At 60.3% G+C, this 57,671-nt stretch carries 46 protein-coding genes and 3 tRNA genes (2 of these 49 running past the window's edge); 36 read left to right on the top strand and 13 right to left on the bottom strand.

Annotated features, from left to right (window positions below):
• Positions 1-112 carry the 5' end (the start) of a 3'-5' exonuclease gene (locus tag F0M17_RS10725; protein WP_038990580.1) on the bottom strand. Its footprint begins 572 nt before the window's first position, so only the first 112 of its 684 coding nucleotides appear in the window; its start codon is at positions 110-112; the stop codon falls past the left edge of the window.
• A gap of 88 nt (positions 113-200) precedes the next feature.
• Between F0M17_RS10725 and F0M17_RS10720 the strand changes: the two genes are divergently transcribed.
• Genes F0M17_RS10720 through F0M17_RS10710 form a run of 3 tightly spaced genes read left to right on the top strand, consistent with a single transcriptional unit; the run spans position 201 to position 7,113 of the window.
• Positions 201-590 carry an MGMT family protein gene (locus tag F0M17_RS10720; protein WP_038990579.1) on the top strand — a complete coding sequence of 130 codons (390 nt, stop codon included), beginning with the start codon at positions 201-203 and terminating at the stop codon, positions 588-590.
• Positions 587-3,799: an ATP-dependent DNA helicase gene (locus F0M17_RS10715; RefSeq protein ID WP_073705980.1), complete on the top strand. Its 3,213-nt coding sequence runs from the start codon at positions 587-589 to the stop codon at positions 3,797-3,799. The genes F0M17_RS10720 and F0M17_RS10715 overlap by 4 nt, the downstream gene beginning before the upstream one ends.
• Positions 3,796-7,113, top strand: coding sequence for an ATP-dependent DNA helicase (locus F0M17_RS10710; RefSeq protein WP_073705981.1), 3,318 nt, complete (start codon positions 3,796-3,798; stop codon positions 7,111-7,113). The genes F0M17_RS10715 and F0M17_RS10710 overlap by 4 nt, the downstream gene beginning before the upstream one ends.
• A gap of 24 nt (positions 7,114-7,137) precedes the next feature.
• Here the strand turns inward: F0M17_RS10710 and F0M17_RS10705 are convergent, their stop codons facing one another.
• Entirely contained in the window at positions 7,138-8,457 is a 1,320-nt protein-coding gene (locus F0M17_RS10705; protein ID WP_233125261.1) for a phosphotransferase, read from the bottom strand.
• Positions 8,458-8,614: 157 nt separating this feature from the next.
• On the opposite strand from F0M17_RS10705, the gene nudC reads away from it, so the two are divergent.
• The 3 genes from nudC (at position 8,615) to F0M17_RS10690 (ending at position 12,403) form a co-directional block, all read left to right on the top strand.
• Positions 8,615-9,544, top strand: coding sequence for an NAD(+) diphosphatase (nudC, locus tag F0M17_RS10700; RefSeq protein ID WP_073705982.1), 930 nt, complete (start codon positions 8,615-8,617; stop codon positions 9,542-9,544).
• Entirely contained in the window at positions 9,541-11,664 is a 2,124-nt protein-coding gene (locus tag F0M17_RS10695; protein WP_149597098.1) for an ATP-dependent DNA helicase UvrD2, read from the top strand. The genes nudC and F0M17_RS10695 overlap by 4 nt, the downstream gene beginning before the upstream one ends.
• Before the next feature lie 127 nt (positions 11,665-11,791).
• A complete protein-coding gene (locus F0M17_RS10690; protein ID WP_158024644.1) occupies positions 11,792-12,403 on the top strand; it encodes a M48 family metallopeptidase in 612 nt (203 codons plus the stop codon).
• Between the two features lie 61 nt (positions 12,404-12,464).
• Here the strand turns inward: F0M17_RS10690 and F0M17_RS10685 are convergent, their stop codons facing one another.
• On the bottom strand, positions 12,465-13,889 hold the full coding sequence (locus F0M17_RS10685) for a zinc-dependent metalloprotease (protein WP_073705984.1): 1,425 nt from the start codon (positions 13,887-13,889) through the stop codon (positions 12,465-12,467).
• Positions 13,890-14,070: 181 nt separating this feature from the next.
• Between F0M17_RS10685 and F0M17_RS10680 the strand changes: the two genes are divergently transcribed.
• From F0M17_RS10680 to F0M17_RS10660, 5 genes are all read left to right on the top strand, one after another.
• Positions 14,071-15,186, top strand: coding sequence for a PDZ domain-containing protein (locus tag F0M17_RS10680; protein ID WP_141356733.1), 1,116 nt, complete (start codon positions 14,071-14,073; stop codon positions 15,184-15,186).
• Positions 15,187-15,315: 129 nt separating this feature from the next.
• Positions 15,316-18,351, top strand: a complete 3,036-nt coding sequence (locus F0M17_RS10675) for a UPF0182 family protein (protein ID WP_149597097.1) — start codon at positions 15,316-15,318, stop codon at positions 18,349-18,351.
• Positions 18,352-18,411: 60 nt separating this feature from the next.
• Positions 18,412-18,485, top strand: a tRNA-Met gene (locus F0M17_RS10670).
• A 415-nt stretch (positions 18,486-18,900) separates the two neighbouring features.
• Positions 18,901-18,974: transfer RNA gene (locus F0M17_RS10665), tRNA-Met, on the top strand.
• Positions 18,975-19,313: 339 nt separating this feature from the next.
• Positions 19,314-19,387: transfer RNA gene (locus F0M17_RS10660), tRNA-Met, on the top strand.
• 116 nt (positions 19,388-19,503) lie between these two features.
• Here the strand turns inward: F0M17_RS10660 and F0M17_RS10655 are convergent.
• Together F0M17_RS10655 and F0M17_RS17455 are read right to left on the bottom strand one after the other, a co-directional pair.
• Positions 19,504-20,235 (bottom strand): PspA/IM30 family protein, encoded by a 732-nt coding sequence (locus F0M17_RS10655; RefSeq protein ID WP_038990570.1) that lies wholly within the window; start codon positions 20,233-20,235, stop codon positions 19,504-19,506.
• A gap of 71 nt (positions 20,236-20,306) precedes the next feature.
• Positions 20,307-22,337 (bottom strand): TPM domain-containing protein, encoded by a 2,031-nt coding sequence (locus F0M17_RS17455; protein WP_210416634.1) that lies wholly within the window; start codon positions 22,335-22,337, stop codon positions 20,307-20,309.
• Between the two features lie 283 nt (positions 22,338-22,620).
• Here F0M17_RS17455 and F0M17_RS10645 point away from each other — a divergent pair, with 283 nt between their 5' ends.
• The 4 genes from F0M17_RS10645 (at position 22,621) to F0M17_RS10630 (ending at position 26,868) form a co-directional block, all read left to right on the top strand.
• Positions 22,621-24,141 (top strand): S1C family serine protease, encoded by a 1,521-nt coding sequence (locus tag F0M17_RS10645; protein WP_038990567.1) that lies wholly within the window; start codon positions 22,621-22,623, stop codon positions 24,139-24,141.
• A 190-nt stretch (positions 24,142-24,331) separates the two neighbouring features.
• Complete coding sequence (locus tag F0M17_RS10640; RefSeq protein ID WP_174787696.1) at positions 24,332-25,153, top strand: electron transfer flavoprotein subunit beta/FixA family protein; 822 nt, start codon at positions 24,332-24,334, stop codon at positions 25,151-25,153.
• A gap of 12 nt (positions 25,154-25,165) precedes the next feature.
• Positions 25,166-26,110: an electron transfer flavoprotein subunit alpha/FixB family protein gene (locus F0M17_RS10635; RefSeq protein ID WP_073705988.1), complete on the top strand. Its 945-nt coding sequence runs from the start codon at positions 25,166-25,168 to the stop codon at positions 26,108-26,110.
• Positions 26,107-26,868, top strand: a complete 762-nt coding sequence (locus F0M17_RS10630) for a PIG-L deacetylase family protein (RefSeq protein ID WP_149597096.1) — start codon at positions 26,107-26,109, stop codon at positions 26,866-26,868. The genes F0M17_RS10635 and F0M17_RS10630 overlap by 4 nt, the downstream gene beginning before the upstream one ends.
• A gap of 92 nt (positions 26,869-26,960) precedes the next feature.
• Here the strand turns inward: F0M17_RS10630 and F0M17_RS10625 are convergent, their stop codons facing one another.
• The 3 genes from F0M17_RS10625 to F0M17_RS10615 all read right to left on the bottom strand — a co-directional run bounded on the left by F0M17_RS10625 (position 26,961) and on the right by F0M17_RS10615 (position 29,048).
• Positions 26,961-27,518: an anti-sigma factor domain-containing protein gene (locus F0M17_RS10625; RefSeq protein ID WP_073705990.1), complete on the bottom strand. Its 558-nt coding sequence runs from the start codon at positions 27,516-27,518 to the stop codon at positions 26,961-26,963.
• A gap of 124 nt (positions 27,519-27,642) precedes the next feature.
• A complete protein-coding gene (locus F0M17_RS10620; RefSeq protein ID WP_149597095.1) occupies positions 27,643-28,104 on the bottom strand; it encodes a tRNA (cytidine(34)-2'-O)-methyltransferase in 462 nt (153 codons plus the stop codon).
• A gap of 44 nt (positions 28,105-28,148) precedes the next feature.
• The gene (locus F0M17_RS10615) at positions 28,149-29,048 is read right to left on the bottom strand and encodes a DnaJ domain-containing protein (RefSeq protein ID WP_038990562.1); all 900 of its coding nucleotides are present in this window, start codon (positions 29,046-29,048) and stop codon (positions 28,149-28,151) included.
• 117 nt (positions 29,049-29,165) lie between these two features.
• On the opposite strand from F0M17_RS10615, the gene F0M17_RS10610 reads away from it, so the two are divergent.
• Positions 29,166-30,065 (top strand): diacylglycerol kinase family protein, encoded by a 900-nt coding sequence (locus F0M17_RS10610; RefSeq protein ID WP_210416633.1) that lies wholly within the window; start codon positions 29,166-29,168, stop codon positions 30,063-30,065.
• Here F0M17_RS10610 and F0M17_RS10605 read toward each other — a convergent pair.
• Complete coding sequence (locus F0M17_RS10605) at positions 30,034-30,792, bottom strand: dihydrofolate reductase family protein (RefSeq protein ID WP_149597093.1); 759 nt, start codon at positions 30,790-30,792, stop codon at positions 30,034-30,036. The genes F0M17_RS10610 and F0M17_RS10605 overlap by 32 nt on opposite strands.
• 12 nt (positions 30,793-30,804) lie before the next feature.
• On the bottom strand, positions 30,805-31,731 hold the full coding sequence (gene folP / locus F0M17_RS10600; RefSeq protein ID WP_073705992.1) for a dihydropteroate synthase: 927 nt from the start codon (positions 31,729-31,731) through the stop codon (positions 30,805-30,807).
• Positions 31,732-31,843: 112 nt separating this feature from the next.
• Between folP and F0M17_RS10595 the strand changes: the two genes are divergently transcribed.
• The 3 genes from F0M17_RS10595 to mnmA are packed head-to-tail and all read left to right on the top strand — an operon-like array spanning position 31,844 to position 35,051.
• Entirely contained in the window at positions 31,844-32,653 is an 810-nt protein-coding gene (locus F0M17_RS10595) for a hypothetical protein (protein ID WP_149597092.1), read from the top strand.
• Between the two features lie 29 nt (positions 32,654-32,682).
• Positions 32,683-33,918 carry a cysteine desulfurase family protein gene (locus tag F0M17_RS10590; protein WP_149597091.1) on the top strand — a complete coding sequence of 412 codons (1,236 nt, stop codon included), beginning with the start codon at positions 32,683-32,685 and terminating at the stop codon, positions 33,916-33,918.
• Positions 33,915-35,051: a tRNA 2-thiouridine(34) synthase MnmA gene (gene mnmA, locus F0M17_RS10585; RefSeq protein WP_038990555.1), complete on the top strand. Its 1,137-nt coding sequence runs from the start codon at positions 33,915-33,917 to the stop codon at positions 35,049-35,051. Before F0M17_RS10590 ends, mnmA begins: the two co-directional genes overlap by 4 nt.
• Before the next feature lie 170 nt (positions 35,052-35,221).
• Here the strand turns inward: mnmA and F0M17_RS10580 are convergent, their stop codons facing one another.
• Positions 35,222-35,581 (bottom strand): hypothetical protein, encoded by a 360-nt coding sequence (locus F0M17_RS10580; protein ID WP_038990554.1) that lies wholly within the window; start codon positions 35,579-35,581, stop codon positions 35,222-35,224.
• Positions 35,582-35,808: 227 nt separating this feature from the next.
• On the opposite strand from F0M17_RS10580, the gene F0M17_RS10575 reads away from it, so the two are divergent.
• The 13 genes from F0M17_RS10575 (at position 35,809) to secA (ending at position 52,938) form a co-directional block, all read left to right on the top strand.
• On the top strand, positions 35,809-37,440 hold the full coding sequence (locus F0M17_RS10575; protein ID WP_149597090.1) for an ABC transporter substrate-binding protein: 1,632 nt from the start codon (positions 35,809-35,811) through the stop codon (positions 37,438-37,440).
• A 145-nt stretch (positions 37,441-37,585) separates the two neighbouring features.
• A complete protein-coding gene (locus tag F0M17_RS10570) occupies positions 37,586-38,677 on the top strand; it encodes an ABC transporter permease (protein ID WP_066144207.1) in 1,092 nt (363 codons plus the stop codon).
• A gap of 2 nt (positions 38,678-38,679) precedes the next feature.
• Positions 38,680-39,666, top strand: a complete 987-nt coding sequence (locus F0M17_RS10565) for an ABC transporter permease (RefSeq protein WP_038990550.1) — start codon at positions 38,680-38,682, stop codon at positions 39,664-39,666.
• A complete protein-coding gene (locus F0M17_RS10560) occupies positions 39,663-41,357 on the top strand; it encodes an ABC transporter ATP-binding protein (RefSeq protein WP_073705997.1) in 1,695 nt (564 codons plus the stop codon). The genes F0M17_RS10565 and F0M17_RS10560 overlap by 4 nt, the downstream gene beginning before the upstream one ends.
• A gap of 108 nt (positions 41,358-41,465) precedes the next feature.
• On the top strand, positions 41,466-41,837 hold the full coding sequence (locus F0M17_RS10555) for a chorismate mutase (protein ID WP_149597089.1): 372 nt from the start codon (positions 41,466-41,468) through the stop codon (positions 41,835-41,837).
• Positions 41,830-42,894, top strand: a complete 1,065-nt coding sequence (locus F0M17_RS10550) for a hypothetical protein (protein ID WP_149597088.1) — start codon at positions 41,830-41,832, stop codon at positions 42,892-42,894. The genes F0M17_RS10555 and F0M17_RS10550 overlap by 8 nt, the downstream gene beginning before the upstream one ends.
• A gap of 136 nt (positions 42,895-43,030) precedes the next feature.
• Complete coding sequence (mtrA, locus tag F0M17_RS10545; RefSeq protein WP_038990547.1) at positions 43,031-43,711, top strand: MtrAB system response regulator MtrA; 681 nt, start codon at positions 43,031-43,033, stop codon at positions 43,709-43,711.
• Entirely contained in the window at positions 43,708-45,528 is a 1,821-nt protein-coding gene (gene mtrB, locus F0M17_RS10540; RefSeq protein ID WP_149597087.1) for an MtrAB system histidine kinase MtrB, read from the top strand. The genes mtrA and mtrB overlap by 4 nt, the downstream gene beginning before the upstream one ends.
• On the top strand, positions 45,528-47,231 hold the full coding sequence (locus F0M17_RS10535; RefSeq protein ID WP_121867038.1) for an LpqB family beta-propeller domain-containing protein: 1,704 nt from the start codon (positions 45,528-45,530) through the stop codon (positions 47,229-47,231). Before mtrB ends, F0M17_RS10535 begins: the two co-directional genes overlap by 1 nt.
• 69 nt (positions 47,232-47,300) lie before the next feature.
• Positions 47,301-48,089 (top strand): ComF family protein, encoded by a 789-nt coding sequence (locus F0M17_RS10530; RefSeq protein ID WP_083515712.1) that lies wholly within the window; start codon positions 47,301-47,303, stop codon positions 48,087-48,089.
• A gap of 169 nt (positions 48,090-48,258) precedes the next feature.
• The gene (gene hpf / locus F0M17_RS10525) at positions 48,259-48,957 is read left to right on the top strand and encodes a ribosome hibernation-promoting factor, HPF/YfiA family (protein ID WP_038990704.1); all 699 of its coding nucleotides are present in this window, start codon (positions 48,259-48,261) and stop codon (positions 48,955-48,957) included.
• A gap of 68 nt (positions 48,958-49,025) precedes the next feature.
• The gene (locus F0M17_RS10520) at positions 49,026-50,150 is read left to right on the top strand and encodes a winged helix-turn-helix domain-containing protein (protein WP_168202001.1); all 1,125 of its coding nucleotides are present in this window, start codon (positions 49,026-49,028) and stop codon (positions 50,148-50,150) included.
• A gap of 133 nt (positions 50,151-50,283) precedes the next feature.
• Positions 50,284-52,938, top strand: coding sequence for a preprotein translocase subunit SecA (gene secA, locus F0M17_RS10515; RefSeq protein WP_149597086.1), 2,655 nt, complete (start codon positions 50,284-50,286; stop codon positions 52,936-52,938).
• Here secA and F0M17_RS10510 read toward each other — a convergent pair.
• Both F0M17_RS10510 and F0M17_RS10505 read right to left on the bottom strand, forming a co-directional pair.
• The gene (locus F0M17_RS10510) at positions 52,935-53,459 is read right to left on the bottom strand and encodes an Rv3235 family protein (RefSeq protein ID WP_149597085.1); all 525 of its coding nucleotides are present in this window, start codon (positions 53,457-53,459) and stop codon (positions 52,935-52,937) included. The two genes, secA and F0M17_RS10510, sit on opposite strands and share 4 nt — an antisense overlap.
• Before the next feature lie 41 nt (positions 53,460-53,500).
• On the bottom strand, positions 53,501-54,226 hold the full coding sequence (locus F0M17_RS10505; protein ID WP_143180995.1) for a LysM peptidoglycan-binding domain-containing protein: 726 nt from the start codon (positions 54,224-54,226) through the stop codon (positions 53,501-53,503).
• 185 nt (positions 54,227-54,411) lie between these two features.
• Here F0M17_RS10505 and F0M17_RS10500 point away from each other — a divergent pair, with 185 nt between their 5' ends.
• The 4 genes from F0M17_RS10500 to F0M17_RS10485 form a co-directional block, all read left to right on the top strand.
• The gene (locus F0M17_RS10500; protein WP_210416632.1) at positions 54,412-54,909 is read left to right on the top strand and encodes a hypothetical protein; all 498 of its coding nucleotides are present in this window, start codon (positions 54,412-54,414) and stop codon (positions 54,907-54,909) included.
• Positions 54,910-54,999: 90 nt separating this feature from the next.
• Positions 55,000-55,665, top strand: a complete 666-nt coding sequence (locus F0M17_RS10495) for a hypothetical protein (protein WP_168202000.1) — start codon at positions 55,000-55,002, stop codon at positions 55,663-55,665.
• On the top strand, positions 55,662-56,909 hold the full coding sequence (locus tag F0M17_RS10490) for an AAA family ATPase (RefSeq protein WP_149597083.1): 1,248 nt from the start codon (positions 55,662-55,664) through the stop codon (positions 56,907-56,909). The genes F0M17_RS10495 and F0M17_RS10490 overlap by 4 nt, the downstream gene beginning before the upstream one ends.
• A gap of 125 nt (positions 56,910-57,034) precedes the next feature.
• On the top strand, positions 57,035-57,671 hold the beginning of the coding sequence (locus F0M17_RS10485; RefSeq protein ID WP_149597082.1) for an NAD-glutamate dehydrogenase. The gene runs 4,157 nt beyond the window's last position; 637 of the gene's 4,794 nt are visible here — the first part of the coding sequence; the start codon lies at positions 57,035-57,037; its stop codon lies beyond the right edge, outside the window.

The raw sequence follows: 57,671 nt of genomic DNA, 5'->3' as shown, positions 1-57,671 counted from the left end.
CCTCAGCGTCGAGCAGCACCACCGAAGCGGTCACGATGCGAGCCGTATTGGTATCAACGCCAGTAGTTTCCAGATCAAAGCCAATTGCCAGGCCCTTATGCCATTCAGTCATGGATACAACGCTACAGCCAACGCAGGATAGGACAGCCCCGCGCATTGCGTGTTGTGGAGGACTGCAAGCTAATTGGCAGAATAGGGCTATGACATCTGACGCAGCCGAAAAGCCTCTGGATTATTCCGAGGCGGTGCATCGACTCGCGGCGCTGGTCCCCGCCGGTGCGGTGATCAGCTACAAGGACGTAGCGGAACTACTCGGTAGCGGGGGAGCACGCCAGGCCGGAAAAGCGATGGCCAGTGCTCCGGCCGGGACGCCGTGGTGGCGGATCATCCGTTCAAACGGTTCCATGACCGAGGCACTTGCCGAAGCAGCAGAACAGCACTGGATTTCCGAGGGGCTGGCGGTGCCAGGTCGGCACGTGAACATGGCCAAAAACCGCTGGAACCCCAGCGAAACGGCCTGGGGAAAAATAGATGCACTGCGTGCCGCGTTGGGCAACCCCAAAATGTCCGAGATGGATGATCAACTATGAGTATGGAAGAAACCCGAACCCATTCCCGAGAGGACACCGCCAAGCTGCGTGGCCACCTGCATTCGGTGAAAAGCCCCGTGCTGGTCACCGGGGCGCCGGGTACGGGAAAAACCAGCCTGCTCATTGACACGGCGGTTGCGCATCTGGCCACCGGGCTTGACCCGCAGTCCCTGCTGATCGTTGGCCCAACTCGACTGACCGCAGCCTCGATCCGCGACGAGCTCAGCCGCCGAGCCGAGCGGACCTTCACCGAACCGGTGGTCCGCACCTGGTCGGCCTATGCCTTCGATTTGATCCGCCGTGCTCGCGTCGAAGGGCTCTTGCCCCAGCTTGAACGCGTTCCCCGACTGCTCTCCGGACCGGAACAGGACACCTTGATCGGGCACCTGCTGGAAGGCCATGCCGCGGGGCTTACCGAAGGGCCGCAGTGGCCAAGCGAGCTGGAACTGGCAGTGGAGACCCGCGGATTCCGCAAGGAAATCCGCGAGTTCTTCGACCGTGTCTCGGAGCTCGGTTTGGAACCTGCCGACATCGCAGACCTCGGCCAGAAAGCCAACCGCCCCGAATGGCACGCTGCGGCGCTGTTCTACCAGGAATACCGCGACCTGCTGGATTTGGGCAGTGCCGAGGCATTCGATCCGGCCGGACTGATTACCCGTGCAGCGGAAATCCTGGAAGACAACGAGGCCTTCCTGCACGCAGAACAGGATCGGCTGGCCCTGATCCTCGTGGACGACCTGCAAGAAGCCACCCTGTCGCAGCACCGCCTGCTGTCGCTGCTCGGCAAGGACCGCGCGCTGGTTGCTTTCGCAGCACCCGACAGCGTAGTCCAGGGATTCCGCGGTGCACGCACCGACGAATTGCACCGTTTCGCACAGAACTACGCGAGCACTGGCGAAGCAACGAGCCTTGAACTGACCCATGGTTATCGCATGTCTGGACCGATCACCGAGGCCTGGCAGCGCATCGTCAGCCGCGTACCGCTGGCAGCAGGCTTGAGCGGACGGGCCATCGAGCCGATGAACACCCCGGAGCATGCGCTCTGCCAGGGACTGGTCTTCGAGAATTCCACCTTGGAAGAACGGTTCATCGCCCAGCGGATCGTACAGCTTAACCTCTTCGAAAACCGCAGCCTCGCCGATATTGCGATCGTGGTGCGCAACGGCTCGCAGGTGCGATCCTTCAGCCGATTCCTTGAAGGCCAGGGCATCGCGGTGCAAGTGCCACCAGCTGAAATTCCGTTAAAGGACGAGGGGGCGGTTCGCCCGCTGCTCGACCTGCTGTCATTGGCGTTCAGTGATTCTGTTGCGGATGATCCGCTGCTGATGCAGAACCTGCTGCTCTCGCGCTACGGGATGAGCACCGCGTTGGAAATTCGGCGGATCCGCCAGCTATTGCGCCAGCAGGAAGCCACGGCAGGCGGACGCCGCTCCAGCCAGGAACTGCTTGAAACCTGCCTGCGTGAACCGGCCATGGCCGAGAATCTGGGAAAGCCGGGGTACGGGCTGCAGCGCCTGCTGAAAATGTACGCTGCCCTGCAAGCGGAACTGGCCAGCGGAACCGCTACACCGGAAACAGCGCTCTGGGCAATGTGGGAAGCTTCGGGCCGTGCCAAAGCCTGGCGCGACGAGGCTCTGGGGGCCGGAACCGCCGCCCGCCGGGCTGACCGTGACCTGGACGCTGTCCTGTCGCTATTCCAAGCCGCAGAGCGTTTCGTGGACCAGCTCCCCGGAGCCAGCGTCCAGCAGTTCATTGAGCACATCCTGCACCAGGAACTGCCCATGGACTCATTGGCCACCCGCGCCGCCGGAGGGCAAACCGTCACGGTGCTCACCACCGCGGCAGCCGCAGGAAAGCAATGGCCGGTGGTGTTCATTCCGGGACTGCAGGAGGGCTCCTGGCCCAACCTGCGGCTTCGCGGCGAGCTGCTCGGCTCCAACGCGCTCGCCGATGCCGCGGAACACGGCATTGATTTCCTGGCCACGCGAACGCCAACGCAACTGGTGCGCCAAATCCGCAACGACGAATTGCGCAGCTTCAGCAATGCCGTCTCCCGTGCCGCCGACCAGCTGATCTGCACTGCGGTGGACAACGAGGACAGCCAGCCATCCTCCTTCCTGGACCTGGTCGAGCCGCCGGGGCCAGACGGGCGGAAACCTACTGCGGTTCCGCGCATCCGCTCGCTACCGACCCTGGTGGCTGAGCTGCGTAGCACCGCCGAAAGTGCCAAGGCAGCAAGCCTCGGGGCTGTGCCGGCCCCGGATGACGCCGATGCCCAGGGCCTGTACCATGACGCCGTCCACGTGCTGGGGCGCCTGGCCCGCGCGCAAATTCCTGTGCGCGGAGCGCATCCCGACACCTGGTGGGGACTGCGCGAGCTGTCCACCCAAGGCCCGGTGATTCCGGAGGACCAGCCCCGGCGGGTATCGCCATCCAAGGTGGAAACCCTGGTCAAATCGCCGCTGAACTGGTTCGTGCAAAGCGCCGGTGGCACCGCCGCCCACGATTTCGCGGCATCCCTGGGCACCCTGATCCACTCCATTGCCGAAGAGCACCCGGAGGCCAGCGGACACGAATATGAGCAGATCCTCGAACAGCGCTGGCCGGAACTGGAAAAACCGGAAAACTGGGAGGGCCAACGGGACTTCGACCGCGCCAACGCCATGCTCAAGAAGTTCGCAGCCTACTGCATGACCATGCGCCAAGAAGGACGCGAATTGGTGGCCCGGGAAATGCCATTCCAGCTGGAAGTACCAGCCCCTGACGGCACGCAGATCCAGCTTCGCGGAATCATTGACCGCGTGGAAGCCGGCGCCGACGGGAACGTTCGGGTCGTGGACCTGAAAACAGGGTCCACCGCACCAACCAAGGACGCGACCTTGGAGCACCCGCAGCTGGGCGTCTACCAAACCGCAATCCAGCTGGGCGCATTGCAAGAGCACGAGGCAACTGCAGGGCTTTCCGATGAGCCGGCCGGCGCGTCCTTGGTCTACGTGGGTACCAGCACCAAGAGCGCCTCGGTGCGAGAGCAACCATCCATCGGCGAAGCGGACTGGGCCCGCACGCTCATCTTCGAAGCCGCCGCCCTGATGGGCAACAGCGAATTCATCACCCGGCACGTTTCGGGAGCCGCCGGGATCCTCGGCAACTGCACGCTGCCTGAAATCTGCCCGTTATGCGCCCAAGGACGACAGGTTACCGAACCATGAGCAATATCAGATTCACCCCGGAAGAGCTCTCAGCAGCGCTCGGCGAGCAATTCCCGCCCACCGCCCAGCAGTCCGAAATTGTCGCCGCGCCGCTGGAACCCATGCTGGTCATCGCCGGCGCCGGCTCGGGCAAGACCAAGACCATGGCGGACAAAGTCGTCTGGCTGGTCGCCAACCAGTTGGTCAGGCCGGAACAAATCCTCGGCGTGACCTTTACACGAAAGGCCGCCGGAGAGCTGTCGGTCCGCATCCGCGCCAAGATCGCCCAACTGGTGTCCACCGGGCTGCTCAGTGCCGAAGAAACCCGCGACTTCCTCGATCCTGCGGTATCCACCTACCACTCCTACGCCAACACGCTGGTCCAGGACCATGGGCTGCGGCTTGGCCTTGAGGAAGACAGCGCCTTGCTGGGCGCGGCCCAGTCGTGGCAGGTGGCGCACTCGGTGCTGGAACGGTACACCGGCAATTACGAGCATCTGAACAGCGCCACCAGCACGTTGATTGATGCCATCGTTTCCTTCAGTTCCGAAGCCTCCGAGCACCTGGTCACCGCACCACAGGCGCACCAGTGGATCGATCAGCTGGTGGCACGCCTGCGCAGCCTGCCGATGGACGCAGAAAAGCCGAAGAAGCCGACCCAGGCAGCCCTTAAGCTCATCGACAAGCTGGCCTCGCGTGCCACGATCGCCGAGCTTGCAGAGGAGTACGCGCAGGAAAAGAAGCGCCTCGGGGTGATGGACTATGGCGATTTGGTAGCCCACGCGGCGCGTATCGCCCAAGAGGTGCCGGCGGCTGCGCTCGCCGAACGGGAGAGCCACAAGGTGGTGCTGCTCGATGAATTCCAAGACACCTCGCACGCGCAGATGGTGCTCTTCTCGCAACTCTACGGCGAGGGCCATCCGGTTACCGCAGTAGGCGACCCCAACCAGTCAATCTACGGATTCCGCGGGGCCAGTGCCGGACAGCTGTTCCGATTCCCGGAAGTCTTCCCGATTGTCCGGGACACTGGCCGGGAAGTTGCCCATGTAAAGCACCTGACCATCGCATGGCGCAACACCGTCAACGTGCTTGCCGCAGCGAATAGCATCACCGCCGGCGGACCGCAGCATCAAGGTCCGGTCTCGGTCAAGCCTTTGGATTCCTCCGCGCATGCCAAGGCCGGCCGGGTGGTGCTCAACCGCTGTGCGACGGTTCGCGACGAAGCGGAAGCCATTGCGGACATGATTGTTGCCGAGAATCGGTCAACTTCCGAGCCGAAAACCAGTGCAGTGCTCTCGCGCAATCGCACCCAGCTGAGCATCATGGGCGAGGTGCTTGCCGAGCGCGGCATCAAGTACCAGCTCGTGGGACTTTCGGGATTGCTCAGCACCCCTGAGCTCACCGACCTGGTCGCATGCCTGCACGTGCTGGTGGACCCGCTGCGCTCGGATAAGCTCATGCGCCTGCTGGCAGGAGCCCGCTGGCGCCTGGGCGCCTCCGACCTGATGGCTTTCGCAGATTGGTCCCGCCAGCTGGAACGGCGGCGGGCCCGCGGCCTGCAGCCAGATCCGGCCGAAGACGAAGAAACGCCAACCCCGGACGAGGCAGCCGCTGAAGCTGCCCGCGCCGAACTCAACGATGCGGCTAGCCTTGTCGAAGCATTGGACTTCCTGCCCAAGGAAGGCTGGAAAAGCAATGACGGCCGGAGCATCAGCGCTGCCGGCTACGAACGGCTGGCTGCCTTGCGCGATGAATTGGCAAGCTTGCGGCTGCTGGCCAATGATGACCTGGAGACCCTGATTCGCGAGACCGAACGCGCCATGAACCTGGACATCGAGGTGGCCGCCCGCCCGTGGATTTCCCGAGACAAGGCACGCGCCAATCTCGACGCCTTCGCCGATGTGGTGCGCGAGTACTGCCGCAATGCGCCACGTGTCGAGCTGGCTGGATTCCTGATGTGGCTGGAACAGGCCGCCGAAAAGGAAAAAGGCCTCCCGCTGCCCAGCGAAGATGCGGATCCGGCCGCTGTACAGTTGCTGACGGTTCACGCTTCCAAGGGATTGGAATGGGACATCGTGGCGGTGATGACCCTGAACGACGGGGTGTTCCCGGGTGCCAAGTCGGATCGCTGGACCAGCGGCGACAAGGCGCTGCCCTGGGAACTTCGTGGCGATGCCCGCGACCTGCCCCAATGGGACACCGAGCAGCCGGCCTTGAAGGAGCTGCTGGAAGCCGAATCGATCTTCAAGGACCAGGTCGAGGACCATCATATTGCTGAAGAACGCCGCCTGGCCTATGTCGCGGTAACCCGCGCCAAGTCCTTGCTGATTTGCAGCAGCAGCGTCTGGACGAGCACCCGCACCAAGCCCACCGAGGCCTCGGAATTCTTCAACTGCCTGCTTCCGCTGGCCGAAGGCGAAGACCCCCAGGCTGAAATCGGCCTCTGGGTGAAGGATGAGGAAGCTCCGGAACAAAACCCGAGCACGTTGACACCCCTCGAAGCGCTGTGGCCCTACGACCCGTTGGAAGGCCCCGTGGTCACCGGGGGAGTGCAGAAGACTCCCTATCCGTACTCACGCCGCAAAATCATTGCGGATGTGGCGGAGGATCTTGAATCCATTCCCGCCGACTATGAGCCGTTGACCGGTATTGGCCAGCAGTGGGCTGAAGAAGCGGAGAAACTTCTAGGCCAGCGAGAGTTCTTGGCTGTTCGTGAGCGCAGCATCGAGGTACCAGAGCATGTGCGTGCTTCATTGTTTGTCGAGCTGGCCGAAGACCCGGTAGGCGTGCTGGAAAACCTCCGGCGCCCGGTGCCACGTCGCCCGGGCCTGGCAGCACGGCGAGGTACCGCGTTCCACGCCTGGATCGAGGAGTTCTACGAGAAGACCTCCATGCTGGATCTGGGAGACCTGCAGGAACCAGCCGATGGCTATCTTGACGAGGCACTGGACCTCGAAGCGATGAAGGAAGCGTTCCTGGCGAGCGAATGGTCCAAGCTGCAGCCCGCCTACGTCGAGGTGCCCTTGGAGACCCGTGTGGGTCCGGTCGCTGTGCGCGGCCGCATAGATGCCGTCTTCCAGATGGATGACGGGACCTGGCTGATGCTGGACTGGAAAACGGGCCGGGTACCGAGCGGCAAGGATTTGAGGAGCAAGCTGGTCCAGCTCGCAGTGTATCGCTTGGGCTGGTCACGCCTGCACGGAATCCCGCTGGAGGAGATCAAGGCCGCCTTCTACTATGTGTCGGCGGGCATCACGATCCACGCGGAGCATCTCTCCGATGAGCAAGAACTGGAACAGATGATCAGCAGTGCATTCGAACAGCTCAACGGCTAGCGGCCGGAGGATGCCGGGAAGTGCCTACTTCCCGGCATCCTTGGCAGGCTCGTTCTCGTCTCGAGCAGGCTTCTGCGCGTCGGCTGTCCCATCTGCAGACGGCTGTGCTTCCGCTGCCTCTTTCTCCTGATCGGCGTGCTTTTGTCCGGGCTCCTGCTTCGATGGGGTGCTGCTATCTGAACCAGCCTCGTCAGCATCCGCAGTTGGCTGATCCGCAGATTCTCCGGAATCCTGCTGGTCCTGTGGCGAGGCGCCCTGGGGCGTTGCGGACTTCGGCGGTTCGGCTGCCAGGGCAGTGACCTTGTCGGTGTTGATGCTTGGGGCGGTGATCGCCACCGGTTTTTCCGGAACCTTCTGGGACGAAGTTTCCGGCTGGGCAGCCAACGGACGCGGGGCCTCCACGACCGACAACGGCTGGCCGCCATACTCGGCAATGTTCTGGTCCAGTTCTCGAAGCATCTCCTCGGCCTCGGCGATGCGTTCGTAGTCCTTGGAATCCAAGGACTTCACTAGCCACTGCGCCAAAGCGAATTCTGCGGCCAGCGCGGCGCGGCGCATGATGTGCGGATCGGCGGCCTTCCCGCGAGCTTCGACGTAGGCGGAGAACACGCGCTCGCTGAAGCTCTGGTCTTCGATGGCTGAGAGCCAAGCGAAGTCATCTGCTGGGTCGCCGACATGCAAATCGGTCCACCCTTTGACCGCAGTGATGCTGGAATGCGAAATCTGCAACTGCTCTTCATCGAAGTCGCCGTGAACTACGGCAGCGTTGAAACGCCACAGTGCCACGTCCTCCATGGCGTGTTCCCAGCGGCGCAGCAAACGGCTTGGCACCTTGCCGGTCGCCGCTGCGGTATCCAGCTCGTTGAGCTTGCGCTGGCGGATCTCGTCGGCGGTATAGGTCGGCAAACCTGCAACTTCGACTGCTTCATCGGGAATCTGGTGGATGGCAGCCATGCAATTGCCCAAGGACTTGGCCAGGTTGCTGCCCACATCAACCAGTTCGTCGAGGCTAGGAACATGACCGGGCATGTCCTTGTAGACAAAGGTCCGCAGTGGGCCCTGGCGCACTGTACCGGCTACGGCTGGCAAGGAAAAAGGCAGTGAAGCGCGGACCTTGGCTGAAAAAGCGCGCAAGGCCGAAAGTTCGGCTTCCAAGCGCATGCTTGCTTCATCGTGGCGAGGTGAACGGACGCGCCAGCGATGCTTGAGTGCGTCGACGACCAATGCTGAATCAAAGTCTTCCGCATCGTCGGACAGCGCCGCGAAGCCAACCGGGGTCAATCCGGGGACGGCGGCGGTGGCAATTGCGGCGAGTTCCATGGCAGTGCGTTTCACAAGTTCCACCGTATGCGAGATTCTCTTTTCTATCGTTGAATGACGCACGGAATATGGCGGGATTCACCGGCAACGTTCAGAGTTGCGATGAATCTCATTCATCAACTGCAATCCACAATGAGAATGCATCAAGATTCTGGGGTGTAATGTGCATTAGGTTAGAGGTATGGCTCTGGCAGAAATTTATCGAACCCCGCTTACCGGACTTCACTTCGGGCAGTCGCTGATCGAGCGACCGCTGACCGAAAAGCAGGATCCGACGCTTGTGCCGAACCTGTTGAATCAACCCAGTACCAAGGTGCTGCTGATCAGTGGCGGTGGCGCGGCAACTTCCGGAACTGAACTCTTCTTCCTCGACGGAACGCAGTATCGTGCGAAAGACTCTGAACGCCAGGTGTATTTGGGGCGCGCGGCAGGCACCGAATACGTGTTGGCTATCGTTGATGCCGAAGATTATGCCACCAGTGGTATTGACCGCTGGGTGACCTTGCGTGAAAGTTTCACCGTGCTTCGCGAACTGCATGCAGAACTTTTCGTGGAAGCGCAAGCGATCGCCAACTGGATTCGTTCGGAGAAGTTTTGTCCGCGTTGCGGATCGCCAGTCGTGGCAGCCACCTTCGGCTGGGGCCAGCGCTGCGTAGAGAATGACCACGAGCTTTTTCCACGCACCGACCCGGCAATCATTGCCTCGGTGATAGACAGCCAAGATCGACTTCTGCTGGGATCCAATGCCGCCTTCAAGCACCGGATGTATTCGGTGCTGGCAGGATTTGTCGAGGCGGGGGAGTCCCTGGAGTCTGCCGTGCGCCGCGAGATTTATGAGGAATCTGGCGTGCGCGTTGGTGATGTCGCCTACCGTGGTTCCCAGCCTTGGCCAATGCCGCGTTCTCTGATGCTTGGCTTCGCGGCTGAAGCCCTGAGCGAAGAGCTGGTTCCCGACGGCGCAGAAATCATGGACCTTCGCTGGTTCACACGAGCTGAACTGCGTGAGGCCTTGGAATCAGGAACAATAGATATACCGCGTGGAGTCTCGATAGCCCACGCATTGATCCGTACGTGGTACGGCGAACCCCTTCCGGAGGCCCTGAGCAAGTGACCGAATACGACAATCCGCCAGCAACCGATTTGCTAGCGGGACTGGATGCTGAACAGCGGCAAGCAGCTGAAACCCTCAGCGGTCCACTGTGTATTCTGGCAGGCGCAGGAACCGGAAAGACCAGGGCCATTACCCACCGGATTGCCTACGGCGTGCATACCGGCATCTACAACCCGACCAGCGTTCTGGCTCTGACCTTCACCACTCGTGCTGCCGCGGAAATGCGCACCCGCTTGCGTCAGCTCGGCGCCCCCGGCGTGCAGACGCGAACGTTCCACGCGGCGGCGTTGCGCCAGCTGCAGTACTTCTGGCCGCAGGCCATTGGCGGAACCCTGCCGAACCTGGTTGAGCATAAGGCCCCGTTGATCGCAGAAGCAGCGCGTCGCCTGCGCATTTCCAGCGACCGTGCCATGGTCCGTGATCTTGCTGCCGAAATCGAGTGGGCCAAGGTGTCCATGCACACACCTGAGAGCTATGCCAAGATCGCAGCATCCCGCGAACTGCCCAACGGTCTTGAATCAGTCAGCATGGCTCGAATCTTCCAGACCTACGAAGAGCTTAAAGATGACCGCGGTGTGATCGACTTCGAGGATGTGCTGCTGCTGACCATTGCGATTCTGGAAGACAACGAAAAAGTCGCAGCCAGTGTACGCCAGCAGTACCGCCACTTTGTCGTGGACGAGTACCAGGACGTGTCGCCGCTGCAGCAGCGGCTCCTGGATCTCTGGCTCGGACAACGCAACGAGCTGTGCGTGGTGGGCGATGCCTCCCAGACCATTTACTCGTTTACCGGTGCGCGCCCTGACTACTTGCTGAACTTCAGTGCACGCTTCCCGGAGGCGAAAGTCGTGAAGCTGGTCCGCGATTACCGTTCCACACCTGAAGTGGTCAATTTGGCTAACAAGGTGCTGGCTAACCGGCGCATTGAATCCCAGGTCCCAGACCGCCATGTCACCTGGCCAGAACCGCTGGAACTCATCGCGCAACGCGACCACGGTCCAGCCCCCGAATTCTTTGAAGCGACTGACGACGAAAACGAAGCCGTTGAAGTCGCACAGCGGATCAAGCAGCTGCTCAAAAACGGCCAGGACATTTCCGAAATTGCCATCCTGTACCGCACCAACGGACAGTCCCAGGCCTTTGAGCAGGCTCTGACGGGACATTCCATTCCCTATGTGATGCGTGGCGCAGAACGATTCTTCTCCCGCCGCGAGGTGAAGGAAGGCATGCTCGCGCTGCGGGCCGGCTTGAGTGTTGCCGCGGATGCTCCGGTCGCGCAGATGGTACGCGATATCCTTTCCTCGCATGGCTACTCGGTGAACGCTCCGAGTGGCGGCACCGGTGCAGTGCGCCAGCGTTGGGAGTCGATGTCGGCACTGGTTCGCCTGGCCGATGAAGTCGTTGCTTTCAAGAAAGAACAGGACATCGATGCCACGCTGCACGATGTGGTCAAGGAGCTCGAAGACCGCGCGGCGATCCAGCACGCGCCGACGCTAGATGGCGTCACTTTGGCGTCCTTCCATGCGGCTAAGGGGTTGGAGTGGGACGCCGTATTTCTTGTCGGGTTGAACGAAGGCTTGGTCCCGATTTCCTATGCCAAGGATCAAGCGGGCTTCGACGAAGAACGGCGCTTGCTGTACGTGGGCATTACCCGTGCACGGAAGCGCCTGTACCTGTCCTGGTCGCTTGCCAGGACGCCGGGTGGACGTGCGCACCGTTACCCATCGCGATTCTTGGATGGGATTAAATCAGTACGCCAAGCCAGCAGCAGGCAGCAGACCAGCTATCGCAAGCGTGAACAGAAAATCACGCCTGCCGTCTGCATGACCTGCGGCTCGTTCTTGACCAGTGCGAAGGAGCGGAAGCTCAAGCGTTGCGCCTCATGCCCGGCTGCTTATGATGAGGCACTGTTCGAGGACTTGCGTGAATGGCGATCGGAAGTTGCCCAGTCCAATGCGGTCCCCGCTTTCGTCATCTTCACCGATGCAACCCTCATGTCTATCGCGGAGCACCAGCCGGATTCAATCCAGGGATTGTCGAAGATTCCAGGAGTGGGTCGCAGCAAGCTTGAACGATATGGCGAGGCGGTATTGGCGGTCGTTGGCGAGCGCCGCGCCTAGGGTTCTCCACAGCCGGTGTACCAGAGGCGAAGTGCTTCGGGCCCCGGGCTTAGCTTAATGAGATGACTCAGTGGGTGGATAGGACGATCCGCTTCACTGCCATAATCGAGGAATGGGGCGCTGTGCCATGCCAGCTTTTCCAAATACTGTCGACTTCGTAGCGCCGGACGAAATTCCCGTGCGGATTCTCCGTTCAGCCAAGCGCAAGAAAACTATTTCATCCCAATGGCGCGATAATCGGCTGATTATCCAGGTTCCTGCGGCGCTGGACGAAAGAACGGAACGTGCCTTCGTTGAAGAGATGATCGCGAAGTATCGCAAGGGACGCCAGGCACGCACAGCTGGTCTTACCGATGACGCGCTGGCTCGCCGTGCTGCGTCACTCGACCAGCAGTACTTTGCCGGCAAGGCCGCGCCGCAATCGGTGCGCTGGGTAGCCAACCAGAACAAGCGCTGGGGCTCGGCTTCATATCGGCAGCGCAGCATCCGCTTATCGATCACGTTGCAGCATATGCCCAGCTGGGTGCAGGACTATGTGCTCGTCCATGAATTAGCGCATCTCGTGGCTCCTAGTGCCGGCCACGGACCAGGATTCCAGGCGTTGCTGAACCGATTCGAACGCAGAGCGCATGCGGATATTTTCTTAGAGGCCTTTCACGCCGGATACAACGCCCACGCCAAGGAACTGGGCCGTGACGAAGATGAGCTGTCCGGTTTCGGCCATGACGAGGAACAGTAGTCCATCACAAAAAGGAGGGGTGTGCACGTGTGCACATCCCTCCTTCGATGTCTTAGCCTAGTCAGCTCTTTGGATTCTCTGGCTTGCCAGGATCGTCGTCCTCGGAATCGGATTCGACATTGTCGAAACCGCCGTCCAAGAGCTTGCCCAACGCCGCGTCGAAGTCATCGAACTCGGTTGCGGCAACTTCACGGCGATGCGTAAACCCCTTGGGATCGGTGAGATCTTCTGCAGTAGGCATCAGGTCAGGGTGGTCCCATACGGCGTCACGGCCGTCGATACCACGCTCATCGTACAGATGCTCCCAGAGTGCAGCCGCTTCACGAAGCTTGCGCGGGCGCAGTTCAAGGCCAACCAGAGATGCGAAAGCGGTCTCCGCCGGACCACCGGATGCACGGCGGCGACGCATCGTCTCGCGCAGGTGGCCGGCAAATGGCAAGTTCTGGGCAGCCAAGGAAACTACGTGGTCAACCCAGCCTTCGATCAATGCCAACGTCAGCTCGAGGTTCTCAAGAGCTTTCTCCTGGGCTGGGGTGCGCTGCGGGGTGAATATCCCTTCGCCCAGCATCGACTGCAGGGCTTCCGGGTTGGACGGATCAATGCCGCGTACGGCATCTTCGATTCGCGACATGTCGATGTGGATGCCGCGAGCGTAGGATTCGACGGCGCCAATCAACTTGGAGCTCAGCCATGGCACCCGGTTGAACAATCGCGTATGTGCGTTCTCGCGGAGAATCACATACAGCAGGACTTCCTGCTCGGGGATTTCAAGGCCGTCGCCAAACTTGCTGACATTGGTCGCGATAATTCCGGGAGTGGTTCCTGCCAGCGGCAAGCCGATATCGGTGCCGCCAAGAACATCGGTTGCCAAGCCGCCCAAAGCAGTACCCAGCTGCATGCCGAACATGCTGGCCCCGAGGTTGCGGAACATGCCATCGGCGTTGCCGAGCATGCCCTTCATCTCTTCGGGAATCTGGTCTTTCATCGCGGTGGTGATGGCCTTGGCCACGGACTCGGCAACAGGTTCGGTGACCTGCTTCCACGTGGCCAAAGTCTTGTCGTACCATCGTTTGCGAGTCCACACCTCTGTCGCGTGGCCGTTCGACTCGAACACCGTGGCGTTATCCAGCCACAATCCCGACAGGTTTGAAGCATCGCTGATGGCGCTGTTCCGCGCTTCGGAAACAGCAGGATCATCGCTGGCATATGCCTGCAACGCTGTGTCGGATGCAAGCTTCCAGTTCACCGGACCAGAAGAAGCGTTATTGCTCATCATCGCGGACATCATGGCCTGGGCCTGCTGCATCATTTTCTGCATCGCAGCCGGATCGCCTTGAGCGCCAAGGGCATCACGAAGCTGCGGCGGGAGGTCATTCGGGTCGAATCCGCCACCGAAGAGCTGACCAAACATCGCAGAAAATGGGTCCTGCGGATTGTTTTCGTCGTCATCGCCGTTTGGGCGGTTGTTCGGGGGGTTCTGTGCCATGCCTTTAAAACTACCGCGAGCGCCTGATAGTTCCCATGAATCTGGGCTCCAGTTCGCTTTCGGCACATCGAATACGCCTTGGTGCTGATGTTTTTAGACCCATGGCTTCAGTAGGCTAAGAGTGGGGATGTCTGCGAGGACGGATCCGCGTATTTTTTGACAGTTGGCGGGAGCAAGATCAGTGCACGTACGGGAACCACAAGACTCGACTCAGGAGCCAGGTAATTCCGGCCGTGCTCCTCAAGGTTCCAAAACCATGAAACGCACCAGTTCCGGCATCGTTGCACTGCTCCTGATCGGCGTAATGATGTTTCTCCCCACGCATTTCATGATCCGATCGCCGGGTCCCGTGTTCAACACGTTGGGCGAGGACAATGGACACGATGTGGTGTCCATCAAGGGGGCCGAATCATACCCTTCGGACAGTGTCTTGGACCTGTTGACCATTTATGTCCAGGGTGGCGGGCAGAACCGGATTACCATTCCTGTCGTGCTCGAAGCACTGATTAATCCGGCCAAGGATGTCGTCCCCGAAGAAACGATTATTTCCCGTGGAGTCTCCTCGGAAGAAAAGAATGAGCAAAACGATTTCCTGATGACTTCTTCGCAGGACTTGGCTGTAGCGGCGGCGTTGACCGAGCTCGGCAAAGACTTCACCGAATGGCTGACAGTCGCGGACTTCTCCGCCGACACGAATGAAAAGGTGCTGGAACCGAAGGACCGCTTGCTGGAGTTCGAAGGGGAGAAGATTACTTCGCTGGAGCAGCTGAAGGAGAGCCTGAACGACCACGGGGCAAAACCAGCAACCCTTACCGTCGGCCGACCGGATAAGCATGGTGTCTACAGCAATGTGGACGTCACCGTGCATACCAAGGAGGCCGAGAATGGCGAACGCCAGTTGGGTGTCTTCTTGGGTAGTGAATACGAGTTCCCCATCGACGTGAGTTTCGGGTTGGAAAACGTAGGCGGTCCGAGCGCCGGGATGATGTTTGCCTTGGCGATCATTGACCGTTTGACTGAAGGCTCGCTGGCGGGGGACCACCACATTGCCGGCACCGGCGAAATTTCTGCCGATGGTGCGGTCGGTCCGATCGGTGGCATAGCCCAGAAGATGGTGGCAGCCAAGAACAATGGGGCGACGGTGTTCTTGGCACCAGCCGATAACTGTGCTGAAGTCATTGGCCGAGTTCCCGCCGGACTCGATGTCATCAAGGTAGCGACCCTGTCGGAGGCCCGCCATGCCTTAGAGAAAATCGCCAAGGGGCAAGACCCGGCGACTTTCACGACATGCGAATAGATTTAGCAGTGCATCAAAGGAAGAATTGATGCAAGGAAACCAATCTCGTGCATAACGCCCGTTCATGAATTAGGTACACGAGTTCTCCCGTTGGAAACGGCGGGAAGAACCCAAAGTAAGGAATAGATAGTGTCATTCGGATCGGATAGTCCGTTCGGGGGTCCTCCGCGACCCCAAGAGCCACAACGACCTTCCAACCCTTCAGGCAAGAAAGCGTCGCCGCTGACCCTGACCATCTTCGCGGTGGTCATCCTCGTCGCGGTCTTCGTTTTCTTGTCGAATTTCTACGCTGATATCCTCTGGTTCAACCAGCTGGGTTTCTCCGAGGTCTACTGGACTGAGCGGATCGCCAAACTAGTGATCTTCCTGATCGCTTTGGTGTTGATGGCAGTTCCCATGTGGTTCTCGATGCGCAGTGCCTACAAGCACCGCCCGGTCTATGCGCCCAACTCGAACCGTCCCGATTCCATGTCGCGCTACCAGGCCCAGTTGGAACCAGTGCGCCGTTTCCTGATGGTGGGCATTCCACTGGTGATTGGCATTTTCGCCGCCGTTGCCGTGGCAGGACAGTGGCAGACGATCTTGCTGTTCTTCAACCAGGTCGGTTTCGGAAGCACTGACCCCCAGTTCAATATGGATCTGGGCTTCTTTGTCTTCTCCCTTCCCTTCATTGCGCTGGTCAACGGCTTCTTGATCTCGGTCGTGCTGCTCAGCGGCGTGGCCGGTCTGCTGACCCACTACCTCTACGGCGGAATTCGTGTCGAAGAACGCGGTGGCATTACTGTTGGCAAGGCTGCTCGCGTGCACACCGCAGTTGTTGTCGCAATCTTTCTGCTCTTCCAGGCCGTGAACTTCTGGATCGGCCAGTACGAGACCCTCACTGACCAGTCAGGCCGTGTCGCCGGTGCGCTGTACAAGGATGTCCATGCAGTCATCCCGGCGCAGATGATTCTGGCCATCGTGGCGATCCTGATCGCCATCACCTTCGTGATTGCGGCGATCAACGGGCGTTGGCGCTTGCCATTGATTGGCACCGCCATGCTGGTAGCAACGATGATTGTTGCCAGCGGCGTCTACCCGTTCCTGGTCCAGCAGTACAAGGTGGTCCCTTCGCAGAAGGCGCTGGAGAGCGAGTACATTGAGCGCAATATCGAGATGACTCGTTTGGCATTCGGCCTGGATGACGTGGAAGTGACCGACTACGACGCAAAGATCTCGACCGAGAAGAATGCGCTGGCGAAGGAAACTGCCACCACCGCGAACATCCGTCTGCTGGATCCGAACCTGGTTTCGGCTGCTTTCGCACAGCTGCAGCAGTTCCGTGGCTACTACACCTTCGCCGAGACCCTGAACGTTGACCGCTACGAGATCGACGGCAAGGTGGAAGATACCGTTATTGCCGCCCGTGAAGTGAACGTCGATCCAACCGACACCTGGGTGAACCAGCACATCAACTACACCCACGGCTACGGCCTGGTGGCCGCATACGGCAACCGTGTCGCTGCCGGTGGTCGTCCGGACTTCATGCTCGGTGGCATCCCGACCTCTGGTGATTTGATCACCGACAAGGAATACGAACCGCGGATCTACTTCGGTGAGAATTCTCCGTCCTATTCGATTGTGGGCGGACCGGATGAGGGATGGACCGACCAGGAACTTGACCGCCCGGGTACCGGTGGCGAGAACCAGGACACCCGCTATACCTTCAAGGGCGATGGCGGTCCGAACGTTGGCAACTTGTTCAACCGCTTGGTCTACGCACTGAAGTTCGCCTCCACTGACCTGTTGCTCTCACAGAACGTCAATAGCGAATCGCAGATCCTGTACGATCGCGACCCTCGCGATCGTGTCAGCAAGGTTGCACCGTACCTCACGTTGGATTCCCAAGCGTACCCTGCCATTGTCGATGGCCGGGTGCAGTGGATCATCGATGGCTACACGACCTCGAATGACTTCCCATATTCCCAGCAGCAGCAGCTGGATTCGGCAGTGACCGACTCGCTGACCAACGCGCAGGATCTGTCGCTGACCGGTCGCGTGAACTACTTGCGCAACTCGGTGAAGGCCACCGTCGACGCCTATGACGGATCGGTCAAACTCTACGCCTGGGACACCGAAGATCCAATCCTGCAGTCTTGGCAGAAGATCTTCCCTACGGCCCTGAACCCGCTGGATGATATGTCCGCTGAGCTGATGGAGCACGTGCGCTATCCGGAGGACATGTTCAAGGTGCAGCGTGAAGTGCTGACCACATACCACGTGGACAACCCGGATGCATTCTACGAGTCCAACGATGCGTGGGCCGTGCCGGACGATCCAACCTCGTCTGCTGCCGGCGTGAAGCAGCCGCCATACTTCATGTCCTTGAAGATGCCTACTCAGGACGAAGCGTCGTTCTCGCTGACCTCGACCTTCATCCCGGCTGCGGCAGCCAATGGCCAGCAGCGCAACGTGCTCTTCGGCTTCCTATCGGCGAATGCCGATGCCGGCTCCACGCCGGGGGAGAAGGCCGACGACTACGGCAAGCTGCGGCTGCTTGAGCTGCCACGAGACACTGCCGTTCCTGGCCCGGGTCAGGCGCAGCAGAACTTCGATACCAACACCCGTGTGACCACCGAACTGAACCTGCTGCGCCAGGGTGCCTCGGAAGTAAAGAACGGCAATCTGCTGTCCTTGCCAGTTGGCGGCGGTATCCTCTACGTCCAGCCTGTATACGTCCAGTCTTCGGGCCAGACTAGCTACCCTACCTTGCGCAAGGTTCTGGTTTCCTTCGGTGACAAGGTCGGCTTCGCCGATACGCTGGCTGAAGCACTGGATGAAGTCTTTGGTGGCGATTCCGGTGCGGTAACCGGTGAGACCGAAGGCGTGTCGCCGAGCGAAGACCCTGAGGGCGAGGCCGAACCGACCCAGACCGATACCGAGAAGCTGACTGAAGCTCTGGCGGATGCGAACGAAGCCATCAAGAATGGTCAGGAAGCATTGGCCAAGGGCGACTTCGGCGCTTACGGTGAATCGCAGAAGCAGCTGGAGGACGCCTTGAACCGTGCGATGGAGGCAGATGCTGCCATCAACGGCACCGAGGTTGAGGGGGACGTGAAACTGGACGAAGGCCAGAATAACGATGCCTCCCAGTCGCCAGCGCCAACCGATGGCGCTGAAGGCTAGGAATAGCAGTAACTGCCGATTTGCTTTCACACCGCGATGATGCAAGAATTGTCTAGTCATCGCGGGGTGGAGCAGTTCGGTAGCTCGCCGGGCTCATAACCCGGAGGTCAGAGGTTCAAATCCTCTCCCCGCCACGAATGGCAAAATGGAGATCCGAAAGGATCTCCATTTTGCGTTAACCTGAAACTCTCCAGCCACCGAACCCAGAAGACGCCCGGGAGGCAATTGGGGGCTGGGCTCTGGACGCGTCGCTAATCCGTACGCAGGGAGATCGTCTGGTGGCACAAGACAACGTCTCTCTGACGCCACCCCGCGGTCGATGAATGCCCTTTACACGGCTACGGGCAAGGACATCGGCAGATGCATTTGATTTCCCAGGTCCGAGCACGGCCGCTCGCAATCTTGCGGGCCGGGTGCAGTCAGTGCAAGAAATATGGGCAGCACCGCAGAATAATTCGGGTCAGGTGAGGCATTCGAGCGGAGTGGGATTAAGGACACGCTTTTCGATTCGCTATTGAGTTCAACAGTTGGTAATGTTGTATTTACCGACGCGGGGTGGAGCAGTTCGGTAGCTCGCCGGGCTCATAACCCGGAGGTCAGAGGTTCAAATCCTCTCCCCGCCACGAATGTGGAAACGGAGATCCGAAAGGGTCTCCGTTTTCTTTGTCTTGGCAGCTTGGCGCCGCCGCCGGATCACGGCCAGTCGTCGATCAGACCCGCGAAATCAGAAACTCGGATCTCTGCCCCGCCGCGAGTCGGTGCGATTGGCCACCTGGTTCCCGACAGCTAATTCTCTTGCTGGCCTACCAGGTGCATCTGAAAAGATCCTTCGTTACCCGCTCATGCTGTGTGGGACTGGTGCATTGTTCGATGCCTTAAGAGTGCTGGATCTTTGCGTGATCAAGCGCACTTCCTCAGGATTGGCCAAGTCATTCACCGATTGGTAAAGTTGTATTTACCGACGCGGGGTGGAGCAGTTCGGTAGCTCGCCGGGCTCATAACCCGGAGGTCAGAGGTTCAAATCCTCTCCCCGCCACGAAAGTGGAAACGGAGATTCGAAAGAGTCTCCGTTTCTTGTTTAATCATCAAAAGCAATTGGCTGGCAAGCTTGCGCACTACCAGCCAATTGACTATATCCCGTTATTCGAGTTCCTAGCTCTCCAAAGTACCAGCCTGCTTGGCCTTCAGAGCCGCCAGACGAGCTTCAACTTCGGTCTGCTCACCCAGATCTTCCAAGGACTCGAACTGGGCGTCCAGGCTTGACGCCTGCAATTCTGCAGCACCGCGGACTCGGGCTTCTTCGCGGCGAACCTTTTCCTCGAAGCGGCCGATCTCGCTGGATGGATCCATGATGTTCACGGATTTGATGGCTTCGTTGACCTGGTTCTGAGCGTGAGCCGACTTGGCGCGGGCGACCAGCTCGTCGCGCTTGCTGGCCAACTCTGTGCGCTTTTCCTTCATCATGTTCAAACCGCTCTTGAGCTTGTCCACGATTTGGCGCTGCGATGTAATCGTTGGCTCTGCAGTCTTCATCTCGGACTCGGCCTGCATCTGGCGCTGGATGGCGACCTTAGCCAAGTTGTCGAACTTCGCGGCATCATCTGCCTTGCCTGCGGAGCGGAATTCCTCCGCCTTGTTGGACGCTGCCAGTGCTTTGGCACCCCACTCGGAAGCTGCCTGCTCGTCCTCGCGGTAGTCGTCTTCCAGCATGCGCAGGTTGCCGATGGTCTGGGCAATCGCCTGCTCTGCTTCAGCGATATTGTCATTGTAGTCGCGCACCATCTGATCCATCATTTTCTGAGGATCTTCAGCTGCGTCGAGCATCGCATTGATGTTGGCCTTGGCCAGCTGGGAAATGCGTCCGAAGATTGACTGCTTGATCATGGTTGGACCTTTCTGTCCGTCAGGAAAAACATTAGGTACTTCAAAACAACTAGTGAATCTATTCCGGCAAACTAGAAATTGCCGCCTCCGCCGCCTCCGAAGTCACCTCCTCCGAAACCGCCTCCGTCGCCAAAGCCGCCGAAGCCGCCCCCGCCGAAGAATCCTCCGCCGTCGCCGCCATCCGAATGACCGCCGTGGCTTCCGCCACCGAGGATAGTGTTTATCAGGATGCCGCCGAGCATGGCACCGCCGATGCCATCAAACATCCCGCCACCGCGGCCGCGGCCGTGGTTGCCGTAATTTCCGTATCCGCGGGAGCCGCCAAAACCGTCAAATCCACTGACATCGTTTTCGGCCATCTGCGCAGCCTGATCAGCCAACTGAATTGCACGTTGCGCCGAACCCACGGCACGCAGCGGATCGCTGCCGGAAAGCGAACGGGCTTCATCGAAGGTGCGTTGCGCTTCAGCAAGACGGGTGCGCGCCGAGGAACGTACGCCACCGCGACGGGCACGGATGTAATCGTCCGTGCCGCTGATGCGTGATGCCGCCGTGTGCAAGAGAGAATCAAGCTGCGCACGGGCAGACTGTTCCTGCTGCGCCCGGTCACGCGAACTGGACAGGGCCTCTGAGAGCGGGCGCACGGCCTCGTCGAGCTGGGTGATCAACGCTAGCGGGTTGTATCGGTCGCTGTTCAAGGCTTGCTTGGTATTATTCAGTGCGCTTTCCACACCGGCCACGGCACTCGCCAACCCGGGATTCGAACCGTTTGCCATGAAAGCTTTCGCTTGGGCCAGGTCCCGTTCGGCTAGTGCCATTGACGACTTCAAGTCTTGCTGGGCTTGCTCCAACGCTTCGCCGGCTTTGTTGATGGCTTTGAGCAACACGTCGGCTTGGTCCTGCGCTTCTTCCGCGTTTTGGATCAAGATCGCGGCATTGGGACGGTCATTGGCCAGTTTCTGCGATGCCTGCTTCAAGGCAGATGACGCAAAGGTCAAACGTTCTGCGGCTTGTTCGGCATTGTCCTTGATCTGTGCAACTGCGCTGGCATCGTATCGGCCAGCGAGGCGTTCCAAATCGGCAACTCTAGCCGAAAGCCTCTGATTGAGCGGTTCTTGATTCGCTGAAACCTCAGTAATGCGATCCTCCGCATTCTGCTCCAGCTGGCGCAACTGCTTGAACTCGTTGGCATGAGCCTGCAGGGAACGATTAACCTTCTGGCAACGGTCAATGATTTCATTCAGCCAAGAACGCTGATCCTGTTCGGTATCCGGGATATCGTCATCCAACTGCTGCTGCAAACGGAAGGATTCCGACAGGTGGGTCTTGGCCTGTTCGATATCTTCCAGATAGACCTGGACCGCTTGCCTCCCGTACTGAGCCTCGGCGAAGCCCAATTCCTGCTGGGAAGAACGAATCGAGTCGTCTGCTGCTACCAGCAATTGATCTGCCTGTAAACGGAGCTTGTCCAGCGGGATCAACTGTTGTCGCGGCGCAGGAGAGCCATAATTTCCAGGGTGTTGACCCGGGCCCTGGCCGAGTGAGGCGGTCTTCTTCTTGCTGCGCCGTGAAAGGAACAGGTATCCAACCACAGCGACTGCGCCAATGACCAGAACGACTGTTAGGAAACCCCCGCCGGAGGAAGAGCCATCGGGGCTGCCACCGCCTTCAACACTGCGCATGCCATCGATAGCGCCATCAACGGCGCCAGCCCAGTCATTTTCGCCGAGTGCTGGACTGATCTGGCTGCTGTAGATTTCGGTGGCGGCCGCGGCAATTGGGCCTCCCTTCGCGCCAGCAAAATATGCCTGCCGGGTCTGGGTAGCTACCACCAAGATGGAGTCGGCACTGCCCAGCCCCTTCTTGTTGGCAACCTCGGTGGCCCATTGATCAGCTTGGGCTGGGTTCGAGAACTCATCGACGAATACCGCAAATAGATTCAACCCTGTATCGCTGCGGAGCTCTTTGATTTCGGACTCCAAGCGCGACTCGTCCGAACCAAGCACACCTGAAGAATCGACTACGAAATCGCCGGGTGGAATAGTAACCGGCGATTCAGCGATTGCCGGTGCCGATAAGCCGAAAGAGGCTGCAGCTGCCAATAGTGCTCCAGCAATGAGCCGTCTAGCTTTCATACGCATGTCTTGTTTCCCGCCTGAAATACAACAGCCAATCCAAAGATCAGGAGAGGGCCGATCTGGCAATCCCCAGAGATTGGGTTCACACTTATGATTGATTCTATTTGCCCTAATGAACCACGTCTACGCCATTCAGCTGGCAGAATAGTTAACTCACAGCAGGTGCTCAGACACCACAATTCGATGCCACAGACCTGAGTTGAATAATTGAACTCAAGAGAATTCGACAGTTCGAAAGAGGCAAGCCATGAGCCAGACACCGAATGAGCCACGTGGGAACGATGCGGGCAATTCATCAGAACCAAAGAACAACAACACCGACCCAGTGGCTTCGAGTGAACCAACAGTGAGCTACCCGCGGGTGAACCCGGGCCCAAGCGCCAGCGAGCAGCCAACCAGCGCTTACCCAACGGCGGCTGCCGACAGCACGCAGAATTCGGCCCATCAACATGGCCAGCATTCCGATGCCCAGCCAGTCCAGAACGGATCTCCCTACGGTTCGAGCTACGCCATGCCGCCCAACGAGCCAGCGCACTACCCAGTCCCACCGGAGAAGCCTTCCCAGAACAAGAAGTCCTTCTCCGGCAGCACCCTCATCGCGGGAATGGTCGCGGCGGCACTGGTCGGCGGCGTCACCGCCGCTGGCACCACCTATCTCATGAATGACAATGCAGGCTCTTCCTCGGTCACGAGCTCGCCGCGCGAAGGAGTGGTGATCAACAATCCGGACAAAGTCACCGAAGTCACCGCCGCCGCCGCCAAGGCCAGTCCTAGTGTGGTGACCATCGAAGTATCAGGCAACGGCTCCGGCGGATCCGGCTCGGGCATCGTTTTGGATGACAAGGGAAACATTCTGACCAACACCCACGTGGTCACCCTAGGCGGAGAAGTTGCCAATCCAAAGATTTCGGTTCAGATGAACGACGGTACCGTGCATAGCGCCACTGTCGTCGGAACCGATCCGCTATCGGATCTGGCTGTCATCAACATCCAGGCCGATGGTCTGGTTCCTGCCACCTTGGGCTCATCGGCCGAACTGAACGTCGGGGATACCGCGGTCGCCATTGGCGCCCCGCTGGGCCTGAGCGGCACCGTCACCGACGGCATCATTTCCACCCTCAACCGCACTATCTCCATCGCGTCTTCGGCCGTGCCCGAGGAAAGCGACCAGAGCGATGGCGGAGACGGCAATCGGTTCAACTTCCAATTCCCCGGGCAAGAACAGCAACAGCAGCAATCAAGCGGATCGATCTACGTGAATGTCATCCAGACCGACGCGGCGATTAACCACGGCAACTCCGGCGGCGCACTGGTTGATGCCAATGGTGAAATTATCGGCGTCAACGTCGCCATCGCCTCGGCTGGCAACAGCGAGGAAGGCGGTTCGATTGGCGTGGGCTTCGCTATCCCTATCGACTATGCAAAGCGTGTTGCCCAGGAACTGATCGACAACGGCGTCGCAACGCACGGTCTGCTCGGTGCCACGGTGACCCCACAGGGCGCCTCGGGATCCAACCAGCAGAACGCATCGGCCTTCTCGGTTGGTGCCCGCATTGTTGAAATCAGCCCCGACTCCGCAGCTGACAAGGCGGGCTTGAAATCCGGCGACGTGATCACCGGCGTCAATGGCCGCGCGGTCCAGGACTCGCAGACGGTGACAGCCGCCATTCGCGAGATTCCTGCCGGGGGAGAAGCGAAAATCACCTATCTTCGCAATGGCCAGGAGCATACCGCAACCGCAACGGTCGGGACGCTGTCAAATAACTAAACAAATCGTCATGATGACGCTGTGGATCAAGTGACGAAGGCTGGTGACCAACCAGCCTGCGTCACTTGATGTTCTCAGAGCGATAAACGCCCGGTGAACTGCATTGTGTCGATACGATAGAGGTTGAAGGAATAAGCCTGCGCCCGTGTTTTGCACCGGAGCGGGCATGGATGCTTGTAGGAAGGCGCGAATGAGCGAGGAAAGCACCACGCCACTGAAAATAGTGGTCCTGGTCAAACACGTCCCAGATGTTCAATTTGACCGTCACATCGATTCGGGGACGCTGCGCCTGGACCGTGCGGAATCAGTCCTCTCGGAGTTGGACGAATACGCTGTCGAAGCCGCCGTTTCCATCGTGGAAGCCAACGGTGGATTCGCGGCCGGGCATGAAGTCATTGCTGCGACCATGGGTGGTAAGGGGGCGGGCAACTCGGTCAAGAAGGCCTTGCAGATGGGCGCCAGTTCTGGCCTGCATCTCAGCGATGAAGCCCTGGCCGGCTCCGATACCGTCGCCACGTCCAAAGCACTTGCCGCTCTGGTTGATTATGTTGGCAACGTGGACCTGGTTGTTACCGGCATGTCCTCGACTGACGCAGAGACTTCGGTTGTCCCAGCTCAGCTCGCAGAGCGACTGGGCTTTGCACAGCTGACTCACGCGCTCGCCGTCGAGTTCGACGCAGCACAGCGCGAACTGGCGATCAAGCGCGATCATCTGGATCGTACCTTGACCCTGACAGCTAGCCTGCCTGCAGTGCTTTCGGTCACCGACCAGGCCAATGAGCCCCGCTACCCGAATTTCAAGGCCATCATGGCCGCCAAGAAGAAGACCGTTACCGAGCTGGATTTGGCGGCTATCGGCTTGGATGCTGCGGCTGTTGGGGCCATTGGTTCGAACACCGAGGTTATCGGAGCCGAAGCCCGTCCTGCACGTGAAGCTGGAACTGTCATCAACGACAGCGGCCAGGCAGGCATTGCCTTGGTTGATTTCTTGGCCGAACAGAAGCTGATCTAAGGAATATTGAACATGCCTTCAGCCCTTGTATTTTTCTCTGAATTTTCCGAAGCACCGTCCAAAGCCCAACGCGAACTGCTGACCCTGGCATCCGGCTTCGAGAACCCAGCTGTGGCCGTTGCAAGCGAAGTCAGCTCCGCAGCACAGGAAGTGCTAGCTTCTTACGGCGTGGTGAAGCTCTACACCGCCTCCAGCCAGGCGCAGGTTTTCGGACAGCACGAGCTTTCCGTGCTTGACGCAGCCCTACAGGCTACCGGCGCCGGATTGGTTTTGCTTGCCAACGACAACTTCAGCCGTGAACTCGGGGCCCGCCTGGCTGTCCGCCACAACGGTGCGATTATCACTGACGTCATTGGCATCACCGGTGACTTGGTGGCGACCAAGGACGAGCTGGCCGGAAGCTACAGCGTTCAGGCCAAGCCAACCAACGGGACTCTCTTCGCCACTTTGAAGCCAAACAGCATCGAGGACGCTCCTGCTGCTGCCAACATCCCGTTGGCGGTAGAAGAACTGGCGCTGGAGGATTCCAGCGATGCCAAGGTCCGTATTGCGGCCGCCGAGGCCAAAGCAGCCAGCGACCGCCCGGCACTGACCGAAGCGCGCGTCGTGGTTGCTGGCGGACGTGGTGTCAATGGAGACTTCGGGCCGGTTGAAGACCTGGCCGATGCTTTGGGAGCCGCCGTGGGCGCTTCCCGCGCAGCAACCGATGCCGGTTGGATCTCGCATGATGCGCAGATCGGCCAGACCGGCGTTACCGTCGCGCCACAGCTGTACATTTCTGCAGGCATCTCCGGAGCGATCCAGCAGAAGGCCGGCATGCAGACCAGCAAATTCATCATTGCCATCAACAAGGATGTCGACGCACCAGTATTCGAAATCGCCGACCTGGGCATCGTTGGCGACCTGGCCAAGGTCCTGCCGCAGGCAGCCGAAGAGATTCGACGTCGCAAGGCATGATCGATACAGCGCGATTCATTGGCGCAGGCTCCCAGCGGGTTCTGGCCTTCGGCGCCCACCCGGATGATCTGGATTTTGGGGCGGCCGGCACCATCGCGGCACTGACCGCTGCGGGTGCAGAAGTCCAGTATTGCATCATGACCGACGGAGACGCCGGAGGCTTTGATGATCGGGATCCCGAAGAAACAGCCAGGCTCCGCCACGAAGAGCAGAAGCAGGCCGCGGCCAAGGTGGGTGTGAAGACCGTCCATTTCCTCGGTGAACGCGACGGCTTCTTGGAAGCCAACCACGATGTCATGCGCAAGGTGGTACGGCTGATGCGCCGGGTGAGGCCTACTATCGTGATTGCCATGCACCCAGAGCGCAAGTGGGATCGGATCCAGGCCTCGCACCCCGACCATCTGGCTTGCGGTGAAGCGGTCACTCGCGCGATATATCCGGCGGTGGAGAATCCGTTCTCCTATCCAGAACTGCTCCATGCCGAAGGACTGGAACCGTACAAGGTGCCTTGGCTCTGGTTGTGCGGCGCTCCGCAGGAACGCGAGAATGCCTACGTGGACATCACCGAATTCTTCGGCAAGAAGGTGGATGCCTTGCGTTCGCACTTCACGCAGCATCCGGACGTTGCGGCCATGGAAAACTATGTTCTGCAGCAGTGCGAAGAAAACGCCGTGCGGGGACAACTAGGAAAAGGCAAGCTTGCCGAAGCCTTCCACGCAGTGGCGGTGAACGCCAGCGACACGATTGCCGGGTTCTAGCGATCCGGGTGATGTGCATATGAAAAGAGCTCGGGGCGAAGATCATTAAATGGTCTTCGACCCGAGCTCTTTGCTTAGCCGGTGGTGAGTTGCTAGCTCGCGTCCTGCGTTTCCTGGTCTTGGGCCAGCGGAAGGTCCACTGAAGCTTCGGCATCTTCAGATGGCATGTCCGGGATCTTGGCACCCTCAATGGTGATGTGAAGCGCAATCACATCATCGGCTGGGGTCAGTCCAGCCGAGGCGTCTTCACCGGTGCTGGAAACGATCACCGAGACACTGCCGGACTCATGCACGGCCCAAGCAACGTATTGTTCCGACCCGTCCAAGGCCGGCAGCTCGGAGAGCTCGACACCCACAGCATTTTCGGACTCGGAGGAGCTGAGCACCGCTTGCCCGCCGCTCTTCAACTCGACGGTCTGGGTGACCGCATCATCGGCTTTGGATGCCTTAGATGCTTTCGTGCCTCCATTGAGCAGGGTGAAAATCACCAACGCTAGGACAACGATGATGGCAAGTCCTGTAACTGCGAAGATCCAGCGCTTGGGCTTTTTCTTCGCTGCACGTGAACTGCTGGCCACTTGGCTCACCAGGTCTAGACCCAGGTTCTCGTCCTGGGGTTCGTCGCGGTGCTGGGAATGGCTACCGTTCATGGTCTTGGAATCTCCCGAAATGTAGTCGGCACAGTTCAATACCCGTGAAACTGCGGGTACAGACTCGAGCCTACTTTATAAAGATTAGGTAAAGCTGTACGCGTGGCGTTGGCGAGCTGGTACTTTATGCGCCAGCGAAGCCGTGCTGGCGCCACGCTTCGAAGGCCACTACGGATGCAGTGTTGGCCAGGTTCATCGAGCGGCGTCCTGGAAGCATTGGCAAGCGGACCAAATCGGTGACGCGAGGATGCTGCTTATCCTCTGCGCTTAATCCAACAGATTCACGGCCGAAGAGCAGGATGTCGCTGGCCTCGTAGCTGATGTCCGAGTAGACAGTGGTTCCTTCGGAGGTGAAGGCGTAGACCCGGCCTTCGCCCAACGCATCAAAGGCAGCATCAAGATTTTCATGCACCGTGACGTTGGCCAGATCGTGGTAGTCCAATCCAGCGCGACGCAGGTTGGCATCCTCGAAGTTGAAGCCCAGCGGCTTCACCAGATGCAGTTCTGCGCCGGTGATGGCTGCTAGTCGGATGGCATTGCCGGAATTACCCGGGATCTCTGGGGCATTGAAAACGATACGAAACACTCAACTAGTTTAAGCTCTCGCCATGAAGATTTAAGCCATTGACCTTAGTACATCGCCTCACGCAACTTCGCCAGGGCCAGACGGTCAACAACATTTGGCGATGGACCGGAGCCCAGGAAGAGTTTCAACTCGCGGATCAATCCCGCGGCGTTGAGCACATTCGGCGTCGATGCCAGGGTTGGATCGGCATTGCGGCGGTACTCGATGACCGGTTCGTGATGATTGCCGTTGGCAGAAAGCACCAGGGTGAACGCGACAACGTTCATCTGCATGAACTGGCGTTGCATTCCGGAGATGGAGAACTGCGGAGGCTGCGTCAGCTTATTGCCGTGGCGCAAAACGTTGCCGTCAAAGGAATAATAGCCATCGGGCAACGTCATCGTGTTGATCACTGCCATGCGGTAACCTGCAAACAGCACATGGTCGTAGTGGCCGGATGCCGGCGAACGCAATCCATTAACCAAACGGGCCGCCGGCAAGATATTCATTACATTCTTGGCCAGCAAGTTGATGGTCTGGGCTTCGCGAAGCAGCCTCGATCGGTTGGAGAACAGGCCGCGCTTGCGAGGCTCTCCGTGTACCCGCTGCTCACAGATCTTCTTGTCCGGCAGCGCCAAGGAGGATTCTGACAATGGCGGTACATACTCGGTGGGCAACTGGGCCTTGGGTTGCTGTGGGCTCTTGCGCAAGCGCTCGTCGAACGGACGGGCGCTGAATCCGGCGCGCGGAGCGTTGCCCGGAGCCGGGAAGCTCTGCTCATAGTCCAGCGGAGCTGCCAGATCGTTCAGCTGCTGGAAAGCACGCTGCACTTCTTTGAACTTGTCTTCGCTGCCACCGAGATCTGGATGCGTGGCGCGAGCGGCTCTCCGGTATGCGATCTTGATCTCTTCCAAGCTCGCAGTGGGCGCGACACCAAGAATTTCATAGGGACTTGGTGTGCTCATTGAACGGAATAATCCTCTCGGTGCAAATGACCAGATGGCCAGTGCTTCCCATTTTAGCGAACGCAACCCAGCAAATTCTTTGTAGAAGCGTCAAGTTGCTAGGTAATCTCTATGCTCATGAGCTCGTTTGCGCACGCCGAAAAGATTCGAATTATCTTCCACCCGGCCTCAGGACGAGGACGGGGGAGGCGCCGTGCCCAGCAACTTGCTCAACAGCTGGGGGTTCTGGGACTGGAGCACGAGCTGGTTGATACCTCGGTTACCAGTGTGGAACAGGTCGGCGGTCGGCTCAGAGCTTCGCGGATCATCATCGTTATTGGCGGTGATGGCCTGATTCATCACTGCATCCAGCATGTTGCGGGTACTGCGATTCCCGTTGGGATTGTTCCGGCTGGCAGCGGCAACGACTTCTGGCGCATGACGGGGGACGCGAAGGCAGAAGATTCCTTGGCCAAGATGATTGCATTTTGCAGGCAACCGGGAGCAACGACGCCCATCGACCTGTTGGAACTGCGGTTTGACCAGGCCGGGGGATCACCGCGTTATGCGCTGGGTGCGGTCTCCTGGGGCTTTGAAGCCACCGTCAATGCGAAAGCCAACGCGCTGCCACGGCAACTCGGATCCTTGCGGTACATCGCCGGACTGATCCTGTGCATCCCGCAGCTGCGCGGATGGCACAGCGAGATCAAGGCCAATGGACTGGAATTTAGCGGGAGTGTCCTGGCCGCCAGTTTGGCCAATATAAAGTCCCTGGGCGGAGGAATCAGGCTCTTCCCGCGTGCCGAAATAACCGACGGCACCGCAGAATTGGCGATCGTACGGGGACCACGGATTCTGCGTGTCCTTCCGTATCTGCCGAGAATCCTCACCGGCGCACCACACCCATGGAAAGTCAGCGCACACCTTGCACAAGCCCGCGTGGAAACTAGTCGGAGTAGCTATGCCGACGGGGAATGCGTCGGCGAGGGGCCATTCGACCTATCTGTTATTCCGGCTGGGATTCAGCTGATCTCCTGAACCGGTAGTCGCAGAAGAGCATGCTGCCCTCTTCGAAAAGGGAATGCAGCTCGAACTGGAGGAAAACCTGCTGCTCGTGAACCGCAATTCGCATGCCATCGCCTGCCACCAGCACCGGTGAGTGGCTGATGCAAGCCGAATCCACGGCGCCAGCGGCGGCGAACTGACCGAAAATATGGGGACCACCCTCGGCATGGATGAAGCCAAGACCTCGGGAATGCAGGTAGTCGACAATTTCCTGTGGCGCGCATCCGCCGTCCTTGTCAGAAACCTGCACGAGCGTGACATTGGGTCCGAAAGCCTCACGCTGTTCGTCAGATACGTTGACGCTGGTGAAAACCAAGACTGGAATCGGAGACTTGGCAAAGACCGGCGCAGTTGGCTCCAGATGCAATCCGTGGGAAACGAGCGCCAGCACAGGCTGTGGTGGCATCCCACGCTCGATTCGCCATGCCATATCCTCTTCGGATAGGAGCTGTCCTTCGTATCCCTCGGCACGCACCGTTCCCGCACCGACCAGGATTACGTCGGCAAGTCGGCGCAAGAGCGAAAAAATCCTTCGATCGCCCGGTGAACCCAAACCGCCGGAAAGCCCATCAACCTGGGCGCTGCCATCGATGCTGCTAACGAAGTTGAAACGCACGAAAGGGCGTTGCCCGCTGGAGTAGCGTTCAAGCAGGAACTGGTCATCGACCTGATCAGAATGATGGGGGAGCAGGGCACGCATCTGGGGAACTCCTTACTTACTGGCTTCGCGTTCTGGGTGCGCAGGAGGATTGACATCCCCCATGTTGTGAATCTGGTAGGCAGGTTCCCGCCAACCCTGAGCTGCTTCTAGCAGGCGTACAGTCTGCACCGATTCAGGAATGTTGTGCATCCGCAGAATCCGGGCGCCATTCATGGCGCAGATTGTTGCTGCCACCATAGATCCGACCATGCGCTCGGCCTTCGGCAGGTTCAGCGTCTCGCCAATGAAGTCCTTATTCGAAACTGCAGCCAATGCCGGATAGCCCAAATCAGCAAAGGCCTGGAAACCGGCGGTCAGGTCCAGCGTGTGGCGGGTGTTCTTGTTCAGATCATGGCCCGGATCGACAATGATCTTCGCTGGCGAGATACCAGCATCCAACGCGACCTGGACCTTCTCCACCAGGTACTGGCGGATTTCGTCTACCACATCGTCATAGTGCGGGCGCGGATAGACGGTGCGGGGCTTGGCCAGCGAATGGGTGATCACCACGTGCACATTGTTCTTGGCCACCACCTGGGCCAATTCCGGGTAGGAAAATCCTGTGGTGTCATTGATGACATCCGCACCGGCATCAATGGCGGCTTGCGCCACCTGGGGGTGGAAAGTGTCGGCCGAGATGATCACCGAACTGCGTTGGCGCACTTGGCGGATCACCGGGACAATTCGCGCCGCCTCCTCCTGCCACGGAAGCTCGGGGCCAGGGGAGAAGGGCACCCCGCCGATGTCCACCCAGTCTGCGCCCGCCTCAACCGCACGCATGGCAGCGGCTACTGCATCGTCCAAGCCAAAGGTCGACCCTGCATCGTAGAAAGAATCCGGGGTGCGGTTGATCACGGCCATCACCGCGATCCGCTTTGAGAAATCCAAGGAACGCTGTGAAAAATCATGGACGGGAACCAAGAAGTCAGGCTTGAACATGCAGGAAGGCTCCCTTAGCTGGTTTCGACAAGTCATCTGTTGTTCTTCTATTCATACCACCGACTATGGCAGAGAGACGGAATTCCTCTGCTGATCTCGCTAGGCTTAGAGCATGCAGTTTTCCCACCTCTCCGCAGATCACGGGCAATGGATCGCGTCCGCTTGCGCATCGGCCGACCCCAGCACGGTTGTTGCCCAAATCCCTCACGGCTTTGAACGCTACGTTCGCATCTTGCACCCAGCCCTGGATGAAGATGACCAACTAGTGCGCTGGGAGACGGTGGCGCAGAGCCGCAAGCACATCATCACCGCGGCCGATCTTTTCGAAACCGTGGCCGGACTGGACGCGCAAGGCAATCCTGAAACAGAGGATGCCTGGGTGGATTCCGATCTGCCCCTTGACCAGCTCCCGGAATCCCAATGGCGTGCCCTGGCCGCAGAACTTGTCGCGGCTTCCCCGCAGGACCAGAAGTTCGTGGTGGGCTTGTGGGCAGGCTATGCCTTTATCGAAGGCGGTGATCGAATCCAGATTGAGCGCGAACCGGATCCTGCTTTGAACGATGAAGAGAACCAAAGGGAGTACGAACTGGCGCTCGCCGAAGCGCAGAAGCCGGCCTTTGGCCCCGAGGTCATCCACGCGGACCTGCTGGAGCTGGGTGGCGGATACCGGAACTACCACCTGTTCGAAGCCGACGCCGAGTTCCTGGCGCGACCCGAATGGGCAATAACTGCCGACGGTGCCCAGCGCCAGCGCCCTGCCTTGGCCTTTGCAGCAGACCACTCGTGGATGCTGTCAACCGAACCCTTCGATGACTGCACTATTCTGGGCGGACCAGCGTCATTGATCGAATCGATCCTGAATAATCCGCTGCTGGAAGCCATTGAGGTCGGCCAATTCACACGGATTGGCCATTCTAACTAGGGCACCAAACCCCGTACCATTGAAGAGTTATGAATACTTCCGCCGTATACCTGGATCACGCGGCAACCACCGATCTGAATCCAGCAGCTCTCGCTGCGATCACCGAGCAATATTCCCGCACGGGAAACCCGTCGTCCTTGCACACGGCAGGACGTCGTGCCAACCGTACGGTGGATGATGCCCGCCAGGCAATTGCCGAGGCTTCCGGAGCGCACTCCAGCGAATTGATCTTCACATCAGGCGGAACCGAATCGGATAATTTGGCGCTGAAGGGCCTTTTCTGGAACCGCGTAGCGGCCAATGCGCAGGCGCGCGCCATCGTGCTCACCGGCATCGAGCACCACGCGATCCTGGATACGGCAATCTGGTTGCAGGACCACGAGAATGCCACCTTGCTGTGGCTGGCCGTTGACGGGGACGGCGTAGTTGATCTCGATGCGGCAGAGAAGCTTTTTGCAGAGCACCACCAGCGCATTGCCTTGGCGACCTTGATGTGGGCCAACAATGAGGTCGGCACCGTGCAGCCAGTTCGTGAATTCGCCGCCTTGGCTGGCCGCCACGGGATCCCTGTGCACTCGGATGCGGTCCAGGCCTTCGGAGCGGTGGAGGTCGACTTCGCCTCCTCGAATTTGGCCACCATGGCGATCAGCGCGCATAAGATCGGAGGCCCGGTAGGTATCGGCGGACTGCTGGTTCGCAGGGATGTCGTGCTCACCCCTGTGCAGCACGGCGGCGGACATGAACGCAAGCTGCGTTCGGGCACCCTGAACGCCGCCCACGCGGCCGGCTTCGCCGCTGCGGCTACTGCGGTGCGTGCCGAATTGCAGCAGGAAGCCGCGCGGCTGAGCGAACTGCGCGAATACGCTGTCGAGAAGATCAGCGGCTTAATTCCAGAAGCCGTGCTGAACGGTCCACGGGACCAGGCCAACGAAGGCAAGCGGTTGCCCGGCAATCTGCACTTCACTTTCCCCGAATGCGAAGGCGATTCCCTGCTCTTCGGCTTGGATATGGTGGGCATTGCCTCATCCACTGGTTCGGCCTGCACCGCTGGCGTTCCGCAGCCTTCGCATGTTTTGCTGGCTATGGGACGCGATGCGCGCACCGCGCGCAGTGTGCAACGCTTCACATTGGGGCATACATCCACGCGCGCCGACGTTGACGCATTACTAGAGGCTTTGCCGCAAGCATATGCCCAGGCAAAGAAGGCTGGCATGGCAGCCGATGAAAGCAGCATCCACACGGCAGGAACAGGTTTTACACGATGAAAGTACTAGCAGCGATGTCCGGAGGCGTGGACTCGGCGGTCGCCGCCGCCCGCGCAGTTGAAGCCGGCCACGATGTGGTCGGCGTGCACCTGGCCCTGTCCCGCATGCCAGGGACCCTGCGGACCGGTTCGCGCGGTTGCTGCACCTTGGAAGACTCCAACGACGCTTGGCGTGCCTGCGACAAGCTGGGCATCCCGTACTACGTTTGGGATTTCTCTGACCGCTTCGCCGAGGACGTGGTGGATGACTTCGTATCCGAATACGAGGCCGGCCGCACCCCGAACCCGTGCATGCGCTGCAATGAGAAGATCAAGTTCGCCGCCTTGCTCGAGAAGGCCCTGGCCCTGGGCTTTGATGCGGTCTGCACCGGTCACTACGCCAAGGTGCTGCGCGACGAGCAGGGCAACCCGGAGCTGCACCGCGCCGCGGACTGGGCCAAGGACCAGTCCTACGTCTTGGGCGTGCTGACCCACGAGCAGCTGGAGCACTGCATGTTCCCGCTGGCCGAGACCCCCTCCAAAGCGGAAGTCCGTGCCGAAGCCGCCGCGCGTGGCCTGACGGTCGCGAACAAGCCCGACAGCTACGACATCTGCTTCATCCCTGATGGGGATACCCGCGGATGGCTGGCTGAACGCATTGAGATGAAGCCAGGGGAGATTGTCGACCACGAGGGCAACCAGCTTGGCGAGCACGAAGGCGCGCAGGCCTTCACTGTTGGCCAGCGCAAGGGCCTTCGCCTGGGCCGTCCGGCTGCCGATGGAAAACCGCGTTTCGTGCTGGAAATCCGTCCGAAGGAGAACAAGGTGATCGTCGGTCCGGAGGCTCTGCTGGCCGTGGACCAGTTGCGCGGTATCCGCATTTCCTGGGCGGGCGTGCCAATCGCTGAAGTCTTCAGCGGAGACACCTTCGATTGCATGGTGCAGGTGCGTGCGCACGGCGATCCGGTGGCTGCTGTGGCTCACATGGAGCGCTCCGATGAGGGCCGCGACGAGCTGGTAGTCAATCTCCCTGAAGGCATGCGCGGAGTCGCGCCGGGCCAGACCATGGTCGTTTACCAGGGCAGCCGGGTGCTGGGCCAGGCAACCATCGATTCTGCCCGTTCCAGCGCCTGGGACTCCAGCAAGGTCAACTGATTATGCCGACGCAAAGAAGCCCTTGGTTCCATTCGAAAGAGAATGGAACCAAGGGCTTCTTTGCGTCATAGGCTCTTTAGCTTCGCCAAAGGGCAAAAGATGGGTTGTTGCCCCGCTCGCGGAATGTCCGAGCAGCCGGGCGAGCCAATTGAAACGGATCGAGACAGCTTCTAGTCCTCGTCGACAATGCCGAACATATGGGCCGAAATATCCTGGTACTCCACGCGGGTCTTGCCTTTTTCCAGCTTTGGCAGCTGCGCCGGGGAGTGCGTGTGGCAGTGCACGAAATCGAAGGCAGGCCACCACTTCTTGGGACGCTCGTATTCGCTGAAGCCGCAGACTTCGCAGACCAGGTGAATCCACACGGGCCGTTTGCCGGTGCGATTCGCACGCGACTGGGCCAGCCATGCAGGCGGGTTCGAATTCAGTTCACGAAACTCGGCTTCGCTCAACTTCGACGGGATGCCGTGCTTCTTGGCCATTTCTACTGGGATATCCAACGCGATTGCCGCGTCTCTACGAGTCATCATTGATATCTAGCTTATGCCACCGGGCGAACGCCCCGAAAACCATGCCAGCCCATCGCAACGGTGAGTTAGCGTGGCTATGGGCTGAAGCGCAAAAAGCGGGCGTTGAGACCGCGCTTTTGCAAATTTCCACCTCTTCCATTCGTATTTCGTGCCCTGCATCACATAGGCTATGTGAAGCATGTGCTAATCATCACAGTGCATGCATGTATCTAGACGAAGGATGACTCATGACTCGCAAGAAGAACGGACTGCGACTCGCAGCAGCCGTTGTGGGTATCTCTGCCCTGGCTCTGACCGGCTGCACCCAAGCTGCAGACAGTGGCAATGACGGCGGCGGCAATGGCGATGCCAGCGCCCCGATCACCCTGGGCACCACTGACAAAGTGACCTCTCTGGACCCTGCTGGATCCTACGACAACGGTTCGTTCATGGTCATGAACCAGATCTACCCCTTCCTGCTCAACTCCGAGCCGGGCAGCCCGGACCCATCGATGAGCCTTGCCGAGTCCGCAGAGTTCACCACCCCGACCGAATACACGGTCAAGCTGAAGTCGGGCTTGAAGTGGGCCAACGGCCACGACCTAGACTCCAAGGACGTCAAGTTCACCTTCGACCGCCAGCTGAAGATCGCGGACCCCAACGGTCCTTCCTCGCTGCTTGGCAACGTCGAGTCCATCGAAGCGCCAGATGCCACCACCGTGGTCTTCAAGCTGAAGGTCGCCAACGACCAGACCTTCCCGCAGGTGCTGACCTCTCCGGTCGGCCCGATCGTTGATGACGAAGTGTTCTCCGCGGACAAGGTCATGGACGACCAGGAGATCGTTGAGGCCAAGGCCTTCGGCGGCCAGTACGTCATTGATTCGTACAACAAGAACAACCTGATCTCGTTCAGCGCCAACGAGTCCTACCAGGGCGTGCTGGGCCCAGCTGCCAATGACAAGGCGGCGATCAAGTACTACGCCGACGCCAACAACCTGAAGCTCGAAGTCCAGGAAGGCAAGATCGACGTCGCATGGCGTTCGCTGACTCCAACCGACATCGAGGACCTGGGCAAGGATGAGAACCTCGTGGTTCACAAGGGCCCAGGCGGCGAGCTGCGCTACATCGTCTTCAACTTCGATTCCATGCCGTACGGCGCCAAGACCGATGACGCTGATGAAACGAAGTCGCTGGCCGTGCGCCAGGCCGCCGCGCACCTCGTGGACCGCGAAGCCATCGCGAAGAACGTCTACAAGGACACCTACACCCCGGCCTACTCCTACGTGCCGCAGGGCTTCACCGGTGCGATTGAGCCGCTGAAGGACCTGTACGGCACCGACGGAAAGCCGGATGCCGCCAAGGCCAAGAAGGTACTGGAGGATGCCGGCGTCGAGACTCCGGTCAAGCTCGCACTGCAGTACAACCCGGACCACTACGGCCCGAACTCCGGTGACGAATACGCACTGGTTGAGAAGCAACTGGAAGCCGATGGCCTGTTCGACGTCGACCTGAAGTCCACCGAATGGGTGACCTACCAGAAGCAGCGCGTCTCGGATTACCCTGCCTACCAGCTGGGCTGGTTCCCTGACTACTCGGACGCCGACAACTACCTGTCGCCGTTCTTCGCCAAGGACAACTTCCTGTCGAACAACTACGACAATCCCGAGGTCGACAAGCTGATCTCCGAGCAGCGCGGCATGACCGACGCTGCCGAGCGCACCAAGGCCATCGAAGAACTGCAGACAATGGTCGCCGAGGATCTGTCCACGCTGCCGCTGCTGCAAGGTGCCCAGGTGGCCATTGCAGGCAAGGACGTCAAGAACGTCGACAAGACCCTGGACGCTTCGTTCAAGTTCCGTCTCGGTGTGCTGAGCAAGTAATTCCGCTCCAGCCTCGCAGACAGCAAACCTGAGGGGATCCGCCACGCGCCAGCATTGGCGCACGCGGTGGATCCCCTTGGCATGCGCCGTCAACGGCAACTCTCCACGGCGCATCGCCATGCATCCTGAACCAAAAGGACAGACGATGACTATCACGTCGCCGCCGGGCCAAGAAGCAAGCCCGCTAGCAACACCCAAACCAGCAAAGCAGAAGGGCGGGGGATTCCTCCGCTACCTGATTACCCGATTCTTGCTGATCATTCCCACTGTCTTCATCCTCATCACAGTGGTGTTCTTCCTGATGCGCGTGACCGGCGACCCGATCACCGCGGCCCTGGGCGGACGGCTCACACCGGACCAGCTGGCCCAGCGCATCCACGAAGCCGGCTATGACCGGCCGATCCTGATCCAGTACTTCGAGTACCTGGGCCAGATCGTCACCGGAGACCTGGGCCGCACCATGAGCGATAACCGCGCGGTCACCGAAGTGCTGGCCACCTACGGCGCAGCCACCTTGGAACTGGCCATCAATGCGGTGATCGTCGCGCTGCTGGTCGGCATCCCGCTGGGCCTGGTCGCCGCAAAGTTCCGCGACCGCTACCCCGATGCCGTGCTGCGCATCCTGGCCATCCTCTCCTACGCCACCCCGGTCTTCTTCGCCGGCCTGCTGCTCAAGCTGGTTTTCGGCGTGTGGCTCGGCTGGCTGCCCATCAGCGGACGTGCCGACTGGCAGACCGAACTCGAGCTCACCGGATTGCAGAGCCCCAGCGGCATCTACTGGCTGGACGCGCTGCGCAGCGGCAACATGGAAGCATTCGCCAACGTCACCGAGCATGCGATCCTGCCGGCATTGGCGCTGGGCCTGCTCACCGGCGGCGTGTTCCTGCGCCTGGTGCGCACCAACGCGATTGGCACGCTGGGCCGTGAATACGTCGAAGCCGGCCGTTCGCGCGGTGTCAGCGAATACCGGCTGACCACCAAGCACGCCTACCGCCCGGCATTGATCCCGATCATCACCGTCATGGGCCTGCAGATCGCCATGCTGCTCGGCGGCGCGGTGCTCACCGAGACCACCTTCGAATGGTCGGGGCTTGGCTTCAAGCTTGCCGAATACCTCACCGCCCGCGACTTCGTGGCAGTGCAGGGCATCGTGGTGCTGCTGGCCATCATCGTCGCCGTTACCAACTTCATTGTCGACGTGCTGGCCGCCTTGATCGACCCGAGAGTCAGGTACTAATCATGAGCACAGCAACCCTGCCCGCCTCGAACAAATCCTGGCTTGACCGGCTCCCGGTCATTTCCCACCTGCGCATGTCCTCGGGCCTGCAGCGCGGCATGCTGATTGCCGGCCTGATACTGTCCGGGCTGTTCATCATCACCGCCTTGTTCGCACCGCTGATCGCGCCCTTCGACTTCGCGCAGTCCTCGGACGCCTCGGGCGACTTCCCGCGCCAAGCTGCCCCGGACAGCAAATTCATATGGGGCACCACCGCCACCGGCTACGACGTGTTCTCGCGCACCCTCTTCGGCGCGCAGACGGCCATCTGGGTAATCCTGGCCGCCGTGGTCATGTCCCTGTTCCTCGGCGTGCTGCTGGGGCTGGTCTCCGGCTACCTCGGCGGCTGGTTCGACCGCATCGCCGTGGTGCTGTCCGACGCGATCTACGCCTTCCCGTCCCTGCTGCTGGCCATCGTGATGTCCATCGTGATCTCGCAGGGCCAGTCCTCGCTCTTCGGCGGCGTCATGGCGGCCGCCATTTCCATCACCGTGGTGTTCATCCCGCAATACTTCCGCGTGGTCCGCGCCGAGGTGATGCGCCTGAAGGCGGAGCCGTTCGTGGAATCCGCCCAGGTGATCGGCGCCAGCCCATGGCGGGTGATGTTCGCCCACCTGCTGCGCAACGCCACCCGCACCCTGCCGCTGATCTTCACGCTCAACGCGACCGAGGCGCTGCTGACCCTGGCCGGCTTGGGCTTCCTGGGCTTCGGCATCGAGCCGACCAGCGCGTCGGAATGGGGCTACGACCTGAACCGCGCAATGTCCGATGCGACCAGCGGCATCTGGTGGACCGGCCTGTTCCCGGGCTTGGCCATCGTGCTCACCGTCATGGGCCTGACCCTGGTGGGCGAGTCCATGAATGACCTCAATGACCCGCGCCTGCGCCGCTTCAGCCGCAAGAAGGCCAAGCGCATCACCCAGTCCGGACAGGTAGGAGCAAGCAAATGACCAATAGTCCTGTCCTCAATCCAGAGGCCAACGCCGGCACCCCGGAGGTGCTGCGCGTCGAGGATCTGAACATCGATTTCGTCACCGACGCGGGCGCCGTGCCAGCGGTGCGCGGTGTCGACCTGCAGGTCAAGACCGGCGAGATCCTGGCTATCGTGGGCGAATCCGGTTCCGGGAAGTCCGTCACCGCACGCACCGCCTTGGGCATCCTTGCCGAGAACGGCGCCTCGCGTGGCGGCGTCTACCTCAAGGGCAAGAACATGCTGACCCTGCGCGGCCACGAGCTGCGCGAAGCCCGCGGCCGTGATGTGGCCATGGTCTTCCAGGAGCCGTCCACGGCGCTGAACCCGGTGTACACCGTGGGCTGGCAGATCATGGAGGGCATCCGCGCGCACAATAAGATCTCCAAGAAGGAAGCCAAGTCGCGCGCCATCGAGGCGATGCGCCAAGTCGGCATCCCGGATCCGGAGCAGCGCGTGGACTACTACCCGCACCAGTTCTCCGGCGGGCAGAAGCAGCGCGTCGTCATCGCCGCGGCGCTGGCCCTGAAGCCGGAGCTGATCGTGGCCGACGAGCCGACCACCGCATTGGATGTCACTGTTCAGGCCGAAATCCTGCAGCTGCTGCGCGATTTGCGTGACGAGCTGGGCACCGCGATTGTCATCATCACCCACAATATGGGCGTGGTGGCCGATATCGCGGACCGCGTGATCGTGATGAACCAGGGGCAGATCGTCGAGCAAGCACCGGTGATCCAGCTCTTCGAAGCCCCGCAGGAGGACTACACCAAGTCCCTGCTGGCCGCCGTGCCGCACCTGGGGCGCGAAAGCGCCTCGGAAGGGCTGGCCGAACGCCCGCACCAGGATGCTGAAGTGCTGGTGGAAGCGGCGGGCCTGAAAGTGCATTTCCCCGGTCGCCTCGGCGCTCCGGGCTTCACCGCGGTCAACGAGGTGGACCTGAAGATCCACGCCGGGGAGGTCTACGGCCTGGTCGGCGAGTCGGGATCGGGCAAGACCACCATCGGGCGCAGCATTGCCGGGCTCAACCGCATCACCGGCGGCTCGCTGAAGGTGCTGGGCTACGAAATGGCCCAGTTCAAGGAACGCACCTTCAAGCCGCTGCGCGAGCAGATCGGATTCGTGTTCCAGGATCCAGCGGCGAGCTTCAACCCGCATCTGACCGTGGGCGAATGCGTTGCCGAGCCGCTGGCAGTGCACCGCGACCTGAATCCGCCGCAGACCCGTGCCAAGGTGGCCGAGCTGCTGGAGTCGGTGCAGCTGCCGGCCGGATTCGCGAACCGGTACCCGCACGAGCTCTCCGGCGGCCAGCGCCAGCGCGCCTCGCTGGCCCGCGCACTGGCCCTGGAACCGAAGCTGCTGATCGCCGATGAGCCAACCAGCGCGTTGGACGTTTCGGTGCAGGCCAAGGTGCTGGAGCTGTTCCGCGAATTGCAGGCCGAACTGGGCTTCGCCGCCCTGTTCGTCTCGCATGACCTGGCAGTGGTCGACCAGCTGGCGACCTGGGTGGGCGTCCTGTTCCGCGGCAGCCTGCTGGAAGAAGGGCTGGGATCCAAGGTGCTGGCCAACCCGATGCACGAGTACACCCAGCGGCTCATTGCCTCGCTGCCGGTGCCGGACCCGCGCGAGCAAGCCCAGCGCCGCAAGCTGATCGAGCGGCTGAACGGATCCTGAGCCACCGGCAATCAAGGAACCGCGGGCATGCCCCGGACACGGATTGGCACCGTGTCCGGGCACGTCACCTTGTGCGCAATCCGGCATGTGAACCCGTAAACTGGTGCCATGAACGAGCCGAAGAACACTGAGACCACCCAGTCATTCGACCCGCACGCGAGCTCGTTGCAGGGCGAGGTGAAGAATGAAGTCCTCGAAGAGCTGTACGCAATCCGCGGCAGCATCGACAACTTCGATGCCCAGCTGGTCTTCCTCTTGGCCGAACGCTTCAAGGCTACCCAGCGCGTCGGAATCCTCAAGGCCAAGCACCAGCTGCCGCCCAGCGATCCGAATCGCGAGAAGGCGCAGATCGAGCGCCTGCGCGATCTCGCCCACGAAGCGCATCTTGACCCGGAATTCGCTGAGAAGTTCTTGAATTTCGTGATTTCTGAAGTCATCCGCCACCACCAGAACATTTCAGACTCGCACAACAATGCCTGAGCAAGAACTGCAGGTCGCTGAACGCCGCGATGTCCACGCCACTGCCTTCTGCCAGTTCCCGGGCACCGACCCGCTGGCCATCCATGAAGTGCTGCGCGGCGAGTTGGGCGAGCCCAACCTCGCGGTCTTCCCGCAGCTGCCCGACCGCGGTGTCGGTGCGGACGCGGTAGGCCGCAGCGCCGCGCTGCTGGCAGACCTCGGCTTCGATTTGCAGCCGCATGGCTGGAGGATCGGCGTCACCGACGGCATCGATGCCCGCCGGGCGCGCAGCATCCTGCGCAGCGACGAGAACCTGCTCGCCGATGTTCTGGGCGCCGAAGCCCGTCCTGCCCAGCGGCTCAAGCTCACCCTGCTCGGACCGTGGACCCTGGCCGCCAGCCTGTACCTGCCCAACGGGGAGCGCGTGATCAGCGATCACGGGGCCCGGCGCGATGTCATCGAGTCCTACGCCCACGGAGCCCGCGAGCAGCTGGACCGCCTGGCCCGCATCACCTCGCTGGCCGACTTCACCATCCAGCTTGATGAGCCGCTGCTGGGCGACGTGCTTGACGGCACCATCAGCACCGCCAGCGGCTACCGGACCCTGCGCTCGATTCCGCGCGCCGAAGTGCGCAGCTCCTATGAGCAGTTCCTCAAGGTGCTCGGCGGCGATTCCCAAGGCCAGCGGGTTGCCTCGCTGCTGAACCTGCCAACCCAGGACGAGCACTGGATTAAACGGGTCGATCTGCTGCACCAGGCCGGTGCCGGCGCGATGGTCATCGACCCTTCCGGCCTGACGCACCGCAAATGGGAACGGGTCGCCGGGCTGGTAGAAGGCGGAGACCGCGTCTTCTTGCAGGTGCTGGCCCCTTCCGAGCGGGCCCCGGGTGTTGTCGAGGCGGTGAACTCCATCCTGCGTCCATGGCGCCAGCTGGGATTGGGACTGGGTCAGCTCGGGGCGCTGACCCTGATGCCGCGCGGGGATTTCTCCCGCAGCAGCTCGGCCCAGGCCATCGAGAACCTGCAGCGGCTGGCCAGTTATGCCCAAGCGTTGGAGCAGACACGCGTCGATGCCTAGCCAACGCCCTGATTCCTGCCGGTCACAGCGGAAAAGGGCCGTTGATCATGTATCTTAGGAATAGTGGGGTAGCGGATCTACCCGGTTTGGCCAGTTGGCGGAAAACCTCAGACCTACGGTTTCAGGGGGACATGGGATGAAGGCCCGGATTTTAGTCGTTGACGATGACGAAGCGTTGTCGGAAATGATTGGCATTGTGCTGCAAAACGATGGCTTCGATGCCTCGTTCTGCTACGACGGTTCCGGCGCTCTCGAAGCGTTCCGCGAAGCCAATCCGGACTTGGTGCTCCTTGACCTGATGCTGCCAGGCATCGACGGCATCGAGGTCTGCAAGCAGATCCGTGCCGAATCCGACGTTCCCGTCGTAATGCTCACCGCCAAGTCGGACACTGCCGACGTGGTCCGCGGCCTGGAATCCGGTGCCGACGACTACGTGCCCAAGCCTTTCAAGCCAGCTGAACTGGTAGCCCGCGTGCGTGCACGCCTGCGTCCGAGCGAAACCCACGCCGCAGAGACTTTGCAAGTTGGCGAAGTATCCATCGATGTCGCCGGCCACCGCGTGACCCGCGGATCCGATGTTGTTTCGCTGACTCCGCTGGAATTCGATCTCCTGGTGACCATGGCCCGAAAGCCTTGGCAGGTCTTCAGCCGCGAGCAGCTGTTGGAAGCGGTCTGGGGCTACCGCCATGCGGCAGATACCCGCCTGGTTAACGTCCACGTGCAGCGCCTGCGCTCGAAGATTGAAATCGATCCGGAGAAGCCGCAGATCATCCAGACCGTTCGCGGTGTCGGATACAAGGCTGGTTCGGCAAGTTGAGTTCGCACACGTCGGCCGGTACAGAGTTGGTTCCGGTCGATGTGCATGTCCATTCGCAGTCCAAGCCCGCGCGGTGGAGCAATATCGAGCAGTGGATCAAGCGCCCGTGGCACACGGCCAAGCTGCGCTGGCAACGCCACCTGCTGTTCCGCACCGTCATATCGACGCTGCTTTTCACCGCTTTGGCCCTGGTTGCGGCAGGCGCCTTCCTCTCCAACCAGATCGCGTCCACGCTCTACGAGGAGCGCGTCAACCAGATATCCAAGGAATCCGAGCGCGGCTTGACCCAGGCGCGCTCGATTCTTGAATCGGCATCCACCACCGACCGCGCCTCCACCCAGGCCCTGGTGAATTCCACCCTGGCTTCGCTGGAAGGCGATGGCGCAACCGTGGTGCGCGATTTCGTGCTGATGCCCATTGCCGGCGACCAAAGCCTTTATGTCGGTCCGATGGCTTCCGGTTCGCTGACCACCCGTGTGATCCCCGGCGATCTCGCGGAGCGGGTTGCAGGGGAGCAAGGCATCTATTGGCGTTCCATTGAACTGGGGGCCGATAACGCAACCAAGCCCGGACTCATTGTCGGCACCAAAGTCCTGATTCCGCCTGGCCGCGAATACGGTTTGTACCTGGTCTATGACCTGTCCAGCGTGCAGGACACCCTCGAATTCATCAACCGCGCAATGGCTTTCACCGGCCTCATCCTGCTGGCTGTCGTAGGCTTCGTCGCGTGGTCGGTGGCCCGCACAGTGGTCCGCCCGGTGGCCGATGCCGCCTACGTTTCGGAGAGGATTGCCTCCGGTGATCTGGACCGGCGAATGAAGGTCGCAGGCAAGGACGAGGTGGCCCGATTGGGTACTGCCTTCAACCACATGGCGCACTCGCTGCAAGAGCAGATCACGGCGCTGAATAATCTCTCGGCCATGCAGCAGCGCTTCGTCTCCGACGTCTCGCATGAACTGCGCACCCCGCTGACCACCGTGCGCATGGCGGCCGAAGTGATCCACGATGCCCGCGAAGACTTCGATCCGCTGACCGCGCGCTCGGCTGAACTGATGTACAACCAAATCGAGCGTTTCCAGCACCTGCTCAACGACCTGCTGGAAGTATCCCGCTTCGATGCCGGTGTTGCGGTGCTTGACCGCGAATCCACCGACTTGAACGTCATTGCCCGCAAGGTCATTGACATCGCCACCCCGGTAGCCGATGAATACGGTTCGCTCATCCGCCTGAACGCGCCGAGCGGAGGCTGCGTCGCAGAGGTTGATCCGCGCCGGGTCGAACGCGTCATCCGCAACCTGGTGCTCAACGCGGTGGAGCATGGCGAAAGCAAGCCGATCGACATCACCATCGGATCCAACCAGAACGCGGTAGCGGTCACCGTGCGGGACTACGGCATCGGCATGACCGAGGAAGCATGCAACCATGTCTTCGACCGATTCTGGCGTGCCGACCCCGCCCGTGCACGGACGACCGGAGGCTCCGGCCTCGGCCTGTCCATCTCCATGGAAGACACCCGGTTGCACGACGGCCGGCTGGAAGCATGGGGCAAGCCGGGCATCGGATCGGTGTTCCGCCTGACCTTGCCGCGCAGCGAAGGCCTGGAAATCGTGTCGTCGCCGCTTCCATTGGAACCGCCAGTTCCGGAGAGCCTGGCTAGCGTCATACTGGGGGACAGCTTCCCGCTGACCGGCGAGGTGCCGAAGATCGGGTATACCCCGCTGGTTCTCGATCCGGATATGGATGAGGAACCGCTGCATGATGATGTCACCGATCCGACCCTGGGCAGCAGCGAACAGAAGAAGGAAGGAGAGAACTGATGAGGAAGAGAATCTTTTCCAGCCTCGCCATCATTCTCTCAGCGGCGCTCGCGCTCTCGGGCTGCGCTTCGATTCCCAGGACTTCCACTGTCCAGCAGATCGAGGCCGAGACCGATGCCAGCGGCGCCGAAAGCTACAGCTACGCGGCGGAGGGGCCTGCAGCAGGTGCTGACGCGCGGGCCATCGTCGAAGGTTTCGTCGAGGCAGGCCGCTCGGTATCCGAGGACTACGCGGTCGCCCGCGAATTCATGGACGCGCAGCTGAGCAACACCTGGCGTGGCGACACGCAGACGCTGATCTACGATGCCTTCAACGTGGTCAACGGCGCGGATGCGAACCAGTACACGGTTCAGCTCGAAATCACCGGCGAAGTCGATGAGCATGGCGTGCGCACCAACTACCCGGATCATTCCACCCGCGCCGTGGATATCGAGGTCGCCAAGGTGGACAATGAATGGCGCATCACCAAGGCTCCGGACGGCACGATGCTCGAAGCCTCGACGTTCACCAAGATCTTCGCGGCGCAGACCCTGTACTTCTACGACGCGAGCTTCGCCTACCTGGTACCCGACATCCGCTGGTTCACCTCGGGTTCGGGCACCACCACCTCGATGGTGGAGGCCTTGCTGGACGGCCCGGCGCCGTACCTGCAAAATGCCGTCATCTCCGCTTTTTCAACGGCCAGCGAGCTGGTGCGTTCCGCGGTGCCGGTGCGCGATGGCGAAGCCACCATCGACTTGAATTCCAATACCTTCGCGGAAGCCACCGACCGGAGCATCCTGCTGATGCGCCAGCAGCTGGAAACCACGCTGACCGGCCTTGCCTCGGTGGACTCGGTCAAGCTGCTTCGCGAGGAAAACGAAGTCAACCTGTCCACCGAGGACACGAATATCGAGCCGGCGAAGGTCAACCCCAGCACGCAGGATACATTGATCGGCATTTCGGACCAGTACCTGGTCTACGTCAAGGGGCTGTCGATCATCCCGGTGGGCGGGGTGCCGGATATTTCCGTCTACGACCCGCGCGACCCGGCCATGTCCCCGGTCGGCAATCGCTATGCCTTCCTCAATGGCCGCCGCACCCAGCTGTGGGGCATCGACGACAGCGGCCAGCTGCGGCTTTCGCTGGAAGGCCAGGAGCTGATCCAGCCGTCAATGGATCTGGCCGGCTGGACCTGGACCGCGGATAACGGGGCATCCACACCGATCAGGGCGGTCCCTGCCGACACCGAAATGAAGGGCGAGGCCCGTCCCATCGACGTGGCCTGGCTGGAAGGCGCCCAGATCGATTCACTGCGGATTTCCCGCGACGGCGCGCGGGCCCTGATCGTGGCCACCGAGGGCAACAGCACTTCGGTCTACGTCGCCGGAGTGATTCGCGATGCTGAAGGCGTTCCACGCGGACTCACGGATTCGCCAATGAAGATCTATCCAGAAGTACCGGTTAACACCGCATTATGGGATTCCGACAGCTCCATCATCGTTGCCGAGCTCGGTGATGACGAAGCCGTTGAAGCGGCCCAGATTACCTTTGAAGGCGGCAGCGAGCACCTGCAGCTGCTGCTGGGCATGGTCGGCATCGCTACCGGGGTCGGCAATCGGCGCGAGGTATATGCCGAGACCAATGAAAAGCTGTATACCCGGGTCGGAAACTCATGGCATGAGCTTGACGATTTCGCCCAGGATGTCGCCTATCCAGGTTAAGCCGGGGCCGGTTCCACAGTTCGCCGGCGGCTAGTCCGGCCCAGTCGGATCATCCGCCATTCTGGCCGCATGGAGATTCCCCAGGAGTATTTGCGCTTCCTTGATGAGCTGTGCTGCAGCCGATCCCTGCGCTGGCTGGGATTCGGCACCAGGGAACTTGCCAACTTCCTGCTGCCCGCCAGTTGCGCGGTCTGCGGCCGAGCAGATTTTCGGCTTTGCCCCGAATGCCGCAGCGAGATCCAACGCCAGCTGAGCCTGCCGCCATTGCCCGACAACCAGCATCTCTACGTCGAGCTTCCGGCGCTCGGGCTGCAGCTCCCAGTGACGTCTTGCGGCACCTACGGCAAGGCGCTGGCTCGCGGATTACTGGCCTACAAGAACAAGCAGCGCTACTTCCTGGGCGCCGTCTTCGCCCCGTATCTGGCTGCCGCGCTGAACGCGGGGTGCATCCCGCAACGTCAGAACCTTCCTACTCTGGTGGTGCCGGTGCCCAGTTCCCTCAAAGCCACGGCGCAGCGAGGATACTCGCCGGTGATGACCATGCTGGAGCACGGACAAGCTCGGGGGCTGCTCTCGGCAGCTCTCCAGTGCCGTTCGCTGCTTCACTACCGTCTGGGTTCCGCGCTGGGAGGTGCGCAGAAAACCAAGAGCGGCTCAGACCGGCGCGGCGGCCAAACCCACTTCGTTGCCGAGCGTGCCAGCACCATAGGCCAGCCGGTTATCCTGGTCGACGACGTGCTCACCACCGGTTCTACCTTGCGGCACGCGGCCATGGCCTGCCATGAGGCAGGATATGACGTCACCTGCGCCGTCGTTCTGGCATTGACGAAACCGCCCAATACCGGCCCTGAACAGTGATTACGCTAAACGCGATCGGAATTTGTGGGCCTGGATACTTGAATCTTGGCCACGGTGGCATAAGGTGAAGTATGGGTTGCATCACAGATGCAGCGAAAAGCCCATCTTCAGTCCGGAAGGATGGATCTTTCGGACTGTTGTGTCACCCGACTCTCTATTGGAGGACACCATGGAGCTGAACTACAGCGGACGAAACATCACCATTTCGGATCGTTTCCGTGAGTATGTTGATGAGAAAATCACCAAGGTCGACCAGCTGGCCACGAAAGTGCAGCGCATCGACGTCAAGGTCCTCAAAGAAGCACATGCTCGTGATCAGAGCACTGCACTGTCCGTTGAGTTGACCGTTGTTGGCCGTGGTCCAGCAATTCGAGCCGAGGCTCGTGGTGCAGACAAGTTCGCGGCTTTCGACATCGCGTTCGCCAAACTGCTTGAACGCCTGCGCAAGGCCCGTGACAAGCGCAAGGTCCACCGTGGCAACCACACTCCTGTAGCTGTCCACCAGGCAACCGGCAGCCTGCCAACTGCATCCAGCGGCAAGACGCTGGTTGAAGAAACCATTGAAGCCCAGAAGGCCGCGGAAGCTGCCGAAGCAGAGGCCAACGCCGAGTACTCGCCAGTGGTCATCCGCCGCAAGTCCTTCCCGGCTGAAGTGATGAGCGTGGATGACGCTGTGGATCGCATGGAATTGGTCGGCCACCCGTTCTACTTGTTCATCGACGAGGCCACCGGTGAGCACGCTGTGGTCTATGGCCGTACCCAGTACCAGTACGGTGTCATCACCCTGGACCCATCGCTGAACGCCAACGAAGAAGCCACCAAGGAAACTCGTGGCTATCGTGATAAAGCACTGGCTGCCGAAGGCTAGTCATCGCAACTGCAACTAGCATGGGCGGCCAACGCAACCTCAGCCTCTCACAGGCACGGAGAGTCGCGTTGGCCGCCCAAGGCCTGTCCAAAGGCAGGAAAGAACAAGCTGTCACCGCACGGAAAATCGCCACTGCCATTAGTGGCATTGCGCAATTGCAGATTGACTCGGTGAACGTGGTTCGCCGGGCCCACTACATGCCGATGTTCGCCCGGCTCGGCTCTTATGACACCGGCATCCTGGATCAGCTGTTGGCCAAGCCGCGCAGCCCGATCACCGAATATTGGGCCCATGAGGCTTCGGTGGTCAGTTCCGAGCTGATTCAAGACCTGCGCGTATGGCAGCGCCGTACCTGGGTAGACCGATCGGACGGGTTCTCCGCAGAACAGCTGGAGCTCTCGGATCGCGTCCTTGACTATTTGTCCGAGAATCCCGGCTCCAGCGCACGGCAAATCAGCCGCGCGCTGGATGTCGCCCCGGTCCAGGAAAAATCGCATTGGGGATGGAACTGGAATGACACCAAGTTCGTCACCGAATCGCTTTTCGCCCAGGCCAAGATCCTCTCGCTGGGACGCAACTCCCAGTTCGAACGCCGTTACGCACTGGCGGCGGATGTCGTTGGCGAGCAAGGAGAAGTTGATACGCCGCACCGGCAGGAAGCCCTCGCCCGTTTGGTCGCCCGCGCCATGGATGCCCTGGGGATTGCCACCGCTCACTGCGTCGCAGAATACTTCCGGCTACCCATGCGCGCTGCCAAGGAAGAGCTCGCGCGGCAAGCGCACGACGGGCACGTCGAAGAAGTGGCCGTTACCGGCATCTCCGAGCCCTGCTACCTGCAGGCCGGGACCAAGATCCCGCGCAAGGTCGATCACGACCTGCGTTTGCTCTCGCCTTTCGACTCGATGGTTTTCAACCGCCGCCGGCTGGAAATGTTCTTCGGGTTCGAGTACCGTATCGAAATCTATGTGCCGGAAAAGCTGCGCCGCTATGGCTACTACGTCTTCCCGATGCTCTACGGCGAAGAATTCGTGGGTCGAGTGGATCTGAAAGCCGACCGGGCCAAGTCGGTGCTGCATGCTAAGCAGGTGCACTACGAACCGGGCATCGATGCCGGCATCGAACCTGAATTGCGAGCCGAGCTGGATCGACTAGCGCGCTGGCTGGATCTTGGAGAAGTGAAAATCGGGCTGTGAAAGGCCTGTTGCCCGGATCGCCGTTCGCTATAAGAACAGTGCAAACGGGATTGAAATAGACAAATGCGCTGTTTTCCTCACGTAGACTGAAGACGCCAGAAATTACTGTGCTTGAGATATTGGGAGCTACCACGTGGCATCATTGCTAGAACGTATTTTGCGTACCGGCGACAAGAAGACCTTGAAGACTCTTCGTAAGTACGCCGACACGATCAATACGTTGGAAGTCGAAATTCGCGAACTTTCGGACGAAGAGCTCAAGGGTGAAACCGACAAGTTCCGCGAACGTTTGGCTAACGGCGAGACGTTGGATGACCTGCTCCCAGAAGCTTTTGCAGTGGTCCGCGAGGCCTCGGACCGTGTCCTTGGCATGCGCCACTTCGATGTCCAGCTCATGGGCGGCGCCGCCCTGCACATGGGAAACATTGCGGAAATGCGCACCGGCGAAGGCAAGACCCTGGTAGCGACCGCACCGGCCTACCTGAACGCCTTGACCGGCAAGGGCGTGCACGTGGTGACCACCAACGACTTCCTGGCCCAATACCAGTCGGATCTGATGGGCCGCGTCTTCCGCTTCCTCGGCTTGAGCTGCGGCTGCATCCTTTCGAACCAGAAGCCTGCCGAGCGCCGCAAGCAGTATGAAGCCGATATCACCTACGGCACGAACAATGAATTCGGCTTCGACTACCTGCGCGACAACATGGCGTGGAGCAAGGACGAGCTGGTCCAGCGCGGCCACCACTTCGTCATTGTCGACGAGGTCGACTCCATCCTCATCGACGAGGCCCGTACGCCGCTGATCATTTCCGGTCAGGCCTCGGGCGACGTGAACCGCTGGTACACCGAATTCTCCAAGATCGTTTCGCGCCTGAAGCGCGAAGACGATTACGAGGTCGACGAGAAGAAGCGCACCATCGGCGTGCTGGAGACGGGCATCGAAAAGGTCGAGGACTACCTCGGCATCGACAACCTCTATGAAGCCAACAACACCCCGCTGATCGGCTTCTTGAACAACGCCATCAAGGCCAAGGAACTGTTCAAGAAGGACAAGGACTACGTCGTGGTCAACGGCGAAGTCATGATCGTCGACGAGCACACCGGCCGCGCGCTGCAGGGCCGCCGCTACTCCGAGGGCATGCACCAGGCAATCGAGGCCAAGGAAAGCGTTGAGATCAAGGCCGAGAACCAGACCTTGGCCACCGTGACCTTGCAGAATTACTTCCGCATGTACGAGAAGATCTCCGGGATGACCGGCACGGCGCAGACCGAGGCCGCTGAATTCATGAGCACATACAAGCTCGGCGTGGTGGAAATTCCTACCAATAAGCCTGCTATCCGCATTGACCAGTCGGACTACATCTACAAGAATGAAGTCTCCAAGTTCAACGCTGTGGTCGAGGACATCGCCGAGCGCCATGCTACCGGGCAGCCGATCCTGGTGGGCACCACCAGCGTCGAGAAGAGCGAATACCTCTCGCGCCTGCTGTCCAAGAAGGGCATCCGCCACGAGGTGCTCAATGCCAAGCAGCACGCTCGCGAAGCTGCAGTCGTCGCGATGGCCGGCCGCAAGAACGCTGTCACCGTTTCCACCAACATGGCCGGCCGCGGTACCGACATCATGCTCGGCGGCAACGCGGAATTCCTTGCCGTGGCCGAGATGGAACGCCGCGGCCTGGATGCCGAGAACAACCCGGAGGAGTACAACAAGCTCTGGGACGAGGTCTTTGCCAAGGCCAAGGAAACAGTTGCCAAGGAGGCGAAGGAAGTTGCGGAGCTTGGCGGCCTGTATGTGCTGGGCACCGAGCGCCACGAATCACGCCGCATCGACAACCAGCTTCGCGGCCGTTCCGGTCGCCAGGGCGACCCGGGCGAATCGCGCTTCTACCTGTCGATGACCGATGACCTGATGCGCAGGTTCAACTCCGGCATGGCCGAACGCATCATGAACAACCCGTCCATGCCAGATGATGTGGCGCTGGAATCCAAGATGGTGTCCCGTGCCATCGAATCCGCCCAGGCCCAGGTGGAAGGCGTCAATGCCGAGCAGCGCAAGAACGTGCTGAAGTACGATGACGTGATGAACCGCCAGCGCGAAGCGATCTACGCTGACCGCCGTTCCATCCTGGAAGGCGGGGACCTCGAAGAAAAGGTCGGCAATTTCCTCGAGGATGTCGTCAAGGCCATGGTCCTGGAAGCAACCCAGGTTGGCGGCCCGGACGAGTGGGAGCTCAAGCAGCTGTGGACCAACCTCAAGCAGTTGTACCCGATTGGCATCACCATGGATGAAGTCATCGAAGAGGCTGGAGGCGTGGGGCACCTGTCCGCGCAGTTCCTGGAACGCGAGATCCTCTCGGATGCCCAGTACCAGTACGAAGAGCGCGAGAAGCTGGTAGGTTCCTCCACCATGCGTGACCTGGAACGCCGTGTCGTGCTCTCCACCATTGGCCGCAAGTGGCAGGAGCACCTGTACGAGATGGATTACCTCAAGGAAGGCATCGGCCTGCGTGCCATGGCCCAGCGCGACCCTCTGGTCGAGTACCAGCGCGAGGGCTACACCATGTTCCAGACCATGATGGAAAGCATCCGCGAAGAAAGCATCGGCACGCTCTTCAATTTGGAGATCCCCACCGGCGCCGAAGCGGCCGCCGCACCGGTGATCGACGAATCAGCGAAGCCGAAGAACCTGCAGTTCACCGGACCGGATGAAGATGGTGAAGCCAGCACCACCCGCGCCCAGGCTTCTTCGAGCAAGAAGAAGACCAAGAACAAGAAGGCGAAGCGCAGCTAGATCAGCTCCATATCCGTCACCTGCCACCGTCCGTGCCAAGGCTCAATTTTCAGGGCCACGGCACGGACGCGGTATTTAAATCCCAGGATAACTGTGCATTCCCAAGAGCCCGACAAGCAGCGATCCAGGTGCAAGGAGATGATCTGGCCGTGCGCTGTGCCCGGCAGCGGTTCGAGCGTGTAGCTCGCTGTTTCCAGCAGGGCACGTCGCCGGAGCTTGGCGATGCACGAAGGCTCCATCACGAATGCCAGCTGATTGACGGTACGATAACCGGCCACGATTTCGAACACTGCACGGGCTACGGCGTGGGAAATTTCTATGATCGCCCGGTGCTCGGTACGGTAAACGGCCGAGCGGTGGAAGATATTGTCCAAGGCTCGACGCAGGTGCGCCGGCGCTTGGCATGGGTCGGTTTCCGGAACGGTTTGCGCCGGGATCGGCTCGGTGTGATTGGCAGCGTAGACGTCTGGATTGTAGTAGCTGGTGTTGGCGCTACGCGGGCTGATGGCTATGGTGCTCATGATGACTCCTCAGTGGGTTCGGGTGATGGTTGTGATGGCGGCTAGCTCGCTGGCGGCAGTTCAAGCACCGTGCCGATGCGCAGCAGGTCAGGGTCGGCGCCGATGGTCTTTTTGTTGTGCTGGTAGATCTTGGGCCAATAAGCGGAAATCTCTTCCACGGTGGCCTGCGCTCCCAGATGCTCAGCGGCAATGCTCCACAGGTTCTGCCCTTCGGCGACCACCACTTCGTTGCGCTGCACCGCGCGTTGGCGAGGATGGTTCGTGCCTGGGGATACGAGCGGGCTCAGCGGAACGCTCATGGCTTCGGGGAACCACTGCGGGCTGGGTACCGAGGTCTGCTGGCGGACCGGATAGCTGGCCAGCTCGTGGTTGGCTCTGTCGCTCGCCGGGGACTGTGCCAGCGAAGCTGGCAGGGGCTCGCCCGCATAGGCAACGGCAACCGAGGAGAAAGCAATTGAGGTTCCAAGCATTGAGCCGAGGATCCTCTTGCTCAGTCTGGGTGCGAATCGCTGGAAGAACCGCGTCAATTTCAGTTTCTTGTGGGTGAACGCCCAGCGGATCAGCTGGGCCAAGGCCATCCGCAGCAGGTACAGCGCGAGCAGGGTGAGGAACGAAAAGCTTACAAGAAGCCTGATGTAGTCAGCTGTGGTGCGCTGGTCGCCCACGGATTGGACGTAGCCGGTGATCCACTGGATTCCCACGTAGATAATAACCATTGATGCTGCCGAGAAGAGCAGCAGCATGAATTTTCGTCGCTGGCGAGACACCTAAACCATCTCCTTGAATGAGATTTGATGTAATTTGATAATGTTTGATATTTATAGTTGCACTTAGAGATAGTTTTGTGAATAGGGTTACGCAAAAATGTTTAGTCTCGTACAGTTGGCGCATGCGGTGGGATTCGCTGTTCGATGACTTGGAGGCTCAGCTAGCTGAACAGAGCCGAGCGCAGTTGCGCGACGAAATTGCCGAAAACGTCAGGGCCGAACGGGCGACTGCAGAACTTTTGCCCACACTGATGCGGTTCCATGGACGTGAATTGTGCCTCAGGCTGGCCGGGGGAACGGAGCTTCGCGCAAAGCTCGGTCCATGCGCCGCAGACTATATCTGCCTTGAAACAGAGCAGGCGCAGTGGGTCGTCCGCAGTGCCGCAGTAGAATCCTTCTCGCTTCCGCAGGGGCGCGTCACTGCTGCGGGACAACGCGCACCTGGCAGCGCGGTGAAGTTTTCCACCGTTCTGCGTGGGATGCTTCGGGATCGAGCTCGATGCCACGTTTTTAGCCGCGCGGGAGGCTCATTGGCTGAAGGAACGCTGACGCAGGTAGCCAGGGATTTCCTGGTAATTCTGGTGCATCCTCGCGATGAATTCGCCAGAGCGAAGCAAGCCTCATCGCAATTGCTGATACCACTCGATGCCATCGGATGGGTCGAAGCGATCAACCTCTCGTAATCCACAAGTGCGCTAGAGGTCTTTCCAGCAGGCCCAACTTGTCGTAGGCTCACCATCCATAAGCACCCATGCTGGCGGAAGGTCAATGCCTTGATCACAGAACAGATCGCCCAGGACGCGCGGACAAACACTGCATCACGTGTGCGACGGCCCAGCTGGAAGGACCCGCGCTTAGCACTCGGTGCCGTGCTCGTGGTCGCGTCGGTTGCAGGAACCGTGTACTTGGTCGGTGAATTGCATCAGACCTCGACGGTGTATGTGGCCAGCACGAATATCACCCTTGGCGAGAAGCTGACAAGCGAGAACATGAAAACTCAAGAAGTCCAGCTTGGCGGAACGCTTGAAAACTATCTGCACACAAATGCGGAGCTCGGCGAGGAAGCCCGCGCGAATACCTTTATCAGCGCTGGGCAATTGATACCTGTCACCTCAATTACGCACAGCGACCTCGGATCGCGCAGGCCGGTCAATGTCGAACTCCCGGCAGACCTCTCTTCTTCGATCACGCCAGGCAGCTTCGTCGACGTCTGGATTGCCAAGCGTGAAAGCAACGGCAACACCTACGGAATCCCGGAAAAGCTTTCGTCCATGGTCGAAGTCGCTGCACGCGTTGAGAGCGGCGGGGGACTGGTGGGAACCCATGGCACCAACCTGGAACTGCTGGTCGAACCTAACCAACTCGAACCGCTGCTCCAGGCGCTGGCCAACGAGTCGAGAATCATCGTCGTCTACAACCCGGCAGGAACCGCGCAATGAGCATCTCGGTCGTGGTGCTCGGCGACCAGGAGAAAATCGTCCGGCAAATAGAAGGCTACCGTGGCGAACTGATGGTCACCCGGGCTTGCGCCGATATCGCTGAAGCCATCGCTGCCTGCGATACCGGAATGGCTGACGCGCTGATCATCGCGGACGCCCAGCTGGTGCCACCCATGGAACAACTCGATGCGCTCTTGCTGCAGCAGACAGCAGTGGTGCTGCTCTTTGACCGGCCTGAAAACTGGCAGCCTTTGCCAGACGTTCTGCATTTGCCGGCCGCTTCAGCCATGGCCGAGCTCGAAGGACGCATCAGAACCGCTGTTCAGTCCCTGAATCATGCCGGAGCCGACGCCGCGCTCGGCGGATTCGAGCCGGAGGACTATGGCAACGGGCAAAGCGGCCGAATCGTCAGCTTCTGGAGCGCCCCAGGGTCTCCCGGGCGCAGCACCGTAGCACTGAACTACGCAGTGGAAGTTGCAGCAGCAGGAAAAACCGTGGTGCTTCTTGACGCCGACACCTATGCCGCCAGCATCGCCATTCAATTGGGGCTCATGGACGAGTCGGCTTCAATCGCGCAGTTATGCCGCGCCATCGACGCCGGTACTTCGGATGTGGCCCGGCTCGACGCCGCATGTTCCCTGGTCCAGGTCGGGGAGGCGACCATGCGCGTGGCTACCGGAATTCCACGTGCCAGCCGGTGGCCCGAAGTCCGTGCCTCGGCGCTGCGTCGAGCTGCGATGCTGCTCAAGGTCCACTACGACTATGTCGTACTGGATTTGGCTCCGTATATTGAACTCGACGAACAGCTCAGTTTCGATACTCAAGCACCACAGCGCAACGCTGTCACGGTGGAGATGCTGCAGTGCTCCGATGAGCTGTTCATGATCGTGCGCGCCGACAGCCTGGGAATTCCGCGTGCGCTTCGGGCCATCGACGAACTTGACGAAGCGCTGCCCGGACTGAAGCCGAGAATAGTCTTCAATCGGGTGGGTTCCAGCAGCACCGGACGCAACCCGAAACGCAGGTTGATCGAAGCGTGGGACAGGTTCGGTCCGACCCACGACGTCGCCGGGTACTTGCCCGAGGACCATGCCGTGTGCAACGCGTCTGTGCTCGGTGGAAGTCCGTTGCTTGAAATCGCCCCAAAGTGTTTATTGCGTACGGAAATACGGGCTTTGGCGGGCATAAAATCCACGGATTCAGCCGAGAAACGGAATAGTCGTCGAATTCGCGCCGAAGCTTGAACCGCAGAGTTGAAAACCGAGTAATGTGGGTAAAACTAGATACCCGCAAAGGCGCGGGTTAATCGAACTTTGTTCTTGGAGGCGTTCTTTTGAACTCGTCGGAATCCAGCATGTCAGAATCATTCATGGATGAGACACTCACCTCGAAACTGGTGAGCGAGTACTACGGCCAAATTGCGACCGAAGACGTGGCGGCCTATCGGCCAGACGAACTCGAAGCTCGCGTGGCAGCACATCTGGAAATCGGGTATCAGCGTGATGCGGAAAATGCTAACGTCGCCATTACCCGCAACAACGGAATTTCAGTGGTCCACATCGTCACCGATGACATGCCGTTCCTTGTTGACTCCGTAACGGCCGCACTGGTGCAGCTGAAGTCACCGATTCAGCTAGTCGTGCATCCGACGTTCGTTGTATCACGAAAAACTGAGACCGGTGAAATTACCAAGATCAGCCACGCGGGCCTGCAGCACGTTGCCAGCGGCGACACCGCTGCGCTCTCGGATTTGAGTACGCTGATTTCGGCCGGTGCGGAAACCCGCATCGAGTCATGGATTTCAGTCGAGCTGGCTCGCGAACTCACCGATGCGCAGGCCAAGGAATTCGTTGAACGGCTTTACAGCGTTCTGGCTGATGTACGTGTCGCCGTGAAGGACTGGCCAGCCATGCTGGATCGTGCCAAGGAGATTGCGCAGAGCCTTCCGCAGACCCCCAAGGCCGAGGAAATTGCCGAGGTGCACCAGGCTGCGGAACTGCTGAACT

Origin of the sequence: Glutamicibacter sp. ZJUTW (assembly GCF_008370855.1) — a bacterium.
Taxonomy (GTDB): Bacteria; Actinomycetota; Actinomycetes; order Actinomycetales; family Micrococcaceae; genus Glutamicibacter; species Glutamicibacter nicotianae.
Note: the sequence above shows the minus strand (reverse complement) of the source record. Positions and strands in the feature narration are given on the sequence as shown.

Excerpts from the sequence above, each read along its gene's own strand:
- F0M17_RS10590 (WP_149597091.1), top strand. The coding sequence starts at position 32,683 with ATGAATACTTCCGCCGTATACCTGGATCACGCGGCAACCACCGATCTG.
- nudC (WP_073705982.1), top strand. The coding sequence starts at position 8,615 with ATGGCTCTGGCAGAAATTTATCGAACCCCGCTTACCGGACTTCACTTC.
- F0M17_RS10635 (WP_073705988.1), top strand. The coding sequence starts at position 25,166 with ATGCCTTCAGCCCTTGTATTTTTCTCTGAATTTTCCGAAGCACCGTCC.
- F0M17_RS10645 (WP_038990567.1), top strand. The coding sequence starts at position 22,621 with ATGAGCCAGACACCGAATGAGCCACGTGGGAACGATGCGGGCAATTCA.
- F0M17_RS10575 (WP_149597090.1), top strand. The coding sequence starts at position 35,809 with ATGACTCGCAAGAAGAACGGACTGCGACTCGCAGCAGCCGTTGTGGGT.
- F0M17_RS10690 (WP_158024644.1), top strand. The coding sequence starts at position 11,792 with ATGCCAGCTTTTCCAAATACTGTCGACTTCGTAGCGCCGGACGAAATT.
- F0M17_RS10580 (WP_038990554.1), bottom strand. The coding sequence starts at position 35,581 with ATGATGACTCGTAGAGACGCGGCAATCGCGTTGGATATCCCAGTAGAA.
- F0M17_RS10535 (WP_121867038.1), top strand. The coding sequence starts at position 45,528 with ATGAGGAAGAGAATCTTTTCCAGCCTCGCCATCATTCTCTCAGCGGCG.
- F0M17_RS10565 (WP_038990550.1), top strand. The coding sequence starts at position 38,680 with ATGAGCACAGCAACCCTGCCCGCCTCGAACAAATCCTGGCTTGACCGG.
- F0M17_RS10510 (WP_149597085.1), bottom strand. The coding sequence starts at position 53,459 with ATGAGCACCATAGCCATCAGCCCGCGTAGCGCCAACACCAGCTACTAC.
- F0M17_RS10720 (WP_038990579.1), top strand. The coding sequence starts at position 201 with ATGACATCTGACGCAGCCGAAAAGCCTCTGGATTATTCCGAGGCGGTG.
- F0M17_RS10630 (WP_149597096.1), top strand. The coding sequence starts at position 26,107 with ATGATCGATACAGCGCGATTCATTGGCGCAGGCTCCCAGCGGGTTCTG.
- F0M17_RS10710 (WP_073705981.1), top strand. The coding sequence starts at position 3,796 with ATGAGCAATATCAGATTCACCCCGGAAGAGCTCTCAGCAGCGCTCGGC.
- F0M17_RS10685 (WP_073705984.1), bottom strand. The coding sequence starts at position 13,889 with ATGGCACAGAACCCCCCGAACAACCGCCCAAACGGCGATGACGACGAA.
- F0M17_RS10715 (WP_073705980.1), top strand. The coding sequence starts at position 587 with ATGAGTATGGAAGAAACCCGAACCCATTCCCGAGAGGACACCGCCAAG.
- F0M17_RS10560 (WP_073705997.1), top strand. The coding sequence starts at position 39,663 with ATGACCAATAGTCCTGTCCTCAATCCAGAGGCCAACGCCGGCACCCCG.
- mnmA (WP_038990555.1), top strand. The coding sequence starts at position 33,915 with ATGAAAGTACTAGCAGCGATGTCCGGAGGCGTGGACTCGGCGGTCGCC.
- F0M17_RS10610 (WP_210416633.1), top strand. The coding sequence starts at position 29,166 with ATGAGCTCGTTTGCGCACGCCGAAAAGATTCGAATTATCTTCCACCCG.
- F0M17_RS10615 (WP_038990562.1), bottom strand. The coding sequence starts at position 29,048 with ATGAGCACACCAAGTCCCTATGAAATTCTTGGTGTCGCGCCCACTGCG.
- F0M17_RS10640 (WP_174787696.1), top strand. The coding sequence starts at position 24,332 with ATGAGCGAGGAAAGCACCACGCCACTGAAAATAGTGGTCCTGGTCAAA.
- F0M17_RS10555 (WP_149597089.1), top strand. The coding sequence starts at position 41,466 with ATGAACGAGCCGAAGAACACTGAGACCACCCAGTCATTCGACCCGCAC.
- F0M17_RS10595 (WP_149597092.1), top strand. The coding sequence starts at position 31,844 with ATGCAGTTTTCCCACCTCTCCGCAGATCACGGGCAATGGATCGCGTCC.
- F0M17_RS10530 (WP_083515712.1), top strand. The coding sequence starts at position 47,301 with ATGGAGATTCCCCAGGAGTATTTGCGCTTCCTTGATGAGCTGTGCTGC.
- hpf (WP_038990704.1), top strand. The coding sequence starts at position 48,259 with ATGGAGCTGAACTACAGCGGACGAAACATCACCATTTCGGATCGTTTC.
- F0M17_RS10490 (WP_149597083.1), top strand. The coding sequence starts at position 55,662 with ATGAGCATCTCGGTCGTGGTGCTCGGCGACCAGGAGAAAATCGTCCGG.
- F0M17_RS10655 (WP_038990570.1), bottom strand. The coding sequence starts at position 20,235 with ATGATCAAGCAGTCAATCTTCGGACGCATTTCCCAGCTGGCCAAGGCC.
- folP (WP_073705992.1), bottom strand. The coding sequence starts at position 31,731 with ATGTTCAAGCCTGACTTCTTGGTTCCCGTCCATGATTTTTCACAGCGT.
- F0M17_RS10625 (WP_073705990.1), bottom strand. The coding sequence starts at position 27,518 with ATGAACGGTAGCCATTCCCAGCACCGCGACGAACCCCAGGACGAGAAC.
- mtrA (WP_038990547.1), top strand. The coding sequence starts at position 43,031 with ATGAAGGCCCGGATTTTAGTCGTTGACGATGACGAAGCGTTGTCGGAA.
- F0M17_RS10550 (WP_149597088.1), top strand. The coding sequence starts at position 41,830 with ATGCCTGAGCAAGAACTGCAGGTCGCTGAACGCCGCGATGTCCACGCC.
- F0M17_RS10605 (WP_149597093.1), bottom strand. The coding sequence starts at position 30,792 with ATGCGTGCCCTGCTCCCCCATCATTCTGATCAGGTCGATGACCAGTTC.
- F0M17_RS10570 (WP_066144207.1), top strand. The coding sequence starts at position 37,586 with ATGACTATCACGTCGCCGCCGGGCCAAGAAGCAAGCCCGCTAGCAACA.